The organism is Neisseria zoodegmatis, assembly GCF_900187305.1.
GTDB lineage: Bacteria > Pseudomonadota > Gammaproteobacteria > Burkholderiales > Neisseriaceae > Neisseria > Neisseria zoodegmatis.
Genome location: NZ_LT906434.1, coordinates 2294653 through 2351672, shown reverse-complemented (window position 1 = coordinate 2351672; position 57020 = coordinate 2294653). Strand labels below are relative to the sequence as shown.

Genomic DNA, 57020 nt, shown 5'->3' with positions numbered 1-57020 from the left:
AATCTTCCAAATCCTGCAACACGGCATCATAACGGGCCATGTCGGCCAGTTGCGGAATAGACCGGTTGAGCTTCTCGTCTTTGTAAATGCCGTCGACGATTTTGTGGAACACCGATTGCAGCTTCAAAAATTTCGAGTAATTTTCGTTGTTGGCAAAAGGTTGTACCGACATCACCAAATTATCGACGCTGTCGTGGGTGGTGCGGTTTTCTTCTTTCAGACGTTGGGCAAAAGTTTGAGCTTCGTTTGTCATGTTGTTTTCCTTTTTCATTATTCGAATCCAATTTCAGACGGCTTCATTTGAGCCGTCTGAAAAAAGATTATCCAATCAGAATTTAGCTTCTAATGTCAAGCCGTAGCTGCGTTTCGGAGCGGTAAAACGCTGAATCCCTTGGTGGGCACAACTGGCGTGTTGGGGCGTGCCGTCGCTGCCGTTACAGTTATCGACACGGTTTACTGTGCCGAATTCACGAATGCTGCGTAAGCTGTCCCAAGTGTAGTAGCGTTTGTTAAACAGATTAAATACACCGCCACGCAAGGTTACATGTTTGCCGAAGCGGTAATGACCTACCAAATCTACTAAGAAGTAGTTGTTGCTGTGCTTGGTGTAAGGCCACGGATTTTTCAGATCATCATTGTTGTGAATGGTGTCTTCCGCTTTTTTACGCGCCGTGTAGCTGAAATTGGTTTTCAGGCTCCAGCGGTCTTCGGGTTGCATGTAGCCGATGCCGACAACTGCGCCAAACGGTGCCAGTGCATTGATAGGCGTTTTGCTGCCGTCTTCTTGTTTGGCTTTACCTTTGATGTAGCTGGCTGTCCAGCTGGCAAACATGCCTTCAGGCAAGCCGATGCTGTTAAGTTTCCAATTACCGCTCAGCTCTATACCGTTTACAGTGGCACTGTCACGGTTGACGTTTTGCCAAGTTGGAGCGGTATAGGGGCGGGGTTGCCATTTTTGTTCGTTAACGTTCCAGAATTCAGTGTTGCGCAAACCCAAGTATGCGAAGTCGATGAAATCTTTGTATCGGGTGTGGAAGCCCGACAGCAACACATTGCCCCATTTGCCTTGATTGCTGACGCCCAATTCGTAGTTATGGGCTTTTTCGGCTTTCAAGTCTTTATTGGCCAGTACGGTCATATCCGGATGCGGGAAAGTAAACCACATTTCATCGGTAGTCGGAGCGCGGAAGCCGGTTGAATACTTGCTCAACAGCGTCCAGCCCGGTGCAAATTTCCAATCGAAGTTCAAAACGTAGCTGGCGGAGCCGAATTTAGCTTTGGCATCATCCAATCCTTTTTGCTTCATGGCAGCAATGAATTGGTTGTTAGGCAGCGTTTTATTGCGTATCCAGTCATAACGCACGCCCGCGCCTAAGCGGTATTTTTCACCAAAATTGAAGCTGTTGTTCCAGAAAAGATGGTGTTTTTTGCTCTGTGCTTCCAGCAAGAATTCATCGCTGGAGCGTCGGCTGGATTCAAAACTAGGTGCAAAAGCCCTCACAAAAACGCTGTAATTGTCGTTGGCGTTTTCCGTGGTGTTGGTGCCGGCGCCATAAGTCATATTCCAGTTTAATTTGTCAAACTCAATGCTTTTCTCGGCTTTGGCTCGCAGTTGTTTGGAATCTTGTGACAGACGGCGGAAAACATAATAAAGGTTTGAGTTTATGCCGTTTGTGGTGATGTCTGTGGGTACATCCCAAGTAAGCGTACTCATTTGGATTTTCTGCTTATCGTAATTCAGTGTGAGTTTGTCCCACGGCCCTGACTGAAGCTGGTTTTCGTATTGCAAACCCCGGCGTTTCAGGTAGGTAATATCATTTCTTTTGCGAATGTCGTACCCGATTTCACCTTTCCAGTCGGCAGCCCATAAGTTGGAAAGTTCGTCGGTTTTTCTATCAAGGCGGTAATCTTCATAGATGCCGCTCAGATAGTTGTAATCGTTGAAATGGTAGCCCAGTTTAAACAGGGTGCTTTTAGAAGAGTAAGACTGGGGGTCGGGTTTGGAGCGGAATTTACCGTAAGAACCGAAGTTGCTGAGGTTGTTGCTCAACGGATTATAAACGCCATCTTTTTTGTTGTATTGGGTAAAGTCTTCACCTTTACTGTTGTTTTTCAGTTCATGGCCGTGGCGGCGGGTATAAACAAAACGTGCATCAAAGCCTTTGAAATAGGCTGCCAAATCGGTGCTGCCCATGTATTCGCTGTTACGACCGGTATAGCCGCCTTTAACACCGACATATAAGGGTTTGTCGGCATGAACCACATCAGCCGGAGATTTGGTTTTGTAATCTACCGCACCGCCTAAAGCGCCGCTGCCGGAAGTCAACGAATCTGCACCTTTGCGGATGCTCACTTCTGAAACGTTTTCCAGCTCCGAAGCATTTCGGTTGGCGTTGAAGTTGCCATAAGCACCAAACAACTCTTGGAAGCCCTCTGACGAACGGCTTTCCGCTTGAGCCATACCGTCCACATTAATGGCTACGCGGTCTTTATCCACGCCACGGATAACGAAACCATTGGTGCTGCCACGGCCGCCTTCTACTACAGAAACGGCGGGGTCGTAGCGTACTAAATCGCGCACGTCTTGAACAAGGTTTTCATCCAATTGGGTGCGACGGGTTTTTGTTTCCCCCAATTTGGAGGTTGGTCGTTTGCCTTTTACTTCAACTGTTTCAAGATTGACTTCTTCCTTTGGTGCGTCTTCCGCATAAGCAGGAAAGGCATTAACTACCAATAAAGCCATCAAGGTGAGTTTGAATGGGTTGTTCATGTTTTACCTTCTGTAAACAGTCGTTTTTTCAGACGGCCTCAGATTTTTTAGAATGGCCTGAAAAACGAGATTGTGTCGATCAATTTGTTCAATGGTTACTTGAGCGGAGTTAAGTCGGTACTCTTGGTTTCGGTATCGATAGCTGTGCGTGTGCCGCCAAAAGCGGTATCCAGTGCTTTGTTGCCATCAAATTTAACTGTGCCGCCTATAGATTTTCCGCCGTATTCGGAGATGCCCCCAGAATAATAAGACTTTCTGTGAGCGCCGAAGAATGCACCTTCCACTTGGCCTGTCGCCTCGCCGGAGGTGGCAGTTCCGCTGAATTTGTTGCCGTTTACATTGACATCTTTCATGATTACGGAGCTACCGAAATCTTTGTTGCCAATGATTTCTCCGCCTAATTTGCCGGTATTGAAATTCACCGTAAGTTGGGAAATCACTGTTGGGGCATCGGCATTGTGGGGATTTTTCGGTGTGTAAGAAGAGCTGACCACTTTACCGTCTTTGACGCGAATGCCCCAAACATCATAAGTTGCTTTACCTTTTGCTCCTTTGGCTTCAGAACCGCCTTGCATGTAGGCAGCATCGGCTAAAGAACCGCCTGCAAACAGGCTGGCTTCGCCTTTGGGAGAAATCCATGCGCCGTAATACATAGTACCGCGCATATCAATAGCAGGGCGGTCGGTATGGTAACTGTCGCAGCAGGCAAAGATTTTGCCGCCGTCTTCGGTTGCTTGCATTTCGTGGGAGGTCAAGAACTGCTTACTCGGAGAAGAGTAATCAGGCACGATTGGCGTGTTGAAATTACCAAACTGATAGTATTTGCCGTCGGGCGTTTTATATACAGTTACATCTTTGTTAACGTCGTAGTAGCTATCACTCCAACTCGATTTTTCCTTTGTGGTCACAGTATATTTTTCTACCGCTCCGCCATTGGTGCTGACAGTAAAGTAATTATCGGTATCTGCGTGCTTTTTCACATTGGCAGCACCGGCATCAAAAGGCTGAAGAGTAGGGCGTTCTACAAATACTTCAGGTTCGTTTACGCCTCCGCCGCCTGCGCACGCCGCTAAGACAAAGGGCAGAACCAAACTGATATAAGGCCGTCTGAAAGACCGGTTATTCATGGATTACCTCCGTTGATTGGATGTTTTGAATCCGGCAGATATGCCGTTCATTTAATTAAAGAGTTTCATCATTTAAAATAAACAGAATTATTTTTACTAAAATAATGAATGTAAATAATATTTGTTTTTATTTTTATATGAAATATACTCTGAAAATAATATTTGTTACAAACATTTTTTATGATCTTTTTACACAATACCGATGAACAGTTTCAAAAAATTATCTTTCCCGCCCCTTTTATTTTTCTCCATATCTGCTGCTTTTCCCCCTTATTCTCAAGCAGATGCTTTGCCGTATAGGGCTTCAGACGGCCTCAAGCAGGAGCAGCCGGCCGTGCGGATGCAGGAAAATGTGTGGCTGGAACAAATCGCCACACCTTCCGAACATGCTTTACCAAAACAAACAGAAAAAGAAGCAATCAAGCCCGTTACCAATGAAGATTTAATGAAGCAGCCCGAATTGCTGCACAACTTGATGCTGAGGGCGATCAACAGCGGCGATCCGTATTTGTTGGAATCGCTCACTGCTGCGTATAGAAAACACCCTCAAGCCGATGCCGTTTTGCTGGCGCGGGCGGAGGGGATGATTGCGCGTTACAAAGGCGATTATCCGAAGGCAACGGCGGTTTACACCAAGCTGCATGACGCACACCCCGAAGATACGCGCATTACGCTGGATACGGCGGCGATTTTATGGGAAGACAGGCAGTGGAAAGAGGCCGACAGGCTGTTCGCCGAAGCCGCCGCCACGCCGCAGCTGCCGGAGGGCGTGCTGGAAAATATCGCGGTGTACCGCAAGCAAAGCAAAGAGGCGAACAAATGGCATTTCAACGGCGGTGTTAGCGTTACGCGCGATAACAATGTGAACGATGCCGCTCCGCCTTACTGTTCGCCGCTGGGTTGCGTCAAACAACAGGCCGAAAGTGCAACGGGCTTGAATTACCGGCTTTCGGTAGAAAAAAACACGCCGGTTAAAGGCCATCATAATGTGCTGTTTCGCAGCAATTTGAGCGGCGTCAGCTATTATTTCGACAAAAAATCCCAATACGACAATGCGTTTGGGCGTGCTTATCTGGGCTGGCAATATCAAAGCGCGCGCACCACATTCAATATTCTGCCGTTTTACCAATGGCAGCTTGCGGGCAGCGACGAATGGCAGCGCAAAACGCAGAAAGAGCAAACGTTCAATATGGATATGCTCGCTCATGCTGCGGGTTTTCAGACGGCCTTAAGCCGGCAGATTACCCCCCGCTTGCAGGCGCATGTGTCGGGCGAGGCTTACCGCCAGCACTACCGCGAGCCGGAACGTGCGGAGCGCAACGACGGCAAACATTACAGCCTTTTCGGTTCGGCGGCTTATCGCTTAACGCCGACGCAAACGGTTTATGCAGGCTTAAGCGGCGGCACTTTCCGCCCGAGCAATGACTTAATCGGCGGGCGAACTAACAATGCAGGCAACAACCGCCGCGGTGTGAGCGGCGGCTGGTTGGCAACGTGGCCGAAATGGGGCGGCTTGAACACGCAACTGAGAGCTGCTTACACCGACCGCCGTTATCGCGGCAGTGCGCTGAATGCCGACTTCCAATGGCAGCAGCAACGCAACAAGGAAACTTTATACAGCATTTCGGCAGCGCACCCCAAGCTGTCGATAGCCAAATTCATGCCCCGCCTGACTTGGGAACAAAGCCGTGTCCGCAGCACGCATAAATGGGCGGAGCGCAAAAACAACCGTTTGTTTGTGGAGATAGAAAAAGCGTTTTAAGAAGGTTTGATGCCAATCTAATGAGATAAAAAGGTTTTACTATAAAATGAATAAGATGGTTCGGGCTTGGGCAAAACCGTTTAAGTTGAATCGCAAGGTATAAACAAGCGCATGATTTCAGAACGGTTTGCCGATGTGCTGCCCATCGGGTCGAATAGATTAAGGCAGGGCGGGTTTGCTTTGCGAATCGGGAGCATCTTGAATGGATATCCGCAAACACCACTTACAACAGGCAGTTGAACAGCGCATTATCAACCCGCAGCAGGCCGATGCTTTGTGGGCGTTGTGGCAGCAGCAAAACAGCCATGTGCCGCAATTCGGTTTTACCCATGTTTTGTATTATCTCGGCGGGCTGTTGGCCATCGGCGCGATGTCGCTGTTTATGAATTTGGGTTGGGAAGCCTTCGGCGGTACGGCGATTGTGGTGCTGTGTCTGCTTTACGGCATAGCAGGCATAGCGCTCACCGAATATTTCCGCAAACGCAGCCTGCACATTCCGGCGGGCATTTGCGCTACTTTTGTGGTGGTGCTGGTGCCGCTGGCGGTGTACGGCTTGCAGCAGGCTTTGGGTTTTTGGCCCGACGATACAATGGTTTACCGCGATTACCATCATTGGATCGACTGGCGCTGGCTGATGATGGAGCTGGCCACGCTGGCCGCCGCTGCCGTGATGCTGTGGCGTTACCGCTATCCGTTTTTGGTGATGCCGGTGGCCGTTACGCTGTGGTATATGTCGATGGACATTGCCGATTGGATTTTCTACGGCCATAACGGGGTGTACGATTGGACGCTCAAGCAGCAGGTTTCGGCTTTGTTTGGCGCGGCAATGATTCTGCTGGCGTTTTGGGTGGATTTCCGCAACCAAAGCGGGCGCGATTATCCGTTTTGGCTGTATCTCTTCGGCGTGATCACGTTTTGGGTCGGCCTGAGCTTTATGGAGTCCGACAGCGAGTGGAACAAGTTTATTTATTTCTTGTTGAACGTGGGCATGGTGTTTACCGGCGTGCTGATCCGCCGCCGCGTGTTTGCCGTGTTCGGCGCGCTGGGGATGTTCGGTTATTGCTGGCATCTGGCCGATAAGATTTTTAAAGACAGTTGGCTGTTTCCGATTTCGCTCACGCTGATCGGTTTGCTGATTGTGTGCATCGGCGTGTGGTGGCAGAAGAACGACGCGGTTTATACGCAAAAGCTGCAAAACAAGATGCCGCAAGCGGTGCGCCGTTTTTTACAGCGTAAATTTCAATAGCAGGGATAACGGGAGGCCGTCTGAATTTTTTCAGACGGCCTCTCGGTTTTGGTAGCAAGGTCATTTTGTTTCATGGCGGTTTGTAGGGGCGGATTACATATCCGCCCGCGTGTGCATTGAGGTTATGTGCGGGAAAGTCGTCGGCATTTGGCGTTTGTGTTTTTTATCGTGAAAACGTCGGGGAAGTTAGGAAGTATTGCGGCGGCAGGTGTGGCGGCAACGGGCGGATATGCAATCCGCCCCTACGGGAGAAGGTCGGTAAGGTTTGGGGCGGGCGATGTTATTGAGGCCGTCTGAAAGCCTAAACCATTTCAGACGGCCTTTCCCAACAACGGCTGCTGCCGCACGATGGCACGGATAACGGTGCGGTTGGGGGCGAGGGCGTGGCGGATTCTTGGCGACAGCGGGTTGGGCAGGCCGAGGATGTCGGCGGCGACGGCGGCGGCGCAAATCGGGGCGGTGGCTAGCCCGCGGCTGCCGTGGGCGGTGTTGATGTAGGCGTTCGGCAGGTAGGGGCAGGGGGCGTTGAGGCGGTAGTTTTTGTCGAGGGCGAGTTTGGCGTACACGTTTTGCATGGCGGCGATGTTGCCGAGTGCGCCGACGATGGGCAGGTGGTCGGGGCTGTCGCAGCGCAGGGCGGCGTGGCCTTGCAGGGTGAGGCCGTCTGAACGGGTTTCAGACGGCCTTTGGTGTTGATGAGAACCGTCAAGGCCGTCTGAAAGCGAACTTGGTGAGCTTCGCCTAAGCAGTTGCGCGGCCAGTTGTGCGTTTAACCCGTGCAGGTTGGCACGGTTGGTTTGGCGGTCGCTTTCGCGCCAGTCGGTGCCGGTGTCGTGCTGGACGAAGGTTGCGCCGTAGCAATGCAAGCCTTGCCATGCGGGGCTGATGTAGCTGGCGCCGGAAAGGGCGCAGCGCAGTTGTTCGGAATACGGCACGGCGGCGGCAAGGTCGGTTTGTCCGCGCACCAAGCGGTAAGGCAGGGCGGAGACGTTGGGGTCGGCGGCTTGCGGGCTGTGTGCGCCGGTGCAGTAAATCAAATGGCTGCCGCTGAAAGTGCGTTCAGGCGTGCGGACTTGCCATTCGTTGCCGTCGTGTTCGGCGGCAAGCACGGGCGTGCGGGTGTGCAGTTCGATCAGCGGATGGTCGAGCAGGGCGCGGACGAGCGCGGGCGGGTTCAGCCACACGCCTTGCGGCCAATACAGGCCGCTTTGTGCGGTTTCGATGCCGGCAAGCTGCGCGGCTTCGTCGGCATCGACGGGGCGGTAAAGGTGGGTGTGGTGCTTGTGTGCGCCCAAAGCCTGATTGCGGCGGGTTTCTTCGGTATCGTGGTTGAGGTGGAGCACGCCGTCGCCGCCCCAGCTTTCGCGGTTCGGCAGCAGGGTTTCGAGCAGGCGGCGGGTGTAGCCGTAGCCGCACAGCAGCAGTTCGGTTTGCTCGGTGTTGTGCGGCGAAATCTTGGCATACAGCAGCCCTTGGCGGTTGCCCGACGCGGCGTTGGCGGGTTCGGCGGCTTCCAGCACGGTAACGGGCAGGCCGTGTTCCGCCAGTGCGCGGGCGGTGGCTGCACCGGCAATGCCTGAGCCGACGATAACGGCACGGCTGGGTGCGGCGCGGTGTTCAGACGGCCTGAACCACGGTTTGACCGTTTGCGGCGGCAGTTGCGGCACGGCTTCGGTCTGCCATTGCACGGGCTGCGGAAAATGTTCGCCCAGCCGCGCGGCGTTTTCAGACGGCATCAGCCATAGATGCACGCCGGGCAAAATGTTCTCCAACACGTTGGCTCCGTTAAACTGAATGCAGCCGAGCTTGCCTGCTATGGCTTGTCGCAGCGCAGTTTCTTCCGCGCATGGTTGTTCAGACGGCCTGAATTCGGGGATGCGGCGGTCGGGCAGGCATACGATCAAATACAGCGGTTTGGCATGGCGGCGGACAGTGTCTGCAAGTGCGGCAAGCGGTGGCGGGGCGTTCCAAGCAAGGCAGTTCATAAATGAGGCCGTCTGAAAATAGTGCGGGTGGCCAGTTTATCACGAGCAAACGGCGGACAAACAGGTTGGAAAGCTGCTAAAATTTGTGCGATTTTATGATTTCAGACGGCCTATGGCGGCGAGTCGTGCAAAGCTGTTGCATCACGAGCCGCAGGCCGTCTGAAAGCAAGCTGTGCGAGTTTAGCCAAAGCGAACTTGGCGAGCTTCGCCAAACCCACCCGACGGAACCCGTTATGAACCCATTAATCGCCGACTTCCAAACCGAAACCGCCCGCACGCCTGTGATTGTGGCTTTAGATTTCGCCAACGAACACGACACGCTTGCCTTTGTGCGCCGTCTCGATCCCTCCCTATGCCGTCTGAAAATCGGCAAAGAACTGTTTACCGCCACTGGTCGCAGTTTGGCCGAAAGCCTGATCAACCAAGGCTTCAAACTGTTTCTCGATTTGAAATACCACGACATTCCCAACACTGTAGCCCACGCCTGCAAAGTAGCGGCCGATATGGGCGTGTGGATGGTGGACATGCACGCTTCGGGCGGCCGCCGCATGATGGAAGCCGCCGCCGAAGCCGTGGCCAACCATGCGCAAAAACCGCTGCTGATCGGCGTTACCGTGCTGACCAGTATGGAGCAGAGCGACCTTGCCGAAATCGGCCTAAATCAACCGGTAGAAGAATTGGTGTTGCGTTGGGCGAAACTGGCGCAAAGTTCCGGTTTGGACGGCGTGGTGTGTTCCGCCCGCGAAGCCGCACCGCTGCGCCGCGAATTGGGCGGAGAATTTGTGCTGGTTACACCCGGCATCCGCTTGGATACCGCCGGCAACGGCGACGACCAACGCCGTATCATGACCCCCGCGCAAGCGTTGGCGGCGGGTTCCACTTACTTGGTGATGGGGCGGCCGATTACGCAGGCAGCCGACCCCGTGGCCGTGTTGCGCGAAGTGAATGCGGCAGCCAATCAGATTTCGATTTAAATATGTTCAGACGGCCTCTTGTAGTATAAAGAGGCCGTCTGAAAATGTAGCTAACAATGGATATTCCTATGGTACTCAACACCGATATACAACAATTGCAATCCCGTTTGAGCGGCGCACGAGTTTTAGTGGTGGGCGACGTGATGCTCGACCGCTATTGGTTCGGCGACGTTGCCCGCATTTCCCCAGAAGCCCCCGTGCCGATTGCCAAAATTTCTAAAACCGACCAACGCGCGGGTGGTGCCGCCAACGTTGCCCGCAACATCGCCTCGTTGGGCGGCAAAGCGGCGCTGCTGTCGGTTACCGGTAAAGACGAAGCCGCTGATGCGCTGGAAAAATTGATGAAGCAAGACGGCGTGGCTTCGTATCTGATGCGCGACAAAGAAATTTCCACCACCGTCAAACTGCGCGTTGTTGCCCGCAACCAGCAGCTTATCCGCCTCGATTTTGAAGAAATGCCGCACCGCGAGATTCTCGATTCGGTCAAAGAGCAATACCGCGCCTTGCTGCCGGAATACGATGTCGTGGTGCTGTCCGACTACGGCAAAGGCGGCCTGCTGCACGTTGCTTCCATGATCGAATGGGCGCGCTTGGCAGGCAAGCCCGTATTGATCGACCCGAAAGGCGACGATTACGAAAAATACGCCGGCGCCACCTTGCTCACGCCCAACCGCGCCGAACTGAAAGAAGTGGTGGGCAGTTGGCGCAATGAAGCGGAATTGACCGAAAAAGCCCAAAACCTGCGCCGTAATTTGGAATTGCAAGCCCTGCTGCTGACCCGCAGCGAAGAAGGCATGACGCTCTTTCGCAGCAGCCAAATCGACCACCAGCCCACCCGCGCCCAAGAAGTGTACGATGTATCCGGAGCAGGCGACACCGTAATCGCCAGCATGGGCTTGGGCATGGCTGCCGATTTCAGCCTGCCCGAAGCCATGCACATTGCCAATACCGCCGCCGGTGTGGTGGTGGCGAAACTGGGTACGGCGGTGTGTTCGTTTGAAGAACTGAGCGCGGCTTTGAAAGAACAACAGGCCGTCTGAAACCGTTCAGGCCACTTTCAGACGGCCTCGGTGGTGTTACACGGTCGCAGTAATGAGGCCGTCTGAAAAATATAGTCTATACATACGCTGCAATTAAAATAGGTATGAAACGCCATTTCGGGAGAGAAGGCTTTTTCCTGCTCTCCAACTGCTTGCTTATTTACGCAGGATAGCGGGCTTTGAAAGAGCGTTTTGAAAAACCGTCAGGAGAAATTATCGTGAAGCAGGAATCTGCCGTATATACTTATCAAAACCAAGATAAGCGGACACGTTGGTTATTGATTACGTTCATCATTTATATTGTATTGAATGTGTTGTCCGGCTTCGGCGAGATGTATGCGCTGAATACGATTAAACAGGCAGCTGCATCCATTACAGAGGAAGGCATCGAATCGTCTGCTTATGAAGCAGTATTGTCGTCCCAGAATATGGTTTTTTATTTGTACCTTACCGCAGTTTTGGTATTTGTGGTTACGGCGGTGCTGACGGCCAAATGGATCATGCAGGCCAATAAGAATGCCCGTGCTTTGGGTGCAACGGAAGTGGAAATGACTCCGGGATGGTCGGTGGGTTGGTTTTTCGTGCCGATTATGAATCTTTTCATGCCCTTGCGCGGTGTGACGCAAATTTGGAACGGCAGTATGCGCGCAGCAGGCAAGCCCGCACATCAAACCATGCTGTATGTTTGGTGGGGTTCGTGGGTTGTCGGTAATATACTTGGCCGTTTGACGACTAGAGTGGGTGATCGGGCTTGGGAAGCCATGGAGGCGGCGCAAACTGAAGAAGCGTTTAAGACGGCCTTGTCTTCTTATCTCTCAAGCGGCTATGTCGGCCTGCTTTACAATGTTTTGACTATTATCAGCGCGTTGGCGTTGTTGAAAATTATTTATTCCGTTAATCAAGCGCAGGAACAAAGTGCGCTGCCTCCCACAGTAAGTGCCGCGCCGGAAGCGGAGCGGTAAAATAACAGAAAGTCTGTTTGTGATCCGTTGTGCAGGGGTGCGGACAGACGGGTTTCAGGACTGACCGTGTGATGCGATGAAACCTTTTTTGTTCCGGCGGTTGCCGTTGACCGCGGCCAAATAACATTATGAGTAGGAAATCAAAGGAAAGATTATGACCATCATCGTAACCGGTGCTGCCGGTTTTATCGGCAGCAACATCGTTAAAGCCCTGAACGAGCGCGGTATAACCGACATCATTGCCGTCGACAACCTGACCCGCGGCGAGAAATTCAAAAATCTGGCCGAGTGCGAAATCGCCCATTATCTCGACAAACACGAGTTCATCCGCCAAGTGCGCGAGCATCTGCTGCCGTTTGACGATATCGAAGCCGTGTTCCACGACGGCGCGTGTTCCGACACCATGGAACACAACGGCCTGTATATGATGGACAACAACTACCAATACAGCCTCGATCTGCTCGATTGGTGCCAAGACGAGCGTATTCCGTTTTTATACGCCTCCAGCGCGGCAGTGTACGGCAAAGGCGAGATTTTCCGCGAAGAGCGCGAATTGGAAAAACCGCTCAATGTGTACGGCTATTCCAAATTCCTGTTCGACCAAGTGGTGCGCCGCCGCATGGAAGAGGGTTTGACCGCGCAAGTGGCCGGTTTCCGTTATTTCAATGTGTACGGCCCGCGCGAACAGCACAAAGGCCGCATGGCTTCGGTGGCGTTCCATCATTTCAACCAATACCGCGAGCAGGGCTATGTGAATTTGTTCGGCGAAAACGAAGGTTACGGCAACGGCGAGCAAACCCGCGATTTCGTGAGTGTGGAAGATGTGGTGAAAGTGAACCTGTTCTTTTTCGACAACCCTGAAAAATCAGGCATTTTCAACTTGGGCACCGGCCGCAGCCAGCCGTTTAACGATTTGGCCGCCGCAACCGTCAACGCCTGCCGTGTAGCCGAGGGCAAGCCCGCGATGAGCCTTCAGGAATTGGTTAAAGAAGAGCTGATCCGCTACATTCCGTTCCCCGATTCGCTCAAGGGCAAATACCAGAGCTTTACCGAGGCCGATATTTCGCGTTTGCGCGAAGCCGGTTACGAAGAAGCGTTTTTAGATGTGGACGAAGGTGTAAGCCGCTATGTGCATTGGATGATGGAAAACCTTTAAGCCACGCAAGCCCACGGCAGGCCGTCTGAAAGGCAAAAATACTTTATAATGCTTTTCAGACGGCCTGCGGTGTTTTCGGGCTGCCTCAAGCGGAAAAGCGAACCGCACACAATACAAGCAAAGGAGAAAACCATGAGCGGAAAAAATGATTTTGCAACCGCCGATTTAATCGACATCGCACCGGACACCCCTTCCTGCGAAGTCCAGTTCCGTCATTTCGGGCGCCATGCCCGTTTCTGCGGCAGAATCCGCACGGTGAAATGCAGCCGCGACAACGGCTTGGTTAAAAAACTGATGAACACGCATTCCGACGGAGAAGTGCTGGTGGTGGACGGCGGCGGCGATTTATACAGCGCATTGATGGGCGACATGATTGCCGGTGCGGGCGCAGCCAACGGCTGGGCCGGTGCGGTGATTTTCGGCCCCATCCGCGACAACGAAGCTATCAACGCCATGCAGTTCGGCGTGAAAGCCTTGGGCACCAACCCGCGCAAGAGTGCGAAAGACGGCGCGGGCGAAGTGGATGTGCCGGTCACTTTCGGCGGCGTAACATTTACCCCGGGACATTATTTATACAGCGATTCAGACGGCATCTTGGTGTCTGAACAACCGCTTCACGAGGAATAAACGATATGAAAGTAACGTCAAAATGGATAGACGGCATGTGTTTTGTCGGCACAACCGAAGCCGGCCACAGCGTGGTCATGGAAGGTTCGGCGCAGGAAGGGCAGGCCAAGCGCGGCCCCAGCCCGATGGAAATGCTGCTGCTGGGCGTGGCGGGCTGTTCTAGCATTGATGTGGTGATGATTGCCGAAAAGCAGCGTCAGGACATAGTGGATTGCCGGGCAACCGTTACCGCCAAGCGTGCCGACGATACGCCGCGCGTGTTTACCGAAATCCACATCCATTTTGAAGTGCTGGGCCGCAACCTCAAAGAAAGTGCGATTGAAAAAGCCGTGCAGATGTCTGCCGAAAAATATTGTTCCGCTTCAATCATGCTGGGCAAAGCGGCCAAAGTGACGCACAGCTTCGAGATTGTTGAAACGGCTTAAATCAAAACATGCCGTCTGAAAACAAGGTTTTCAGACGGCCTTGACTTGCCTACGATTCAGAATGGTTCAAACGGCCGGCAATATAGTCAATCCACTTAATTTTGATACAAGGCAGCAACACCGTAGCCAGTTAAGTATATTTGCGATAACTACTCGAATACTTCCAACTGCCTGATCAGGCAGGAGAACCGGTATGACAGATAACGAAAACAATTTTCCGCAAGCACCCGCAACCTCGTCTTTGCTGGAAGAGCGGCACGATGCCGAGCTTTTCCGCGTGTATTCCCGCATTTTAGACGGCATCACCGACCACAACCTGCGCCCGGGCAACAAGCTGACCGAATCCGATTTATGCCGTCAAATGACCTGCTCACGCAGCACAGTGCGCAGTGCGCTTTCATTGTTGGCGCACGATAAAATCGTTGACCTGCTGCCCAACCGCGGCGCATTCGTGCATGTGCCCGATGCAAAAGAAACGCAAGATGTGTTCAAAATGCGTATTGCTTTGGAAGAAACCATCATCAATATGCTTTTGGAAGAAGAAAATTTAGCAGAAAAAGCCAAGCCTCTTTACGATTTGATTGATCAGGAAGAAGCGGCTTTCAACCGCGGCGACAGGGTAAGCTGGAACCGTTTGTCCAACGCTTTCCATGTCGAGCTGGCGCGTCTGCTGAATAATGATGTGCTGCTGGAAATTGTGAATACGTTGTGCGCCCGTTCGTCTTTGATTATCGCCGTGTTCGACGCACCGAAAGACCGTTTGCGCCACACTTACTGCGAACACCGCGAAATCCTCGATTTGCTGGTGGAAGGCAAAAAAGCCAGAGCTTGTAAGATGATGAGACGCCATCTGGGGCAATGTCAGGCGAGGTTGTTGAGAAAATTTGAAGCGGAAGCGTAGGGCGGTGTTTTGTTTATTGCTCCACGTTTGGGGGAGATTTTGCAGTTAAGCCGTTTGGTGGTGTAGCTATGCCGCCGAGTAGAAAGCCAATCAAAACTAGAGGCCGTCTGAAAATAACTTTTCAGACGGCCTCAAAGTTTTATTGCGATATTTGTTTTACAAGCAAGCAGTCAAAGTTATAGATTGCCCAGTTTCGGCATGCCGTGCTTTTGCAGCAGCTCGTCGATCTGTTGCTGCATTTTGTACTGCTTGGCCTGACGGATCAGAATATCTTTAACTTGCTCGAAAGGAGGCGCATCGGGATTGCGCTCCGACGCCGCCAGCTTAAACAGATAGAATCTGCCGTTGAGCTGCACAGGTTCGCGGGTTACTTGGCCGCGCGACATCTGACTGATCACTTTAGCCAATTCGGGCGGCAGATGATCGGGAGAAATAAAACCGCTAACTTGATCGGGGCTGGGATAGCGTTGCATCAATTGGTCGAAAGACAAGCCTTTCAACAGCAGCTGTTGTGCTTGAAGCACTTCTTCCGGGCTGGCAAAGTTGACCTGCTGGATTTTTACCGCGCGGGTTTGGCGGTCGTAAGCGGCGCGTATTTCCGCTTCATCCACTTTGGTTTCCTGCTCAAGATGCAAAGCATATTGCGTGGCATAAAATTGCGCCTCGGCATTTTTGAAACGGGCTTGAACTTCCGGATTTTTGTCCAAGCCTAATTTCAATGCTTCGTTTTTCAAAATTTCAACCGTTTGCAGTTGAAGGGTAACGCTTTTACGCAGTTTGTCGGCATCGGGCAGCTGTCCTTGATGGCTGAAAGACGCTCTTTCCAATTCTTCGGCAACCGCCGTGTCGATGCGGCTGCGTTCGATTTCCGGTGCTTTCCCGATAGCGATTCCGGCTGCCAAAACAGAGGCGGCCAAGAATACGAGATTTTTTTGTTTCATCATTGTTATTTAAGCTTTTTCAAAGTTATTTGGCTGTTTGGATATTGGCTTTGCGGTAAAGGGCTTCGATTGCGCTGTCGATACGTGCGGCTTGAAGCTCTTGGGCAATGCCGTTTTTGGCGGTTTCATATGTGGGGATAGAAGCCGCGCGCTTGTCGTTGATGTAAAACACGCCAAACATGCCGTTGCCGTCTTGCAGCGGTGTGGCTGTATATCCGCCTTTGTTCAGGTTTTTAACGGCTGCATACACTTGAGGTGCGCCTTGCTCCAAGTCTTTGAGGTTGACGTAACCTGCGTTCAAACCGCTGTTGGCTTTTTCGACTGGATCAACCGTGTATTGAGAGGCTACGGCTTTGAAATCTTTTTTGGCTTTCAAATCGGCAATGGCTTTTTGGGCGTCTGTGGCATTGTTGGTCAAGATTTCGCCCAGCTGTACTTCGTGGCTGCCTTGATAAAATTTGCTGAATTCGCTGTAAGCCGTTTTCAAATCGTTTTCGCTGATGGGGTTGTTTCTCAGCAGATAAACGAAATAGGCTTGGTTGAGCATGTCGTTTTCAAAAGCAGCCCATTGCTCTTGGAAACCCGGTTTTTTATCGGCGCCTTGCTGTTTAGCATCGGCGCGTGCCTGCCCGATCACTTTTTTGTACTCGGCGGATTGGTCGAGCTTTAAGCGTTTTGCTTCTTGAGCAATGAGGATGGCGGTTACGCGGCGCTCGGTCAAATCACGGCGCAAAGCAGGAGTGTCGGGAATTTGGGGATTTTGGCTTTGCAGCATCTTAACTTGCGCATCGATTTCTTTGCTGTCGATTTTGCTGCCGTTAACGGTTACGATGGTTTGCGCCCACAGGCTTCCGGAAATCAAAGCCAACATCAGTGCTGAAGCAAAATAAGATTTTTTCATATCGATTCTCTGCTTTTCTCAAATAAAAATTTAGGTAATGGGACGAGCTTAATGGAAATACTCTTCAGGGGTAACGGCTTTTACACTCAAAGCATGTATCAGGCCGTCTGAAAAAAGATCCTGAAGCAAATCTTTAACCATGCGTTGCCGGTTTAAACGGCTCACCCCGTCAAATACTTCGCTGACCAGCAATACGGCGTAATGCCCGCCGCCACGGTTTCCCGCGTGCCCTGCGTGAAGATGGCTCTCGTCGTGAAACTCAAACACCTGCGGCTGCAAGATTTTCAGACGGCCTTCAATCGTTTCCTGTATCGTAGGCATTATTTAAACACCGCTTTAAAAGGCTTGATCAAAATTTCTTCGTAAACGCCCGCATCAACGTAGGGATCTTGCTCCGCCCAAGTTTGGGCGTCGTCCAGTGAAGCAAATTGGGCGATAATCAAACTGCCGGAAACTTGATCGGGATTGTCAGGCAGCGGATTCGGCCCGGCGGTGAGCAGTCTGCCTTCGGATTGAAGTGCTTCCAAACGCTTCAAATGCGCAGGGCGCGCTTCCAAACGGGCTTCGTGAGCGCCTTCGGCATCAGTCGCCAACAACATAAAATATTCCATATTATCAACCCTCTTTAGGTAAATGCTTGCTCAAGTACATACCTTGCGCCAATGCAAAAACGATCATAAAGCCAAGCGTGCCGAACAGTTTATAGTTGACCCATTGCTGTTCGGAAAAGTTGTAAGCAACGATAAGATTGGCTACACCCATAAAAATCAAGAATACTACCCAAGCGGTAGTTAATTTGTTCCAGATGCTGTCGTCCAGTTTCAATTCCTTGCCCATCATTGCTTTCAAGCCGTTTTTATTCATGATTTGGCTGATGCCTAAAGCCAGCGCGCCAAACCAAAACAGCAACGTAGGTTTCCACATAATGAAACGGGCATCGCGCAATAAAATAGTGGCTCCGCCAAAAACAACGATTAATCCCAAGTTCACTTTCTGCATCGTATCAAGCTTTTTATGCTTCATCCATGTTAAAGCAGCCTGAATAATGCCGACTATCAAGGCGACGGCCGTAGCCCAAATAATATTCTTGGTTGTGGTGTAAATAATAAAAAACAGAATAATCGCAATAAAATCGCTTAAAATCTTCATTTTTATGCTGAGTAAAGTAAATCAAATCATCAGAATTTCACAATCATACAGGTAGATGAACTCTTTTGCATTACTTATGTCAATGCTAACAAGGCACTTCAGGCCGTCTGAAAAAAAGGCCGATTGTCGAATTTACTTTAAAGTAAATTAAAGAGTGGTTATAAAGTTGCAATTGCCAGCTTATCGTTTACATAAATTAGCAAATTACTTGGCAGAGTAGGCAGTCAGCATATATCATGCTGATTATATACAATCAGGCAGTAAGGCTGCCAACTCGAACAGGGGATAATAATTTGAAAAACAATCATAGAATCAAACTGATTGCTGCTTCTTTGGCCTTAACAACGTCATTATCTGCCGTTGGCGGCTTAGGTGGCTTGAATGTTCAATCCAACTTGGGCGAGCCGTTCTCTGGCACGGTAACGGTTACAGGGGAAGAAGCCAAAGTTCTGCTCAATGGCGGCAATGCATCACTTTCAGACAGCAATTTGCGTACGAGCGTTAGAAAATCAGGCGACAAAGCCGTTATCAATATCCGCTCGAAATACCCCGATAAACGACCCTGTTTTGGTTTTCCAAGTTGGCGTCGGTTCCCAATCTCGTCAATATACCGCGATTATCGATCCGGCGGATTACGCTGCCGGCAGCGGATCAGAAGCTCAAAGCGAAACCAAATCTGCTTCCGTAGAACAGGCGGTGCGCCAACCTTCTGCGTCACAGCGTTCTACCCACGTCAAACCTAATGCTAAGCAGACCCAAGAGCAGACAAGAGCGAAAAAAGAAAATAAAAAATCTGCCGCTCATGCAAAAGTCGAAAAAAGCCGCGATGTAGCCCCTGTCGAGCAGAAGTCTCAAATTCCTCTTGAAGGCGACTACAAAGTTCGTCATGGCGAAACACTGACTTTCATTGCTGAGAGAATTCGTCCTCAAGGTTTGACTTTGAACGAAACTATTAATGCTTTAGTTTTGGCAAACCCCAAAGTCTTCCCGGACAATAATCCCGATATCGTTATTGCTGGCAGCACATTAAGTATTCCTTCTGCATCAGCGCTTAAAGATATTCTTAAGCAAGGTGGTGCAGCAGCAGTTAAGCCGGCAGAAACGACTTCTGTTGAAACTCAGCAACCTGCCCAAGCTTCTCAGCCCGACGTAGTTGCTGAAAAGCCTGTAGTTACTGAAAAAACACCTGAAACTGCAGGTGTAGGGACTTCAGCTTCGTCTGAGCCTGTAGTAACTGCTGCAAAAGATGAACAAGCTTCAGCAGCCGTCAGCCAGAAAGAAGTTGCTAAATCTGAAGTAACTGATAAACCTGAAACAACTGCTTCTTCAGTACAGGCACCTGCAACGCAAGAAGGTGAAAGCAGCGGTTGGTGGCGTTGGCTGCTGTTTGCCGGTTTAGGTGCGATTGCTTTATGGTTGATTGCGAAAGCGGCCTCCAAGAAAAAAGTCCACGTTGAAAAAGCTGATGAAAACGATCACTTTGTCTTGAAAGAAGCTACGGAAGAAAGCAAACTTCAAGCTCAAGATCTTCATGCTAAATCGGGCGTGAGCTCCGTATCTTCAAGCAAAACAGCAGATTCTTCTTTTACGCGTTCTGGCGTTGCTGCAGGAGCAACAATTGCTGCAGGAACTGCTACTCAAGCTAAAGCTACGGAAGAAGGTTTGGATGTTGAAGATGATTTTGATGATGAAATTTTCTTTACTGAAACCGAAACCATTCCGGCAGACAAACCTGAAAATAATTTCAGCTTAGATTTAGGTTCAATTGATCGTGCTCAAAACGGTATCGTATCCGGTGCCCTTACTCAAGATGAGGAAACTCAAAAGCGCCAAAACGCCAATTGGGACACTATCGAGTCTACCGAAAGTGTATATGAGCCGGATCCTGAAAACGAATATCAGCATGTTGCAGTTGAATTCTCTCCTGTGGCTGACACTGCCGAAATCTCTGATGTTGCAGATGTAGCCGATATTTCTGTGGATGAACATCAAAACGAGCGTAATGATTTTGATGTAGATGTAGAAAGCATTCAATTAGAAGCTGATTCACAGGAAGAGAAGCAAGCTGTTCAAGAAGTTTCTGCATTTGAAACATCTTCTTTTGTTTCAGCAGAGGAAACTGCTGATGAAATTAAGGCAGTAGAGTTTGAACCGCTTGAGTTTGATTCATCTGCTTCTGAAGAGTTACAAAAATCGGTAGAAGATACGTCTTCAATTGATTCCTCTGCCGTAGTTGAAGCAGAAGCCATTACCGTTGAGTCGGAAGAAGTAGTTGAGAATATTGATCAAACAGAAACACAAGACTCCTCTTTCTTTGTAGAACAAGCTGTAGAAAGTGAAATTAACCAAGAATGGGTAGCCCCGGAGTCTGACAACAATATCGCTTTCCAAGATGAAGAGCTTGGAAGCCCTGTTGATGTTAGTGTTTCCGATAGTGGCGAAACTATTGAATGGGAAAGCATAGAGGTTGAAGGTGACAGTGAGCATGCTGAAACCGGCTTTATCTCCGAATCAGTAGGCATGACTGCTCCGCTTGAAGCTAAGTATGAGCTGGCTCAAATGTATGTGGAGATCGGCGATCCAGACGCAGCAAAAGAAACGCTTCAAGAGTTACTTGAAGAGGCAAGCGGAAGCATCTTGGAAAAAACAAAAAATATGCTTGCAGAGTTAGACAAGTAAACTTATCTGTTTATTCAATATGCAATAGTTTTACAAACGACATGAAAGGCTGAATCCTTGGGTTATTAGGATTCAGCTTTTTGTTTTTAGAACTCATAATCTATCTCATATCTATTTGTTTGTACATTGTATGGGATAAGGCGGATGAGTTTATTTGTGATATGGTCGCAAACAAGTAAAAGTGGTCGAGAAAGCGTGTAAGATTAATCAATTCAGTGGCTTATAAAGTCGATCTCTTCGATCTAAGGCGGGTAACTCCATAGCGAAACAAAATTTATGTGCGGCATAACTAATTTTCAGTATATAAAAAGCTCTAAACTAATAGATTGATTCTATTGAAGTTTAGAGCTTTTTTGTTTGATTTCGTAATTTATTTCATAAAGCGTGCAAGAAAGTAGCCGGCGCCAATTAAAATAAGTCCGATAAGCAAAATAAATACAACTAACAATAAAGCTTTACGTCCTTTTAAAAAAGATTTCCAGCTTGGTCGGCCGAGTTCCCGTTCAAGTTTTTCTTCCAGCTCCGCTCTAATTTGTTTACGCAAGCGTTTCTCTTCTGCTTGCTGTTCAAGGTGGAGTTTTAAAGCGATTTCCTGTTGTTTTTTATGTTGGAAAGCTACTTTTTCTTCCCATTCTATTCGTTTACGCTGTATTACTGCTTCGGTTGCAGAAGAGAAGTGTAAGCGACAGGTCGGGCATTCGGGGGTATCTTCCGGATTTTCTATTATGGTTCGGCAAACTGGGCATTGATCGACGATTTTTTTTACTTCTTCTTCATCCTCATTTTCATCCGGCAATAATTCGAGTGAATGACGGATAATCACATCTAAGCCTAGATAGCTGAAATAATGCTGTGCATTTTCACGCTCGTCTTTGGTGCAGTTTTCAGCAATGATAGCTTGAGGCCGTTCGGCCAATGCTTGAATTAAGTCATTGGCCTCATTCTCGGGTAAATTATCGAGAAGGCAAGCATTGATTCTTTCTTTGTCTACGCCGGGAGGATAAGACACGTAGACATCATACAATTTTTGATTCTGCATTATTCTTCCGTAAAGTCTTGCTGTGGAATTTCGGATTTGTTGTTCATGTTGTGTAGTCGCAAAATTACCAAAGGCAATTTCTTTGGTTAAACCCGATTCTTAAATATCGGAGAATAAGGGTATGCTATTAACTGATTTTTGTCAGTTAAATGTATCTAAGCGGTAAAAATTTACGATAGCTTACATACAAACGGGTATTAAACTAAAAAAAATTAAAATTTTATGATTTTTGAATTTTTTAAAAGGGTCGCATAATTATAAATTATGTCTTTATCAAGATGTAAATTTTTTATTTGCAGACAGCTTGAAAGGCGAGCTAGGAAGTTTGTAGGCAGTTTTTCGTCAGAATGCTCTTTCTCGCTGCTTTATAAATAGCAGGCGGCCTTTTTTACCAGGTCGCCTGTTATTTTGTCTCAATTTTAGTAGCTGTTTAGACTGAAAAAGAAGAGCCACAGCCACAGGTCGTGGTGGCATTGGGATTACGGATGACGAATTGTGAGCCTTGCAAGCTTTCAGTATAGTCGATTTCTGCGCCTACCAAGTATTGATAGCTCATCGGATCGACTAAGAAAGTCAGGCCGTTTTTTTCAATTTCAAAGTCGTCATCATTTTTGATTTCGTCGAAAGTGAAGCCGTATTGAAAGCCTGAGCAGCCACCTCCATTAACGAAGACACGTAGTTTTAAATCGGGATTGTTTTCTTCTGCGATCAAATCGGCTACTTTTGCACAGCAGCTTTCTGTGAAGATAATCGGGGTTTCTTCTGACATGATTCTATTCCTTTACAAATGCTTGTGATGGTGTGTTTCGTTGCTCGAGCGAGCTGTATTACTCATCTAAATTTAGGCTGTTTAGTATAAATTCAATAGGGGTCTTTGAAAACAGCAAGATGTTATTCTGGCCGTCTGAAAACGGTTTAATGGTTCCAACCTTGAATATTTTGTTTGGCTATATTGGTTAAAGCGTTAATCCATGCAGGGTGGGTGTTCAAACAAGGTATGTATTGATATTGCTGGCCGCCGGCTGCGTGAAACTGCTCTCTACCTGCGATGGCGATTTCCTCCATGGTTTCTAAGCAGTCGCTGACAAAGCCGGGGCAGAAAACGTCTAGTTTGGTTATGCCTTGTTTTGGGAGTTCGTCAAATAGGTTTTGCGTGCTTGGGCCTATCCACTTTGCTTTGCCGAATTGGCTTTGAAAGGACACGATGTAATCACTTTTTGTAAGTGACAAGGCGTCGGCTAATAATTCGGCGGTTTGATGGCATTCGTGGAGATAGGGATCGCCTTGATCATGGTTTTTTTGCGGAATACCGTGAAAACTTAGCATCAGCTTTTCTCCGCGGCCATGATGTGACCAAAAGGCTTCTACTTGCTGTTTCATGGCATCGATATAGTGTGCGTTGTCATAAAAGCGGGAAACGGTGCGGAGGCTTATTTGATTTCTCTGTTTAAGCAACACTTCAAATATTTTATCCAGTGCGGCGCCTGTGCTTGAGGCGGCGTATTGCGGATAAAGGGGAATGGCCAACACTTGGGTTACGCCTTGTGCTTTTAATTCGCTTAAAACTTGAGTTGCGCTCGGTGAGCCGTAGGTCATGGCGTGGCGCACGATAACATTAGGTAGGTTTTCGGCCAACAATTCTGCTTGTTTTTGGGTATAAACGGCCAATGGGGAACCTTCAGGCAGCCATGCTTTTTGATAACCGTGAGCGCTTTTTTGGGGGCGCAGTGTCAGTACCAACCCGCGCAATATCGGCTGCCAAAGCAGTCCGGGGAGTTCTACCACGCGTTTATCTGAGAGAAAGTCGCGTAAATATGGGCGGACAGCTTCGGCGGTTGGTGCTTCGGGCGTTCCTAGGTTGAGTAGCAGTACGGCGGTTTTTTGTTGGTGAGAATGGGGTTTGGTGGGCTCGGGAAGGAAGCGTGGCATGTAGGTATCCTGACAATGTGTTTTCAGACGGCATCTTACGGTATTTTCCTGCTAGAGAAAACCTGAAGATGGGTATTGTTAGATTAAGATTGGTTTTACCTAACAGTAAGATAAATTGTTGATTTCTATTAATGGGATATTATGAGTTTAGTTAGATATGAAGAGACTTAAGGTATGACCTTTTGAAATGTGCTGATATCGGTTTTAGAAGATGTATGGATTTACATCCAAAATTTCAATCCTGCCAGTAACATGGCGTAGCGTATGAATTTGCCGGTAATTAAAATTGTGCTGCATTTCCAAGCATTCAGTCTTAACCAGCCGGCAGCAATCGGCAGTCCGTCTCCTAATATGGGCAGCCATGCAAAGAGTAGGCTCCAAATGCCGTAGTGTTGAAGTAGATTGGATATTTTTTCAGACGGCCTTTTACGGAGCGGTATGTATCGCCCCATAAAATAAGAGACAACGCTGCCTAAACCGTTAAATAGACCGGCGATGAAGAGTGCTTCTATTTGTGCTGAGGGATGGTTGGTAACAAATAAAATAAAAGCGGCCTCTGAGGTGCCGGGTAGGATGGTGGCTGATGTGAACGAGGAAGAGGCGAGGGCAAGATAAGGCCAGAATAATTCCATTGGCAGTTGGTAAGGATGGCAATTTTGGTATTTTAGCTGAGTGTGTGGATGTCGCGCGAGATGGCGGCTATCAAGATTTGTACCGTTAAGCTGTTTCCTTGCCCATCTGTATGGCAGGGCTTGACCAAAATGATGGGTTTGTAAAAATAGCCAAAATTTCCTGTTTTTTTGAATCGTAAAATCTTTGATTTAGTATATTTATGTTAAATTTAAGTAAATTTTGTTTCGATTTTAGACGGTAAAATTTTCTGTAAATCTCATTGTTAGCACAATGCGTGTTGCAAATTTGTTGCAAGAATGGAAAGCGCCATTTTTAGTGTAAAAAGTGTTTTCCGTGTTTCGATTTGAAACTATAAATTCTATAAGACAGTTAATCCTGAATATAATATATTGTTTTATATAAAATAATTTATAATTTTAGATTTTTTGCCGGCTATGCGAGGCCGTCTGAAAAATATTGCTCGAATATAGGTAAAGTGAATTTCGGTCTGTTAATTTAACCGTTTATCATAAATATAGTCACGCATGTGATTTATTTGGCATAATGACATTTGTTAAATTATGTATTGATTTGGATAAGTTCAATTATGAAACGGCCGATGTTTGTAACGGTTTTTGCCTATTTTTTGATTATTATGTCGCTATTGTCAGTTTTGGTTATGACGGTAAGCCGCAGTCATCCTGATGTGCAGGAAGTGATTCGCCATATGCCTTTGTTGGTTGGGATCAATGTTGCCGACGGTTGGGGGGCTGTTATTAATATCGTGGTAGGCGTGGCCATGCTTCAGGCTTTGAATTGGGGGCGGTGGTTATATGTATTGTGCGGTGTGGCAGGAATAGTGTTTAATTTGACGGTGTCTCCCGAGCAGCCGATGTTGCTTTACGGCTCGGTATTGTTTATCTGTATCGTTTATTTTTTATTCCGCTCCCGAACACATTTTTATTTTCAAACTTCCGGTGGGATAGGTAATGCGTAGTTTTTTAAGTGTGATATTTTACTCTGGTGCATTATTTTGTTTTTATATGTTTGGTTTGACGTCGTTTATTTCGACGCAGACGGTGGTAGATAAATGGTCGGCATTGCTGGTGTTTTCTGTGGTCGGAGCGGTACTGTTTGGAATAGGCTTGGTGCTGGCGCGTTTTAAAAACTGGCGTTTCCGTGTGGGAATGTTGTTGCTGGTTGCCTGCTTGGTTGTGTGTGGTGTGATTTTTGCCATTCTCATCGCACCGAACATTTCCCTGATTGCGGGAGCGGGTAACGTGGTGTCGTTGAAAGATTTTGGTGATTACCAAACCGGCGGTATTGTGTTGACTATATATTTAATTGTGTCTGCGGGATTGATGTTGTGGCATGCTCGTGTAACTCATTTGAAAGAGAAAATCGCCGTCCTGAAACAAAGGGTGCAACGTTTGTAATTTTGTAGTATCGGTTTTGATGAGGCCGTCTGAAAAGAGATTTTCAGACGGCCTCATTGTATGCGGATGAAGGTTTTGTATAGATACGGTTGAGGATAGAAGCAAGAATAATGCAAGATTAAACCGTGTGAAAATGTGGCATGATTGTGTACCGATACATTGGCTTGGATATATCCGTAATGAGGAAGCCGCCTTTTTATTTTGAAACATTGCGATATACTGGCGCAGGTTTGGAATGTTCAACATGGATTGATAAGAGAAAATTAATGAAAACGATTTTGATAACGGGGTGTTCCAGCGGCATCGGCTACGATACGGCCAAACAACTGCATCAAGCCGGCTGGAGGGTGTTTGCGTCTTGCCGAAGCCTTCATGATGTGGAGCGGTTGCGCGCCGAAGGGCTGGCGGATGCGCTTCAACTTGATGTGGCCGATAGTGCAAGCATCCGTTCGGCTTTTGATACGGTGATGCAGCAAACGGGCGGCACTTTGGATGCGCTGTTTTGCAATGCCGGTTACGGGCAGGTGGGGGCGGTGGAGGACGTGCCGCGTGAAGCGTTGCGGGAACAGTTTGAAACCAATGTATTTGGCGCTTGGGAGTGCATTACGCTGGCGATGAAGGTATTCCGCCGTCAGGGGCATGGGCGGATTTTGGTGAACAGCAGTATTTTGGGCTTTGCCGCCATGCCGTGGCGCGGGGCTTACAACAGTACGAAATTCGCCTTGGAAGGCATGTGCGATACCTTGCGCCATGAAACGCACGGCAGCGGTATTTTTATCAGCTTGGTTGAGCCGGGGCCGATTGCCACTAAGTTCCGCCAAAATGCTTTGAAGAAACTGCATGAACACATTGATATTGCCGCTAGCGTGCATGCTGAAAACTACCGCTATCAGTTAAACCGCCTTGAAAAAGAAGGTAATGCCGCGCCTTTTACGATGTCGTCGGCGGACTGTGCGGCGATTTGCGTGAAGGCGTTGACTGCCCCTAATCCCAAAGCACGCTATTTGGTGACTTTCCCTACGGTGTTGTTTTGGTATTTGAAACGTTTGTTGCCGACAAGATTGCTGGACCGTTTGCAACGCGGGGCGGTAGAAGGGCAGGGGAAATGAATACGCTTTATCTGGCTTCGGGAAGCCCGCGCCGTCGCGAAATTTTGGAAAACTTAGGCTACCGCATTGCCCGTTTGCCCGCTGAAATTGATGAAACGCCGTATTTGCATGAGTCGGCGGCGGCTTATGTGGCGCGTATGGCTTTTGAAAAAAACGCTGCGGCCGTTGCCCATTGGCAGGGGCAATATCCGTTTGCGCCCGAATATCCGCTTTTGAGTGCTGATACGACGGTGGCTTTGCACAATCATATTTTGGGCAAGCCCGAATCGGCTGAGGATGCTTTTGCAATGTTGAAGAGTTTGTCCGGCACGACGCATCAGGTGCTGACGGCTGTGTGCGTTTATTGGCAAGGCAAAACCCATGCGCTGATGCAGCAGAGCGATGTGGTGTTTAAGCCTTTGGAAGATGAAGAAATCCGCGCTTACATTGCCAGCGGGGAACCGATGGACAAAGCAGGTGCCTATGGTATTCAGGGGCTGGGCGGAATGTTTGTACAAAATCTTTCCGGCAGCTTTACCGGCGTGATGGGGCTGCCTGTGTTTGAAACGGTGGAATTGCTGAAAACATTGGGCTTGGTCGTGCCGCCTTTTCAGACGGCCTCAAGTTTGGATTGAAAAGCCTGCGTGTTAAGGATAATAACCCGCACCCAAAATACAGGGCTTGCCCGCTCCCGTGGCGTGGTAAGGGTTGCTGGGAACGCGGTTGACCCAGCAGGCGGCGAGCCAGCCGAATGCGGCAGCTTCCATCCATTGAGGGTGTAAATTCAAGGCATGGCTGCTGTGAAGATTGATTGGGGTGTTGGAGAAGCGTTGCTCAAGGCTGGCCATTAAGGCTGAGTTTTGTATGCCGCCGCCGCACACAAAAATATGGCTTGCTTGAGGAGCGGCATAGGCAACGGCATCGAAAATGCTTTGCGATGTGTATTCGAGCAGGGTTTTCAATACGTCGTGAGGGTTGAGGCCGTCTGAAAGACGCGGCAGCAGCCACGGCAGGGAAAACAGTTCGCGCCCTGTGCTTTTGGGATAAGGTTGCGAAAAGTAGGGATGGTCGAGTAATTCTTCTAAAAGCGACGACAGCACTTGGCCTTGAGCAGCTTTGCTGCCGTTTTCATCATACGGCTGCTGCCATATATGCTGAACCCAAGCGTCCATCAGCATATTGCCGGGGCCGGTGTCGAATCCGAAGGCGGGTTGGTGCGGCGGGAGCACGCTGATGTTGGCAATGCCGCCGATGTTTAACACAACGCGGGTTTCGGTATCGCTTTGAAATAAGGCCTGATGAAAGGCGGGAACCAACGGAGCGCCTTGCCCGCCTGCAGCGATGTCGCGGCTGCGGAAGTCGCCGATGGTCATGATGTCGGTCAGTTCGGCCAGAAGGGGCAGGTTGGCCAGTTGTATGCTGTATCCCGATTCGGGAGCGTGGCGCACGGTTTGGCCGTGGCAGCCGATTGCGGTAATCTGTTTGGGGTTCAGACGGCATGAGTCCAGCAGTTTGTGCACGGTTTCGGCATATAGCCGGCTTAATTCTTGTGCCAGCATCATGCTGTTATGCAGCTCGTTAAAGCCGGTATTTTGCAGCGCCAGCAAATCTTGTTTCAGACGGCCGGGATAAGGCGTGAACGCATGGGCTTCGGCTGCCAGCCAGCGGTTGCCGTTCATGCGTACCAGCACGGCATCGACACCGTCCATGCTGGTGCCGGACATCAAACCGATATAAAGTTGGGAATCCATGATGAGGCCGTCTGAAAAAATCTTATTGTAGCGTTATTTTGTTAAATAGATAATGAGGCCGATAGAAATTCCAATAAAGTATTTGCATGACGGCATGCGGCAATATCTTTATAATAGTAGTGTAAAAAATGTTGCGGGCGTGTCCGTGTGGTACGCAGGCGAAAGTTATTTACAGCGGTTATTATCCCGTTCATTTTTAATGTAAACAACGAGGTTCACCATTTCATGAACTCACCATCTATACAGAAAATCAACCTTGCATTTGCCGCCTTGCTGTTGGGCATGGTCGGCTATTTTATTTTCTGGGGTTTGGGCTATACCAACCAAAACCATACCATGCTGTTTCTGTTGGCCACTTTTTTTGGTGTGTTTATGGCGTTCAACATCGGCGGTAACGATGTGGCGAACTCGTTCGGCACCAGCGTGGGTGCAGGTACGTTGACGATTCCCCAAGCGTTGATTATTGCCGCGATTTTTGAAGTGAGCGGGGCGGTGATTGCCGGCGGACAGGTTACCGATACCATCCGCAAAGGCATTATCGATCTGAATCAGATGAATTTGGAGCCGATGCAGTTTGTGTACATTATGATGTCGGCTCTGTTGGCTGCCGCTTTGTGGCTGCTGTTTGCTACGAAAAAAGGCCTGCCGGTATCCACAACCCACGCCATCATCGGCGGTATTGTCGGCAGCGCATTGTGTTTGGGCGTGGTAAGCAGCGGCGGAGCGAGTTCGTTTGCGCTGGTTCAATGGGACAATATCGCCGAAATTGCGATTTCGTGGGTGCTTTCCCCTGTGCTTGGCGGCTTGGTTTCATACGTTTTGTTTTCCCAAATTAAAAAACACGTTTTGGATTACAACACCGAAGCCGAAGAAAATCTGAAATCCATCAAGCAAGAGAAAAAAGCTTATAAAACTCAACACCGTTTGTATTTCGAAGGCTTGGACGAAGCTGCAAAAATTGAATGCGCCACCGCTATGGCGCGTGATGCGCAGATTTACGGCGAGTCTGATTTAGATCCGAACGAGCTTGAGTCTTCATACTACAAAGGCCTGTATGAAATCGATAACCGCAAAAACAGCATCGATGCCTACAAAGCCCTGCATTCATGGGTGCCGATTATTGCCTCGTTAGGCGGGATGATGATTGCGGCCATGCTTATTTTCAAAGGCTTGAAAAATCTGGAATTGGGCATGAGCAATGTGGGTAGTTTCCTGACCATCTTCATGATTGGTGCGGCGATTTGGATGGCAACCTTTATCTATGCCAAAACGCTCAAACGCAAAGACTTGGCGAAATCTACTTTCCTGATCTTTAGTTGGATGCAGGTGTTTACCGCTGCCGGTTTTGCCTTCAGCCATGGTGCCAACGATATTGCCAACGCCATCGGCCCGTTTGCCGCCATTATGGATGTATTGCGTACCGGTGATGTCGGTGCACAAGCTCCCGTTCCGCCCGTGGCCATGCTGACTTTTGGTATTGCTTTGATCGTCGGCCTGTGGTTTATCGGTAAAGAAGTGATTCAAACCGTAGGTACCAGCTTGGCGGAAATGCATCCTTCTTCCGGTTTTGCTGCTGAATTGGCAGCGGCATCGGTGGTGATGTTGGCTTCTCTGATGGGCTTGCCGGTGTCGAGCACGCATATCTTGGTTGGCGCGGTTTTGGGTATCGGTTTGGTAAACCGCAACGCCAACTGGGCATTGATGAAACCCATTGGTTTGGCTTGGGTGATTACTTTACCGGCAGCGGCCGTATTGTCTGTGGTGTGTTTCTTGGTTTTACGCACCGTATTCGGATAATGTTCAGACGGCCTGAAGGGAGAAATACCTTGAGGCCGTCTGAAAAATATTGCATCAAATTTGGATAAAAGTTTTCTCAATAATCGTGTTGAAGAGATTGTTGGGGATAAAGATAAAGCAGATATCTGAACAGTAGTTAACTAAAAAACGCGGAACCTGATTGAAGGTTCCGCGTTTTTTATCAACTTCAATTTAACCGGTGGCGTTTTCCTGCAAACGCGCTTCAAAAGCCGTTAAATCAATACCGGCCTCTTTGGCTGCTGAAATGGCTTCGGCAACCGGCAGGCCGTTCGCTACTTGATGATAAGCCCACAGCAGGCAGCTGCGTGTGCCGGTGCGGCAGAAGGCCAATACGGGTTGCTCGGCATCGGCGATCAATGCTTGAAAGCGGTCTGCATCTTGGCGGTTGATGGCGGGGGCGACAACAGGCTGATGCACAACATGTTTGATACCTGCTTCGTCGCACCATTGTTTGATTTGTTCAAAGCCGGGTTGGCTTTCCTCTTCTCCGTCGGGGCGGTTGCACACAATGCTTTTAATGCCGAGTGTCGCGGCTTCCTGTATGTCTGCTTGAGTCAACTGAGGGGAAACATACAGTTGGTTTGCAAGTTGTTTGATCGCCATGATGAATCCTTTCTATATAGAAATCTTGAGCTTTGGTTGGAGGCCGTCTGAAAACAGAGAGTTAATGTTTCAGCCAGCGGTCGAGCAAAACAGGGTCGGCGGTGTGTAGAAACGCGGTATCCGCTTCGATGGCCTGTACGGTTAAAAGCGTTTCGCGCAACACGCCTTGTCGGAAGTAATGCACGCGGACTTGTTCGCCGGCTTGGAATTGCGGCCATTGTTTTTCAAAGGCGGTGCAGGCAAAGCCGTTGAGCGCGATGATTTTGTCTTGCGGGCACAATCCCGCTTGCTCCGCGCTGCCGCCGTTTAAAACATGGGTAAGCGTGATGCCGTCTGAAGTTTGTTTGAAACGGGCGCCTAAGTCGGTGGCGGGTAAGCTGTTTGCTTGGGGTGCATCGCTCAGCAGGCCGCCGCCGTGATCGCGCGGAGCAGCGCGCCAATTTAATGATATGCCACCGTATTTTAAGCAGGCTTCAAGTGGTAGATCGCGGGTTGAGTATAAGGCCGTCTGAAAAAATGCCTGCAAATCAAGGCCGGTGATTTCTTGGCAAAGCTCTTGCCATTGTTGTTCGGCAATGCCGCGGCCGTTTTCACGCCATTGGCGATACAGGTGCTGCATCACACTGTCGAGGCTTTTTTGATCGCCGCTTTTTTGGCGGATTAGTAAGTCCAGACACAAGGCCGCCAAAGCGCCTTTTTGGTAATAGCTGACGATAGCGTTGGGGCTGTTTTCGTCTTGTTTGTAAAATTTATTCCACGCCGTAAAGCTGGATTGAGCCAGTGTTTGTTTCAGACGGCCTCTGTTTTGCTGCACGCGTGTGATGTTTGCGGCCAGCAGTTTCAGATAGGCTTCCGGCGTAATCACGCCGCTGCGCACCAAAAACAAATCGTCGTAGTAAGAGGTAATGCCTTCAAATGCCCACAGTTGCTCGGTGTAGCTTTCTTGATTGAGGTCGTAAGGTACGAAGGTTTCGGGTTTGATGGATTTCACGTTCCATGCGTGGAAGTATTCGTGGCTGAACAGCCCCAGCAGTTGGATATATTGTTCGTTGGGTTCAACCATATTGCAGGGCGGCAGGCTGTTTCTGTCTGCAAGCAGAGCCGTGCTGCTGATGTGTTCCAATCCGCCGTAGAGGTCGTCGCCTACATGAAGTAGAAACAGATACTCTTCAAACGGGGCAGGGTAGGGGAACATATTCAGCTGGGCGGAACAAATTTTTTGTATATCGCCGGTTAATCTTGCGCGGTCGAAATCGCGGTAAACGCCGCTCAAAACAATGCGGTGCGGAATGCCGCCGGCTTCAAATGCCAAAGTTTCAAAGCGGCCAAGCTCTACGGGGTGGTCAATCAGTTCGGCATAAGAGGCCGTCTGAAAAACACCTTTGCGGATTTGAGGCAAAGTGGTGGCTATTTCCCAAGAGTTTGGCAAGTCTTGGAATGTGATTTGGTGCGGCAGATGCTCTAAACCCGATACGTTCAGCAATAAACACGCGCCGTCAAAAAAACCGCGCTCTTGATTAAGGAACGAACCGCGTACAGATAAATCGAATCCATATACGGTGTAGCGGATTTCCCACTTTCCACTCATGGATTCGGTTTGCCAGCAGTTTTTCGATAATTGCGTCAGGCTGCGGGGTTGCCCGTCGCAAGATGCTTCTATGCTGACAATATGACGGGAGAAATCCCGAATGAGATAACTGCCCGGTACCCAGTTTGGAAGATTGATTTGTAAAGGATTGTTATTTTTGTGCTCGAAGCTCAAGAAAACCTGCCACTCGTGTGACAAGGTTTTCGGGCGGATAGTATATCGGAGCATGCGCCTGCCTTTGATTGTTAAGTTTTGTATTTTTGATTGGAAAGTATTTGACCTGAATCAAGAAAGACAATTTAGGGAATCTATAATCTAACAAAATATGATGGAAAGCAACCTGCATTTATACTGAGAAATCGGCTTTTCTACCGATTAAACTTGGTGTCGTACAGGTTTTGATTTAAAATGTGCAAGTTAAATTGCCGTGAAGTATGCTCAATAAATACCGAGCGGTGTTAAATTAAGAAAAATCGGGTGTATCTTTGGTGTGTTTAAGCAAGCCGGAGCAAACCGATAAGTGTTAACTGCCATGTTTAATGGAGACCCTTATGGAAACGCAAACTTATAACTACAAGGTGGTGCGCCAATTTGCCATCATGACTGTAGTTTGGGGCATTGTGGGTATGTTGGTCGGCGTTATCGCAGCCGCCCAATTGTTTGCTCCTGTGCTTAACCTCTCTGATGTCGGCTCGTGGTTCCACTTCGGCCGTATCCGTCCTCTGCATACCAATGCCGTGATTTTCGCTTTCGGCGGCTGCGGCTTGTTCGCTACGTCTTATTACGTTGTTCAACGTACATGTAACGTGCGTTTGTTCGGCGGCAAATTTCTGCCTGCCTTTACGTTTTGGGGCTGGCAGCTGGTTATTGTGCTCGCAGCAATCACCTTGCCTTTGGGTTATACCCAAGGTAAAGAGTATGCAGAGTTGGAATGGCCGATTGATATCCTGATTGCATTGGTATGGGTTGCCTATGCCGTTGTGTTCTTCGGTACCATCGCCACACGTAAAATCAAGCATATTTACGTTGCCAACTGGTTCTACGGTGCGTTTATTTTGGCCGTGGCACTGCTGCACATCGTGAACAACATCAGCATTCCTTCAGGCATGATGAAATCTTATCCGGTTTATTCCGGTGCGATTGATGCCATGGTTCAATGGTGGTACGGACACAATGCGGTGGGCTTTTTCTTGACTGCTGCCTTCTTGGGTATGATGTATTACTTTGTGCCTAAACAAGCAGGTCGTCCGGTTTATTCTTACCGTTTGTCAGTAGTTCACTTCTGGGCCTTGATTTTTACCTATATGTGGGCAGGCCCTCACCATCTGCACTACACTGCATTGCCTGACTGGACACAGTCTTTGGGTATGGTTCTGTCGTTGATTCTTTTTGCACCTTCTTGGGGCGGTATGATCAACGGTATTATGACGCTTTCAGGTGCATGGCATAAACTGCGCACCGATCCTATCTTGAAGTTTTTGGTTGTTTCTCTGTCCTTCTACGGTATGTCTACCTTTGAAGGTCCGATGATGTCTATCAAAACCGTTAACGCCTTGAGCCACTATACCGACTGGACTGTTGGTCACGTACACTCAGGTGCCTTGGGTTGGGTAGGTTTTGTTACCATCGGTGCGATTTATTATTTGATCCCCCGTTTGTTCGGCCGCAAAGAAATGCACAGCATCAAATTGATCGAAGCGCACTTCTGGATTGCGACCATCGGTGTTGTTTTGTATATCTCCTCTATGTGGATTTCAGGCGTGATGCAAGGCTTGATGTGGGGTGCGTTGAATGATGACGGCACATTGACCTATTCTTTTGTTGAGTCTGTAAAACGCAGTATGCCTTTCTACATGATCCGCTTTGCCGGTGGCGTACTGTATCTCAGCGGCATGCTGATTATGGCATACAACGTTTACCGTACCGTTATCGGCGGCAAACCGGTTGATGCTGAAATTCCTGCCGTTTCACAAGCACAACACCACTAATAATACAAGAAAGACAGGCTACCAAAATGAAATTGCAACAATTAGTCGAAGAAAAAGTCGGAGTATTGATTGTATTCACTTTCTTGGTTATCAGCTTCGGACTTTTGATCGAAATTGTACCGTTGTTCTTTACCAAGTCGGTTACCGAGCCGATTAAGGGTGTGAAACCGTATTCTGCTTTGCAAGTGGCGGGGCGAGACATTTATGTGCGTGAAGGTTGTTACAACTGCCACTCTCAAATGATTCGTCCTTTCCGCGCGGAAACCGAGCGTTACGGACACTATTCTGTGGGTGGTGAGTCGGTTTATGACCGTCCGTTCCAATGGGGCTCCAAGCGTACCGGTCCAGACTTGGCTCGTGTAGGCGGTCGCTATTCAGATGAATGGCACCGTATCCACCTGTTGAATCCCCGTGATGTTGTGCCGGAATCTAACATGCCTGCATTCCCGTGGCTGGCTCGTAATAAAGTTAACGTGGAAGCAACTGTTAGCAATATGAAAGCACTGCGTGCAGTCGGAACGCCTTACAGCGATGAAGAAATTGAAAAAGCTCCCCAAGAGTTGGAAAACAAATCAGAGCTTGATGCTGTGATTGCTTATCTGCAAGGCTTGGGCTTGGCACTGAAAAATGTAAGGTAACATCATGGACATCAACTGGGTTCGCTCGCTGTTTACCGTTTGGGTATTTATTAGTTTTGTTTTGGTTCTTTACATAGTGCTGAGCAAACGCAATAAACGTAATTACGACGATGCTGCCAACAGCATCATGCAAGATGACGATACCCCCGATAATGATAAAAGCGGGCATTAACCCGGTTACCCCGTGACAACGGAGCAAATAATGAACACAACTTCACAATTTACCAGTAATTTCTGGAATATTTATATTGCCGTTATCGTTTTACTCAGCTTTATCGGTTTGGCTTGGCTGCTTTTATCTCAAAATAAAGTGAAAGCTCCTCCGAAAGGAGAAGATGTGAAAACCATGGGGCACTCATGGGACGGCATCGAGGAGTATAATAACCCTTTGCCGCGCTGGTGGTTTTGGCTTTATGTGGGCACATGGGTTTTTGGTGCGGTATATTTATTCCTGTACCCCGGTTTGGGTGACTATAAAGGTTACTTGAATTGGACGAGTACAAACCAGTATGAAAAAGAAGTTAAAAAAGCCGATGAACAATATGGCAAGCTGTATGCTAAATTTGCCAAAATGCCCGTCGAAGAAGTTGCAAAAGATCCTCAAGCGCGCAGTATCGGTAAAAACCTTTTTGATACTTACTGTATTCAGTGCCACGGTTCTGACGCCAAAGGTTCTAAAGGTTTCCCGAATCTAACAGACCATGATTGGTTGTGGGGCGGAGAACCTGCTCAGATTCAGGAAACCATTAAAAAAGGCCGCGTAGGTATCATGGCTGCTTGGGGGCCGACCTTGGGTGAGGAGCGGGTTAAAGACGTTGCAAACTACGTTATGTCTTTGTCAGCTAAGACCGCAGATAAATACGATGAAACACGTGCTGAGCGTGGTAAAGCTTTGTTCCACGGCGGCCCGGCTAACTGTTTCACTTGCCACGGTGATAAGGGGCAGGGTGTACAGGGGCTAGGTCCTAATCTGACCGATGATGTATGGTTGTGGGGTGGAACTCAAAAAGCCATTATCGAAACCATTACAAATGGCCGCCACAACCAAATGCCTGCGTGGGATAATTTCTTGGATAAAGATAAGCTTCATATTATGACTGCTTATGTTTGGGGATTATCCAACAAAGACGGTAAAGCTGCTCCGCAGAAGAAAGCCGATACCAAGGCATCAGAAGCTTCAACTCCAGCCGCAGCTCAAGTGGTTCCTGCTGAAGATAAAGCCGATGTAGTTTATGATACTCAAGCAGGCCAAGCCGTTGCTATATTTTATTTTGCTACCGGCAAGAGCGATGTTGCCGACAATGCAGATAAGATCTTGCCTGATTTAATCAAGGCAGGTAAAGAAGGTAAGAAGCTGGTTATCAGCGGATATACCGATAGCACTGGTAATGCTGCAGCGAATGCTGAACTTTCTAAAAAACGCGCTCAAGCCGTAGAAGCTTTTTTGACTAAACAAGGTATTGATGCAAAAAATATTGAGTTGCGTAAACCTGAAAATACGACAGCTGCCCAAGGGAATGATGCCGCAGGCCGCCGTGTAGAAGTAAAAGTAGAAAATTAATTTCTGCATTTGGATAAAAGCCACCCTTTCCAGAAGGGTGGCTTTTTAATTTTTGATGGTACCTTTAAAGTTGATAAAACTTTTTCAAACGGCCCTATTAGTATATAAGTCGATATTGGTCAGCTGACTCATATTGTTTATATAGGCTTCTACCTTTTCGGGAAAGGCTATATTTTTGACAATCGTAAGATTCCGTAATATGGGAAATACATGGATATCTTCCATTCCGAGTTCCCCGTTCAAAGCATTGTCTGATTTAATCAGGTTGGCTAATTCATCCAAATCTGCGTGAAGCACCTGTAAATATTCATCCGTCTTTTCTAGGTTGGTTTTGAAGCTGCCGATATTTTTTTCTTTCTTGTGAACGAAATAATTAATAGCACTTTGTGTGGAGAATTCCGGCAAGTCAATCAAAACATCTCGGGGTTGGATTAGTTTGGAAGAGTATGTATTAACTTTGTCGAGCCATATTTGTATTTCCGGTCTGATTTCTTCTTTCAGACGGCCTTGACCGGATAATTCGTCTAAATAGCGGACAATGTTTAAACTTTCGCCCATATATGAACCATCTTCTTTTTGCAAAATAGGAACTTGCTTGGCACCGATCATGCTGATCGGCGTTGCTTCATCATCATTTTGTAATATTACTTGTTCGACATCTATTTTTCGCAAGCCTAAGATCATGCGTGCACGGACGCAGTAAGGGCAGTGGTCGTAAATGTAGAGTTTCATCATTTTATTCCTTTATAGATATAGATAATCGTGTGCACATTATAACTTAAGGGGTAGTTTGCGGCAGGCCTCGTAGTTATACGGCATTATAAATATGAAAGAGTAGGAGTGGAGATCTTGCCTTTACTTGCATTGGACAGCTTGTTTGTAAAGGTGAAGAAGCTATATACAACATCGCTTTTGCAAGGAGAAATCCACCCTATGCCCAAACTTGTAAAAGCATGCAAACAACAATATAATTTACACCTTTATATATAGGCACGTAGCTCAGTTGGTTAGAGCACCACCTTGACATGGTGGGGGTCGTTGGTTCGAATCCAATCGAGCCTACCAGTTTCATAACAACAAACTTGTATCGTTTGTTGTTCATTATTTTATCAGGCCGTCTGAAAAGGCTTGTTATCGGTTTTGGAGCACTTGATGATCAATATTACTTTGCCTGACGGTTCAGTCCGCCAGTTTGAACAACCCGTAAGCGTGGCTGATGTGGCTGCATCAATAGGTGCGGGTTTGGCGAAAGCCACGGTAGCAGGCAAAGTAAATGGCGTGTTAGTGGATGCGTCAGACAAAATCAATGCAGATGCGCAGTTGCAGATTATCACGCCAAAAGACGAAGAGGGTGTGGAAATTATCCGCCACTCCTGTGCACATTTGGTTGGGCATGCAGTTAAACAGCTTTATCCCGATGCTAAAATGGTTATCGGGCCGGTAATTGAAGACGGCTTTTATTACGATATTGCTACCGATAAACCGTTCACGCCGGAAGATGTCGCCAAAATAGAAGCACGCATGAAAGAGCTGATTGCTCAAGATTATGACGTGATTAAAGTGATGACACCTCGCGCAGAAACGATTCGAACATTCGAAGAGCGCGGAGAAGAATACAAATTACGTTTGATTGACGATATGCCCGAAGTAGATGCGATGGGCTTGTATCATCATCAAGAATATGTAGATATGTGCCGTGGCCCTCACGTGCCGAATACCCGTTTTCTGAAAAATTTCAAATTGACCAAGTTGGCCGGAGCTTATTGGCGAGGTGACAGCAACAATGAAATGCTGCAACGTATTTACGGTACGGCTTGGGCAAGTAAAGAAGATTTAAAAGCCTATATTAACCGCATGGAAGAGGCTGAGAAGCGTGATCACCGTAAATTGGGTAAACAGCTTGATCTTTTCCATCTTCAAGATGAAGCGCCGGGAATGGTTTTTTGGCATCCACGCGGTTGGACGCTTTGGCAAATTATCGAACAGCATATGCGCAATGAGCTGGAGGCGGCTGGTTATCGAGAAGTGAAAACCCCGCAGATTATGGATAAATCCTTCTGGGAGAAATCCGGTCATTGGGATAATTACAAAGACAATATGTTTTTAACAGCATCGGAAAAACGTGAATATGCTGTAAAACCAATGAATTGTCCCGGTCATGTGCAGATTTTTAACCATGGTTTGCGCTCTTATCGCGATTTGCCTATGCGGTTGGCTGAATTTGGTTCTTGTCACCGCAATGAACCTTCCGGCGCTTTGCATGGTCTGATGCGGGTGCGCGGCTTTGTTCAAGATGATGCACACATTTTCTGTACGGAAGAGCAAATTACGCAAGAAGCCAAAGCATTTAACGAATTGGTTATGAAAATTTATAAGCAATTCGGTTTTGATAATGTGAGCGTGAAACTTTCTTTAAGACCTGAGAAACGTGCCGGCTCGGACGAAACTTGGGATAAAGCAGAGCAAGGTTTGCGTGATGCTTTGACGGCTTGCAATATAGAATGGGAAGAGCTGCCAGGCGAAGGCGCATTCTATGGCCCTAAAGTGGAATACCATATCAAAGATGCGATCGGCCGATCATGGCAATGCGGTACTATCCAGCTGGATTTTGTACTGCCGGAGCGTTTAGGCGCGGAATATGTAACAGAAGATAACGGTCGCGCAAGACCGGTTATGCTGCATCGTGCGATTCTCGGCTCAATGGAGCGATTTATCGGCATTTTGATTGAAAACCATGCCGGATCTTTCCCGCTTTGGCTAGCTCCGGTGCAAATGGTGGTTATGAACATTACCGAGAAACAAGCCGGTTACTGTCGGGAAGTCGTGGAAAAATTGCGTAAAGCTGGTCTCCGTGCTGAATTGGATTTGCGTAATGAAAAAATCGGCTACAAAATTCGCGATAACAGCCAATACCGTTACCCCTATCAAATTGTGGTAGGCGAAAAAGAAAAAGAAGACGGCAAAGTGGCCGTGCGCCGTAAGGCTGAAGATTTAGGCAGCATGGGAGTTGAAGAGTTTATTGCACGTCTTCAAGAAGAATTGAAAGCAGATTTTTAAAGTTTGCTATGCTCTTTGGTAATGTATAGTTAGAATTGAAGAGCTTATAAGTTGAGTTTGAATGTAAGAAGGCTTAAGAAAGGCCGTCTGAAATCAGGAAATTTTTAAAATCGTCATGCACTGTATATGTATGAATAAGTGCATTTCTGAATTAACCTTAATAGGAGAAGTATCATCGCACAAGAACGCGAAGCACGAATCAACGGCGAAATTACCGCTAAAGAAGTGCGTTTAATCAGTGGCACAGGCGAACAGCTTGGCGTGGTTTCTGTAAAAGAAGCTTTGGCTATGGCAGAAGAGCAGGATGTGGATTTGGTAGAAATTTCACCAACGGCCAAACCGCCTGTTTGTAAACTCATGGACTTTGGTAAATATAAATACCAACAGGCTAAAAAACGCGACGAAGCCAAGAAAAACCAAAAGCAGGTACAAATTAAAGAAATCAAATTCCGTCCGGGTACGGATGAAGGCGATTACCAAATCAAAATGCGCAATATTAACCGCTTCTTGGCGGATGGCGATAAGGTAAAAGTTACCTTGCGCTTCCGTGGTCGCGAGATGGCGCATCAGCAATTAGGTGCCCAATTACTCGAACGGGTAAAAGAAGAATTGGCGGAAGTAGGGACTGTTGAACAGTTTCCCAAAATGGAAGGCCGTCAAATGGTTATGATGATTGCGCCGAAAAAGAAATAAAGCTATAATTTGCAGCTTGCTTTCGATGCCGTGCGAAGTAAGCCTGTTTTATTTACGGCAAAAACCGTGGTATCAGGGTTTCAAGTTTTTAAACTCAGCTTTAAAACCCCTTATGCCTTATCTAATAAAATGATATGGAGTTAGTTATCCCATGCCTAAAATGAAAACCAAGTCGGGCGCTAAAAAACGCTTTAAAGTACTGGGTAATGGCGGTGTGAAGCGCGCTCATGCGTTCAAACGTCACATCTTGACCAAAAAAACCACTAAAAACAAACGTCAATTGCGTGGTACCTCTATGGTAAACGAACGCGATTTGGCTTCTGTTGCTAAAATGTTACCCTACGCTTAAGGAGTTTGAAATATGCCACGCGTAAAACGCGGTGTTACCGCTCGTGCCCGTCACAAAAAAGTAATAGCCTTAGCCAAAGGTTATCGCGGTCGTCGTAAAAACGTCTATCGTGTTGCCAAACAGGCTGTAATGAAAGCCGGTCAATACGCTTACCGTGACCGTCGTCAACGTAAACGTCAATTCCGTCAATTGTGGATCGTGCGTATTAACGCAGGTGCCCGTGAAAATGGTTTGTCTTACAGCAAATTCATGAACGGTCTGAAACGTGCTGCTATTGAGATTGACCGCAAAGTATTGGCTGACTTGGCTGTATTTGACAAAGCGGCGTTTGCCGGTTTGGTAGAAAAAGCAAAAGCAGCTTTGGCTTAATACAAGCTTACTACTTGTTAGAGTTTTTTAAAAAGGAAACTTCGGTTTCCTTTTTTTATTGCGTTTTTATAGTTTTATGCTGATTGGGAATTATTTTGGGAACTTTTAATAAAGGATAAGTCTCTTGTATGGTTAATGGTTTACATTGAGCGGAGAGGGTTTAAGTGAGTAATCATTATCAACATATGTATGTAACATATGATGAGGCATATAAAGCAAGTTGGGTGAGAATGGCTGCGGAGCCTTTGCCGTGTTTTACGCGAACATTATTAAAGAGTTTGTTGGCTTATTTTGATGATGTGCGTGCAGAGATGAAACAAAGCGATGGAGAAAAATACCGATACATTATAGGGACTTCTTCTCTTGCCGGCGTTTATAACCTCGGAGGAGATTTGCAGCTTTTTTCCCAAGCCATCAGAGAAGGTAATCGCGATACCTTGATGGGCTATGCGACGGATTGTATTGATGTGCTTTATGCAGTGATGACACATTTGGAATGTGAGCTGACCACCATTAATTTGGTTCAGGGAGATGCTTTAGGGGGCGGCTTTGAAGGCGCTTTGGCCGGGAATGTATTGGTGGCGGAAAAAGGTGCCCGCATGGGCTTACCGGAAGTGATGTTTAACCTTTTTCCAGGCATGGGGGCTTATTCGATGCTGTCGCGCAAAGTGGGGTCGGGAACGGCTGAGCAAATCATTATGAGCGGCAAAATTTATACCGCCGAACAGATGTTTGAGATGGGTGTGGTGGATATTTTGGCGGAAAACGGGTGCGGCCGCGATGAGGTGATCCGCTATATCGAGCGGGCGGAAAAAACGCCGAACAGCTATCGGGCCATGCGCAAGGTGAAAGATTATTGCAACCCTGTGTCTTATAAAGAGCTGATGGATATTACGACGATTTGGGTGGATGCAGCACTTAAATTGACGGAACGTGATTTGCAGGTGATGTCGCATCTGGTGCATCGGCAGGCCAGTAGGTTTATGAATGCGGTGCCAAGGCAATGATGGTGCTTTCAATAAGACTTGAGGCCGTCTGAAAATATTTCAGACGGCCTCAAGCCTTTTGTTGGCTAGTGTGCATTCATATCTCGGTCTGCTATGTTTTTTGATCAGTCGGAAACATCATTAATTAATTTAGACAAAATGTATAAATCATTTCAAGAAATGATGGTTTTTCAGATTTGTTTAAATAATTTATTTCCATTTTGTCTTATTTGTGTATAATCTGCACCATCCTTACACTGAAAAATCATGATTAGACAAGGTTTATTATGCAATTAGACATTGATCGTTTAATCGCTTACTTCGGCGGTGTGAATGCGTTGGCCGAAGCACTGAAAGAGCACGACCCTGAAAATGCGGCGAGTACCGCGGCTATTTATAAATGGCGCATCCGTGGTTCGCTTCCGTTGGCTCAGTTGCAGAAGCTGACGGCTTTGGCTGAATCGCAGGGGCGCCCTTTGGATTTAAATGCCTTTTTAAAACAACAAACTTCATTGGAGAAGCAAGCCATGCCACAGGATAACAACCGCGTTATTATTTTTGATACCACGCTGCGAGACGGTGAGCAGTCGCCAGGCGCGGCCATGACAAAAGAGGAAAAAATCCGTATTGCCCGCCAGCTTGAAAAACTCGGCGTGGACGTGATTGAAGCGGGGTTTGCCGCAGCCAGCCCGGGCGATTTTGAAGCGGTCAATGAAATTGCCAAAAACTTGACCCGAGCCACGGTTTGTTCGCTTGCCCGTGCGGTTGAACGCGATATCCGTGCCGCCGGCGAGGCTGTGAAACCCGCGCCGAACCGCCGTATTCACACTTTCATTGCCACCAGCCCCATCCATATGGAACACAAGCTGAAAATGAAGCCCAAGCAAGTGGTTGAAGCGGCTGTGAAAGCGGTCAAAATTGCAAAAGAATATACCGATGATGTGGAGTTTTCTTGCGAAGACGCTTTACGCTCCGAAGTTGATTTCTTGGCGGAAATCTGTGGTGCGGTGATTGAAGCCGGTGCGACGACCATCAATATTCCCGACACTGTCGGCTATTCGATTCCGCACCGCACAGAGGCTTTTTTCCGTGAACTGATTGCCAAAACGCCGAACAGCGACAAAGTGGTATGGTCGGCCCACTGTCACAACGATTTAGGTTTGGCGGTGGCCAACTCTTTGGCAGCGTTGCGCGGCGGTGCGCGTCAGGTCGAATGTACAGTTAACGGCTTGGGCGAGCGCGCGGGTAATGCGTCGATTGAAGAAATCGTGATGGCGTTGAAAGTGCGCCATGATGTGTTCGGGCTGGAAACGGGCATTGATACGACGCAGATTGTTCCGGCGTCGAAGCTGGTTTCTACGGTAACCGGCTATCCGGTGCAGCCCAACAAAGCTGTGGTGGGTGCGAATGCGTTTGCCCATGAATCGGGCATCCACCAAGACGGCGTGCTGAAGCATCGTGAAACTTACGAGATTATGTCGGCGGAGTCGGTGGGCTGGGCGACCAACCGTTTGACTTTGGGCAAACTCTCCGGCCGCAATGCTTTTAAAACCAAGCTTTCTGATCTGGGTATTGAGTTGGGCAGTGAAGAGGCCTTGAATGCTGCGTTCGCGCGCTTTAAAGAACTGGCCGACAAGAAGCGCGAGATTTTCGATGAAGACCTGCACGCTTTAGTGTCTGACGAAATGGTGAATTTGTCACAAGACAACTATAAGCTGGTTTCGCAAAAAATCACGACGGAAACGGGCGAGCAGCCTACTGCGGAAGTGGTCTTTACTGTGAACGGCGTTGAGCATAAAGCCTCGGCAACAGGCTCTGGCCCTGTGGATGCGATTTTCAAAGCCATTGAGAGCGTGGTGAAAAGCGGTGCGACTTTGCTGCTTTACTCTGTGAACGCGGTAACGGAAGGCACTGAAAGTCAAGGCGAAACCGCCGTGCGCTTGGCTCGCGGCAACCGCATTGTGAACGGACAAGGCGCGGATACCGATGTATTGGTGGCTACTGCCAAAGCTTATCTGTCTGCATTGAGCCGTTTGGAATTCGGTGCGGAAAAAATGAAGGCTCAAGGCGATATTTAAGCCGTCGTTTAACCAAGAGGCCGTCTGAAATTTCAGACGGCCTCTGTTTTTGTATTTAAAGCATAAGTCGCTGTATATGCAGCAAACTTGCGAAATCCGCTTACGCTTGTTTGGCTAAGAAGGCTTCCAACTCGGCCGCGGTGGGCATGCCGCTTTGCGCTCCGGCTTTGGTTACCGACAAAGCTGCGGCGGCATTGGCTTTGCGGGTGGCTTCTTTCATGCCCAAGTGGCGGAAGACGGCAAATGCGCCGTTGAATGTGTCGCCGGCTCCGGTGGTATCGACGGGCGTTACTTTAAAGCTGGGTTGGGTGTGCAGGTTGCCGTTTTCATCGTTATAGAGAACGCCTTCGCTGCCTCTCGTCATCAATACGGGCACGCCTGCCTGCTTGATTAATTCTTCCACCGGCGTGTTTTCGGGAAGCCCTAAGCTGATGGCCAATTCGTATGCGTTTGGTGTCAGCAGGGTAACTAATCCCAGCAACTCTGCGGGCAGTTTTTGCGCAGGGGCGGGATTGAGCACAAAAGGTTTGTTGTGTTTGCGGGCGAGTTTGGCGGCGGCAAGCACGCAATCCATCGGGATTTCCAGTTGGCTGAGGATGACGTCTGATTCGGCAATACGCGCTTCGCAGGCTTCAATGTCGGCGGGTGTGATGCCGAAATTGGCACCGGAAACCACGATGATGTGGTTGTCGCCTTCGGCCACGGTAATGTTGGCCATGCCCGTAGGTTGGTCGGGCAGGGTTTTGATGCGGTCTGTATTGATACCTTCCGCTTGGAGATGGGCGAGCGCTTCGCGGCCGAAACCGTCGTCGCCTACGGCACCAATCATGCACACTTCCGTCCCCAAGCGGGCGGCGGCTACGGCTTGGTTGGCGCCTTTGCCGCCCATGAAGCGGTCGAACGATGTGCCCAACAGCGTTTCGCCGGGTTGGGGAAAGCGCGGGGAGCCGGTAACCAAGTCAATATTGATGCTGCCGATAACGGTGATTTTAGGGGTTTGCATGTGTCGGGTTTCCTTGTATGTGAAGCGGGCGGAGTTTCAGACGGCCTCAAGCCTAGCGTTTGGCCAACACCGCTGCGGCGTAATCGCAATCGGCCTTCAGGGGGATGTTGCGTTTTTCGGCTTCGGCGATGGCGGCGTCCACCAAAATGCGGGCCAAGCCTTGCCCGCGGAAGGCGGGATTGACGACGGTATGGGTGATGTTCCACAGGCCGTCTGAAACATCGTATTTCAGATGGCCTGCTTCTTCATTGTCTTTCAATAAGATAAAGGTTTGCTGCTCTGGGAGGTGCTGTACGGTGTTCATGGCAATTCCTTATTGGGTGAGGTGTGCAGACGGCGGTGGGCATTTTATGGATGTGCAGGATTATACCGTTAAGCTGCCGATGCTGCTTGGCGCAGGCATAACGGCCATTGCCTAAACAATGGCCGTCTGAAAACATCAACGCGGCGGCGGAGCATAGCCGTTGTCGGCAGGGAAGGGTTGTGGCTCTCCGATGCGGCGGTTGGGGTCGTACAGCTCGTAAACCACCGTGCCGATGATGCCGGTGTTGGCAATCGAACCGGCGGGCGTGTTGGCGGCGTAAGCGTCCGCAGGCTTACTGAAAATAAATGAAGCCACTGCCGAATCACTCTTGCGGAAGCCTTCAATCACCAAAGTGCCTTTGGGTTTCAACACATAGCCGGCATGATAACGGCTGGCCGCTTTGCCGCTGATCACGTCGATGCCGTCAACCGAAGCCACGATTTCATACGTTTTGTCGGTATGGTTGCGGTACACCAAACGGTAGGCTTGGCCGGCTTTTCCTTGCAGGAAGTATTGTCCTTCGGTGCGAAAGATGGGCAGGCGTCGGCGGCTGTCGCTTTCAACGAAGAAGCCGATTTTTCCTGCCGCGAGTGAGATTTCATTGATGCCGCGGCCTCTGTAATGCTTATCGGCATAGCGGACGGCGGTTTCCGCAATCGGGGTTTCGCTGGTGCGGCGTAAATCCACTTGGGTAACATACGAGCTGACTTCATCGCCCCATTGCGTGCCCAAGCGTTCGGACGATCGCACGGAACGGTTTGTCGCCGCACTTTCGTACGACAGTTTGGACACGTTCATGCTCTGCGCGGCAGCTTGAGGTGCAGTGTCGATAGATTGGGTAGAAGACGAAAGCGGAGATTCGACGGGCGCTTGTTGCCCCGCGCACGCCGACAGCAGCGCAATCAGGGTTAAACCCAACCATTTTTGATATTTTTTCATGGCCATTCCTCTTTAAGATAAACGGTAGCCCGGAAGTGGAAAACAGCGCAAAATCCTGCGTTTGCAGCTGCGCTTATCATACTGAAAGACAAAGCGGAAAAGCAAATTTTATAAAAGATTCTTTGACATAGCCGAAATGTGCCGAATGTAAACGGCAGGCAAAAATGCAATTTGATGAAGAGAGGCCGTCTGAAATATTTTCAGACGGCCTCACGTTTATTGCCGGATGATAAAAGCCCGACCGCGCTGGCAGTCGGGCTGGATAGGACAAGAATGCCTGTTACTTTTGGGTTTCCACTTGCACCAGCGGAGTATCGCTGACAGAAGTTTCTACTGCCTTGGGCATGTCGGCGCGTCTCAGGCCGATTGCGGTTTCCGGCTGCGACCATTCGGCGGCGGCTTCCAAAGCATCGGCGCGGGTTTGTACCAACACCAAACCGCCTAAGTCGAGGCCGTCTGAAACGCTTGCTGCGGCGGTTTCAGCGGGTTTTGCCAAAGACTCAGCGGCTGGAACGGCTGCGCCAGATTCAGCTTCAGGCGTTTCTTCGATATGCGTGATGCCGATGACTTTGCTTAATGCTTCTTCCGCATTGGCTACGGCCGTTTCAATGATGCTTTGTTCGGACGCGGTAACAGCTTCTACGGCTGCGGCGGGGGCAGCGCTTTCGACGGCAAACAGCGCAGGCGCAGGTGCGGCTTCGGCAGTATCGGTTTCGATTTCAGGCACCACTACCACCAGCGGACGGTTGTCTGCTTCGGCGGCAACGGCTGCATTGGTTTCTGCCAACGGCGCGGACACAGCAACGGCCAGCGGCGTTTCTTCGGCTTCTCCGAATACATGCGCAACGGCAAAGCGAACTTTGTCGGCAGCTTCGGCAATGCTTAAATATTGCTCGATTTTGGCGGCAGACGGGATGTTGCGTTTTTTGCTGCTGTTGCGGCGGTCGCGTTGGTCGCGGTCACGGTTGCGGCCGCGCTCTTGGCGGGAAGAACGGCTTTCCCTTTCTTTGCCGTCTGCTTTTTCGGTGCGCACGGGTTCGGCAGTGGCAACCGCAACGGTTTCCGGTGCATTGTCAGCAGTGGCTGCAAGCGCGTTTACGGCCGGAGTTGCAGGCTTTTCAGCACGGTTGCGGCGGCGGTTGTCTTGGCGTTGCTCGTTGTTGCCGTTTTCTTTTGCGGCCGGTTTGGTTTCGCTTTCGTTTTGACGGCTTTCCGAAGCGGCTTGGCTTTGACGGTTGCGTTCGCGGTTGTCGTTTTGACCGCGACGGTTGCCGCGCGGCTCGCGGGTGCTTTCTTTCGCGCTTTCTTTGGTTTCCGCTTCGATAACCGGAGCTTCTTCTTTAACGCTTTCGTCTTGGCGTTTCAGCTGCTGGTTGCGGCGCGGATGTTGGCGGCGGTTAGACGGGCGGCGGTTGCCGGAACGGTTGCCGTTGCGCTTTTCCGATTTCTCGGCTTCGGGCGCTTTTTCGGGTTCTTTCTTGTCGCCGCTGAACACTTTGCCCAGCCATGATTTGAAGCCTGACCACCATGAAGAAGAGGGCGGAGTTTCGACAACAATCGGCGCGGGTTGGGTGTGTTTCACGCCTTTTACCGCCGGTTCGGGGCGGGCGGCTTTGGCTTTTTCGCCACCGAAAGGTTTGGCGTTTTCGTCTTCTTCCGGTGCGGCTACGCGCTTGTAGCTCGGCTCGGCGTTGTCGTCCACATCATCGGTACGCACGCGGGTAATTTCGTAGTGCGGGTTTTCGAGGTGGATGTTGGGAATCAGGAAAACGGATACGTCCAAACGCTCTTCCATGCCGAAAAGCTCGGCGCGTTTTTCGTTGAGCAGGAACGTGGCCACATCAACCGGCACTTGTGCGTGCACTTCGCCGGTGTTGTCTTTCATGGCTTCTTCCTGAATGATGCGCAACACGTGCAGGGCGGTGGATTCGATGCTGCGGATGACGCCGGTGCCGGCGCAGCGTGGGCAGGCGATATGGCTGCTTTCGCCCAATGCGGGTTTCAGGCGTTGGCGGGAAAGCTCGAGCAGGCCGAAGCGGCTCAATTTGCCCATTTGCACGCGGGCGCGGTCTTTTTTGAGGGCATCGCGCAAGACGTTTTCTACGTCGCGCTGATGCTTGGCGTTTTCCATGTCGATGAAGTCGATTACCACCAAGCCGCCCAAGTCGCGCAAACGCATTTGGCGGGCGACTTCTTCGGCGGCTTCCATATTGGTTTTGAAGGCGGTGTCTTCGATGTCGGCCCCGCGGGTGGCGCGGGCGGAGTTAACGTCGATGGAAACCAGCGCTTCGGTGTGGTCGATCACAATCGCGCCGCCGGAGGGCAGGCTGACGCTGCGTGAGAATGCGCTTTCGATTTGGTGTTCGATTTGGAAGCGCGAAAACAGCGGGGTGTGGTCTTTATAAAGTTTCAGACGGCCTACGTTATTGGGCATCACATACGACATAAATTCGGAAATTTGGTCGTACACTTCTTGGTTGTCGACCAGAATTTCGCCGATGTCGGGGCGGAAGTAGTCGCGGATGGCGCGGATAAGCAGCGAGCTTTCCATAAACAGCAGGTAAGGTTCGTTGTGCGCTTTGCCGGCTTCTTCGATGGCCTGCCACAGTTGTTGCAGGTAGTTGAAGTCCCATTGCAGCTCTTCCACGCTGCGGCCGATGCCGGCGGTGCGTGCGATCAGGCTCATGCCGCGCGGTACGTCCAATTCGGCCATAGCCGCTTTCAGTTCTTGGCGCTCTTCGCCTTCGATACGGCGCGATACGCCGCCGCCGCGGGGGTTGTTCGGCATCAGCACGAGATAACGGCCGGCCAAGCTGATAAAGGTGGTGAGGGCCGCGCCTTTGTTGCCGCGCTCGTCTTTTTCGACTTGCACGATCACTTCCATGCCTTCTTTCAGCACGTCTTGGATGCGGGCGCGACCGCCTTCATAATCTTGGAAATAGGAACGGGAAACTTCTTTGAAGGGGAGGAAACCGTGGCGGTCGGTGCCGTAATCGACGAAGCACGCTTCCAGCGACGGTTCGATGCGGGTGATGATACCCTTGTAGATATTGCCTTTACGCTGTTCTTTGCCCAGCGTTTCGATGTCCAGATCCAAAAGGGTCTGTCCATCAACAATCGCCACGCGCAGCTCTTCGGCTTGCGTGGCATTAAATAGCATACGTTTCATGACTACCTCGTTTTCGAGCACCCACGAGGCGTGTAATCAGTTTTCAACGCTTATAAGCCGCCAATGTTCAGGCCGTCTGAAACGGCGTGTGGGGCGTTATCCGAACGAGAAGGAGTGTATAAAGAGCAATGGCCATCGCTTCTAGATAACCGCTTGTGTTTACAGGATTTGTGCCGTTTATTGTGTAAAGTGTACCGGCGGTATTTCTGATTGCATCCGCATGTATCTGCACCGGCAAGCGGCGGCGGAAGGGTGTAAACAGCGTATCGGCAATGCCTGTGGTTCCGCTTTGGTTTCTATGCTGCGCGAAACACGAAAAATCTGAGCCGTCTTCTTCATTACTGTCCGGCGGTTGTACTGCCGAGGGCTGCGCACATGTTTGTTCGGGTGCGTCTTATGCCGGGTCGGAAGGCCTGCCGGAAAAGGTTAAACTTAATTACGTCTTTACCTGCCCGGCTTGGCGGCAGGTAAAGGAAATGCTTTGTGGCGTGCTTTTTAGTATAAAATTCCGGTTTACAATAAGTTTTCAGACGGCCTGATTATTCGGGCGGCAACGCCTGAAAACGTAAGCGGATTATAGAGAAAATGCCGACAATTAGCAAAGACTTGGTTAACCATATCAGCATTTCCGACGAAGATGCGGGGCAGCGGCTGGATAATTTTTTAATCAAAATTTTAAAAGGCGTACCCAAAAGCCATATCCAGCGCATCATCCGTGCGGGCGAGGTGCGTTTGAACAAAAAACGCTGCAAGCCGACCGACCGCATCGAGGCGGGCGATGTCGTGCGTATTCCGCCGGTGCGTATTGCCGAAAAGCAGAGGCCGTCTGAAAACATGCCCGTGCCCGCGCGCGATTTTGAAATCGTTTACGAAGACGATGCGATGCTGGTGGTAAACAAGCCCAGCGGCGTGGCGGTGCACGGCGGCAGCGGCGTGAGTTTCGGCGTGATCGAGCAATTGCGCCGCGCCCGCCCCGAAGCACGTTATCTCGAGTTGGTGCACCGGCTAGACAAAGATACCAGCGGGCTGTTGATGGTGGCCAAGAAACGCAGCGCGCTGGTGAAGCTGCATGAAGCCATCCGCAACGACCACCCGAAAAAAGTTTATCTGGCGTTGGGTGTGGGCAGGCTGGCGCAGGATAAGCTGAATGTGAAACTGCCGCTGTTCAAATACACGGGTGCGCAAGGCGAAAAGATGGTGCGCGTGAGTGAAAACGGCCAGCATGCGCACACGGTGCTGCGCGTGCTGAAACGCTTTTCAGGCGGCCTGCTGCATCAGGTCGGCCTTTCCGATCTGACTTTTGTAGAGGCCACCTTAAAAACCGGCCGCACTCATCAAATCCGCGTGCACATGCAGTCGCAGCAATGTCCGATTGCGGGCGACGAACGCTACGGCGATTATCAGGCCAATAAACGCTTGCAGAAGCTGGGTTTGAAACGGATGTTTCTGCACGCGGCGGAGTTGCACTTGCAGCACCCGCTGACGGGAGAACCGCTGAAACTGGTTGCTCCGTTGCCGCAAGAGTTGGCGCAGTTGGTTACGGTGTTGGCGCATCAGCAGAAAGCGGAATGATGTAGTGATGTGGAAAGTGGCTTGAGGCAGTCTGAAAAGATATTCAGACGGCCTCAAGTTATTCAACGCACGGTTGCTGCGATGTACTGAAAACGGCGGTTTTGTTGTAAACAGGTATCGAATCGGCGGCCGGAGTCCAAAGTTTCTTATTTTTTTGAAAAGAAATGCAAGAGTGGGCGGTGCGGGCGGTGCGGCTGTGTATGATGGCCGGCGTAATGATGTTTGCAGTCGGAATAAGATTCGACATTTCGGATTGCGCAGGCATCGTTTTGATAAATGTAACCGAATAAATACGAGAGGAAATGTTATGGGTTGGATTGTAACGATTATTGTGGGCTTTATTGTGGGCGTGCTGGCGAAGTTTCTGCATCCCGGTAAAGACAATTTGGGCTTCATCATGACCACGCTGCTGGGTATCGGCGGTTCGCTGTTGGCGGGTTTTGTCGGTCAGCAAGCCGGTTGGTATCAAGTGGGCGAGCCTGCGGGTTGGATCGCTTCTACCATTTTTGCCGTGATTATTTTGGCGATTTACACCCGTGTGATTAAGAAGTAACGGGTTAGACCGAAACCAAACAGGCCGCTTGTGTAAGTGGCCTGTTTTTTATGTTCGAGAGGCTTGAGGCCGTCTGAAAACGATAAGGGGAAAGTTAAGCGGGCGGTGCTTTGTGTTGATACGCCCGCATTTGAAGATTGACGGCAGTATCAGGCCGGTTTGCAGGCGATCATGTAGTTGACGCCGGTGTCGTTGTTGAGCGAGTAAACTTTGGTGAGCAGGTTGTAGCCCATACCTTTGCTGTCGATTAAGTCCAAACCTGCGTTGCGGCACATGCGGGCGAGTTCGGCGGGGGTGATGAATTTGTCCCAATCGTGCGTGCCGCGCGGTACGAGGTTTAGGATGTATTCGGCACCGATGATGGCGTGCAGATAGGATTTGCGGTTGCGGTTGATGGTGGAGAAAAACACCACGCCGTCGGGTTTGACCAGTTGTGCGCAGGCTTTGACGATGGCGGCGGGGTCGGGAACGTGTTCCATCATTTCCATGCAGGTAACCACGTCGAAGCTGTGCGGGCGTTCGGCGGCGAGGTCTTCTACGCGCACGCAGCGGTAGGCGATATTGGTTACGTTTTGTTCGGCGGCATGGCGTTCGGCCACTTGCAGCGATTTTTCGGCCATGTCGATGCCGGTTACATGGGCTGCGCCGAGTTTGGCCATGCTTTCGGTGAGAATGCCGCCGCCGCAGCCAACGTCGAGCACGGTTTTGCCGGCGATGTTGCCGTGCAGGTCGATGTAGCCTAAGCGAAGAGGATTGATGTCGTGCAGGGGTTTGAATTCGCCTGTTTTATCCCACCATTTGTCGGCAAGCTGGCTGAATTTGTCGATTTCGCTGTGATCGACGTTGTGTGGTGTTTCGGCAGTCATCGTTCTCTTCTTTATATATAGGTTGGAAGTTGGGGGGATTTTATACCAAACTCAGGCCGTCTGAAAATTGGGAAGCAGCTGCCAGAGCTGCTGCTTTTGTGCCGCTGTGAGCTGCTTGATGCGGATTTCTGCGCGCAGGGCGTGTTCGCGGGAAAGCTCGTGATACACCAGCCGCATGGATAGGGGTTTGCGGATGCGGGTGTAGCGCGCGCCTTTGCCGGAGAGATGGGCGGCGAAGCGTGCTTCGGGGCGGTTGCTGATGCCGCAGTAGAGCGATTGGTTGTCGCAGAGAATGAGGTAAACGCTCCAGCTGCCGGCGGATTCGGGCGCGGGGAGGGAGAAGAGGGCGAGCTGTTCGGCGGCGAGCATGGGGTTTCAGACGGCCTAAGTGTAAAACTGTTATTGTAGCGTAAAGCGGGCTGACTAACGGGACTTGGGGTGCGGTGCTGTATTCATCAATTTGCGCTTCAATATGAATTATTTTAATATGCGCGTCTTGAAGCAATTATCTGTCAGGCCGTCTGAAAACATGGATTCCATCATCGAACTGCGCCATCTGAAAACCTTGCTGGCGCTTGAAGAAACGGGCAGCGTATCGTTGGCCGCCAAGCGCGTGTTCCTCACGCAATCTGCTTTGTCGCATCAAATCCGCGCATTGGAAAATTATTACGATACGCCTTTGTTTGAACGCAAATCCGCGCCGTTGCGTTTTACACCGGCGGGCGAGCGGCTGCTGCAATTGGCGCATGATCTGCTGCCGCAAGTGGCGGCGGCCGAGCGCGATATGGCGCAGATTATCGAAGGCGAGGCGGGTGAACTACGGCTGGCGGTGGAATGCCATACCTGTTTCGATTGGCTGATGCCGGCGATGGGCGAGTTCCGCCCGTTGTGGCCGCAGGTGGAGCTGGATATCGTGTCGGGATTTCAGGCCGATCCGGTCGGGCTGCTGCTGCAACACCGTGCCGACTTGGCGATTGTTTCGGAAGCGGCGCCGCAGCAGGGCATTGCATACCAGCCTTTATTTGCTTACGGCATGGTCGGTATTTGTGCGAAAGACCATCCGCTTGCTGCCAAAGCGGTGTGGGAAGCGGAAGATTTTGCCGATGAAACGCTGATTACTTATCCCGTGCCCGACGATATGCTGGATTTGTTGCGCAAAATCCTGCTGCCCAAAGGCGTTAATCCGGCGCGCCGCCACAGCGAGCTGACCATCGCCATTATCCAATTGGTCGCCAGCCGCCGCGGTATTGCCGCGCTGCCGTATTGGACAGTGATGCCGTATTTGGAAAAAGGTTATGTGATTTCCCGCCAGATTACTTCAGACGGCCTGCAAAGCGAGCTTTACGCCGCCATGCGGGCGGAAGATACGGGCAAAACGTATTTGGAAAACTTCTGCCAAATCGTGCGCGACCGCAGCTTCGCCGATTTGCCCGGATTGAGTGTGCTGGGGATGTAGCGGCGTGTAGCGGTTTGGCACGCCTAAAGGTTTATATATTGATTGAATGAATAGGCCGTCTGAAAATTTTTCAGACGGCCTCACACACCGCCCGCAGGCTTTCCGGCAGGCGGCTTATTTTTTGCGTGCCGTAATCGAAACACACCATGCCCGTTTGCACCGCGGCGATGGCGCGTTGGTCGTCGGCGCGGCGGATGTCGTAGAGCAAAGTGAACCCACTGCGGGTTATATCGGTCACATCCATGATAACGTCCAGCATATCGCGGTGATGTGCCTGCGCCAGATACTGCACGGCGGCGTCGGCCATAATCAGCCCGGCACCGCCCGCATCGAGTTCGGTAAAACCGTGTTGCGCCAGCCAACGGATGCGGCATTCGTGGCAGATACGCAGCACCGCATCGTTGGCGAGGTGGTTGCCGTAATTGATGTCGCCGATCTGTACCGTAACCGAGGTGCGGAACACTGCTTTTGCAGGGCGGGGGACGCTGATGCGGGGCATACTCGCTCCATTGCTGGCTATTAAACAGGCGGATATTGTAGCCGAATTGCCGAAGCCGGCGCGATGCCTGCTTGCCGGCTGCGCGAAGCGCACGTTTATTTATGTTGCCGCGTGTAGTTTTATCAATAGTGAAGCTGGTATAATTACGCTTTAGTCATTCATTTACTTTTTCAACCCGGAGGATTCTATATGGCACTTGTATCCATGCGCCAACTGCTCGACCACGCCGCAGAAAACAGCTACGGCTTGCCCGCTTTCAACGTGAACAATCTCGAACAAATGCGCGCCATTATGGAAGCCGCCGACCAAGTTAACGCGCCTGTCATCGTTCAGGCCAGCGCAGGTGCGCGCAAATATGCAGGCGCACCTTTTTTACGCCATCTGATTTTGGCCGCCGTGGAAGAATTTCCCCATATCCCCGTGGTGATGCACCAAGACCACGGCGCATCGCCCGACGTGTGCCAACGCTCCATCCAGCTCGGTTTTTCGTCTGTGATGATGGACGGCTCGCTGCTGGAAGACGGCAAAACTCCGTCCACCTATGAATACAATGTGGAAGTAACCCGTAAAGTAGTTGAGTTCTCCCATGCCTGCGGCGTTTCCGTAGAAGGCGAAATCGGCGTATTGGGCAACTTGGAAACCGGTGAAGCCGGCGAAGAAGACGGCGTGGGCGCAGTCGGCAAACTGACCCACGACCAAATGCTCACCAGCGTGGAAGATGCCACCCGTTTCGTGCGCGATACCGGCGTGGACGCATTGGCGATTGCCATCGGCACCAGCCACGGCGCGTACAAATTTACCCGTCCGCCCACAGGCGATGTGTTGCGTATCGACCGCATCAAAGAAATCCACGAAGCCCTGCCCAACACCCATATCGTGATGCACGGCTCCAGCTCTGTGCCGCAAGAATGGCTGAAAATCATTAACGAACACGGCGGCGCCATCGGCGAAACCTACGGCGTGCCGGTGGAAGAAATCGTAGAAGGCATCAAGCACGGCGTGCGTAAAGTGAATATCGACACCGACCTGCGCTTGGCGTCCACCGGTGCCATCCGCAAATTTATGGCGGAAAACCCCGCAGAGTTCGACCCGCGCAAATATTTGGCCAAAACCGTAGAAGCTATGAAGCAAATCTGTATTGACCGCTATGTGGCGTTCGGTTGCGAAGGTCAGGCTTCTAAAATCAAACCGGTATCGCTGGAAAAAATGGCTACCCGCTATGCCAAAGGCGAATTGAATCAAATTGTAAGATAAATCAATCTGATATTTTACTAAAAGAGGCCGTCTGAAAACTTTTCAGACGGCCTTTGGACAAATAAACAGTGGCAATGCGCCGATATGAGAGAAGAGAAAGGAAGCAATGATGAAATACGCCGGATTTTGGATTCGTGTGGCAGCCAGCTTGATCGATGCCTTGATTCTATTAGCAATTATTCTGCCTTTGCTGTATCTGATTTACGGCGAAGAATATTTCATCACTGAAACAATAGCACCTTTGGGTACGGCGGATATTGTTTTGAACTATATTTTTCCGTTGCTGTTTACCATTGGTTTTTGGGTAAAAAGGTCTGCCACGCCGGGAAAAATGCTGCTCGGCCTGAAAATCGTAGATGCGAAAACGGGCGAAGATATTAGCCTCGGGCAGTCGTTTATCCGCTATGTCGGCTACATTGTTTCAGGAATGGTATTGATGCTTGGCTATATCTGGGTCGCATTGGATATTGAGAAGCAGGGTTGGCACGATAAAATGGCCGGTACGGTTGTGGTGCATACCCGTTAATTGACAACATTGATTAGAACTTAAAGGCCGTCTGAAAAAGCGTGTGTAGCGTTTTCAGACGGCCTTTTTTCATGGCTTTGGTTCTGTGCTAAGAGAAAGTATGTTTCAGCTTAAGCAGGCGTTTGATGCAAAGTCGTGCAGTGTTCGAGCGCGCCGAAGATGGTTTCGGCAAAACGCGGGCCGATGGTTTGTAAATCCAGCCGTTGCGGGTTGAGCAGCCATTGGTACAGCAGGCCGTCGATCGCGGCTTTAAAGTAAATCACGGCTGCTTGGATGTCGAGGTTTTCGGGCAGCGATTTTTGTTTGATGCACTGTGCCAGCACGGCGCTGAGCAACTCGTTCCACATGCTTTGGTATTTGTGGATAACGGCCACGATGGTTTGGTTTTGCTCGGTGTGTTCGCACTTAAGAAAAAGGATGTTGCAAAACTTGTGGTGGACGGGATCGTTTTCCATGCGTTGAAACATATTGAGCAGGCTGGTGTGCATGCTCTCGCGCATGTTGGCGGCGTCGTTGTTTAAGTCTTTTTCGAGATGCGAGCGGGCTTCGTCGAATAAGCGATGGAACAGGGCATCGAAAAGGTCTTCTTTGTTTTTGAAATGCCAATACAGAGCACCGCGGGTTACGCCGGCGTTTTGGGCGATTTCGTTA

At 49.6% G+C, this 57020-nt stretch carries 55 protein-coding genes and 1 tRNA gene (2 of these 56 only partly in view); 31 read left to right on the top strand and 25 right to left on the bottom strand.

The annotated features are described in order from the left end of the window. From CKV66_RS11105 to CKV66_RS11095, 3 genes are all read right to left on the bottom strand, one after another. On the bottom strand, positions 1-253 hold the start of the coding sequence (locus tag CKV66_RS11105) for a biliverdin-producing heme oxygenase (RefSeq protein WP_085362896.1). It extends 353 nt beyond the left edge of the window; 253 of the gene's 606 nt are visible here — the first part of the coding sequence; its start codon is at positions 251-253; the stop codon falls past the left edge of the window. 75 nt (positions 254-328) lie between these two features. Next, entirely contained in the window at positions 329-2770 is a 2442-nt protein-coding gene (locus CKV66_RS11100) for a TonB-dependent hemoglobin/transferrin/lactoferrin family receptor (RefSeq protein WP_085362694.1), read from the bottom strand. A 95-nt stretch (positions 2771-2865) separates the two neighbouring features. Continuing rightward, entirely contained in the window at positions 2866-3861 is a 996-nt protein-coding gene (locus CKV66_RS11095; RefSeq protein WP_157739166.1) for a Slam-dependent surface lipoprotein, read from the bottom strand. 238 nt (positions 3862-4099) lie between these two features. Between CKV66_RS11095 and CKV66_RS11090 the strand changes: the two genes are divergently transcribed. Further along, positions 4100-5659: a surface lipoprotein assembly modifier gene (locus tag CKV66_RS11090; protein WP_085362696.1), complete on the top strand. Its 1560-nt coding sequence runs from the start codon at positions 4100-4102 to the stop codon at positions 5657-5659. Positions 5660-5861: 202 nt separating this feature from the next. Next, positions 5862-6905 carry a DUF2157 domain-containing protein gene (locus CKV66_RS11085; RefSeq protein ID WP_085362697.1) on the top strand — a complete coding sequence of 348 codons (1044 nt, stop codon included), beginning with the start codon at positions 5862-5864 and terminating at the stop codon, positions 6903-6905. A gap of 311 nt (positions 6906-7216) precedes the next feature. Here CKV66_RS11085 and mnmC read toward each other — a convergent pair whose 3' ends face one another. Next, entirely contained in the window at positions 7217-8890 is a 1674-nt protein-coding gene (gene mnmC / locus CKV66_RS11080) for an FAD-dependent 5-carboxymethylaminomethyl-2-thiouridine(34) oxidoreductase MnmC (protein ID WP_095197886.1), read from the bottom strand. Between the two features lie 233 nt (positions 8891-9123). Here mnmC and pyrF point away from each other — a divergent pair, with 233 nt between their 5' ends. The 7 genes from pyrF to CKV66_RS11045 all read left to right on the top strand — a co-directional run bounded on the left by pyrF (position 9124) and on the right by CKV66_RS11045 (position 14975). Beyond that, positions 9124-9864: an orotidine-5'-phosphate decarboxylase gene (pyrF, locus tag CKV66_RS11075; protein WP_085362699.1), complete on the top strand. Its 741-nt coding sequence runs from the start codon at positions 9124-9126 to the stop codon at positions 9862-9864. A 56-nt stretch (positions 9865-9920) separates the two neighbouring features. Then, complete coding sequence (rfaE1, locus tag CKV66_RS11070; RefSeq protein WP_269457263.1) at positions 9921-10904, top strand: D-glycero-beta-D-manno-heptose-7-phosphate kinase; 984 nt, start codon at positions 9921-9923, stop codon at positions 10902-10904. 218 nt (positions 10905-11122) lie between these two features. Beyond that, positions 11123-11866 carry a DUF4328 domain-containing protein gene (locus CKV66_RS11065; protein ID WP_143773783.1) on the top strand — a complete coding sequence of 248 codons (744 nt, stop codon included), beginning with the start codon at positions 11123-11125 and terminating at the stop codon, positions 11864-11866. 154 nt (positions 11867-12020) lie between these two features. Beyond that, positions 12021-13022 carry an ADP-glyceromanno-heptose 6-epimerase gene (rfaD, locus tag CKV66_RS11060; protein WP_054600001.1) on the top strand — a complete coding sequence of 334 codons (1002 nt, stop codon included), beginning with the start codon at positions 12021-12023 and terminating at the stop codon, positions 13020-13022. Positions 13023-13154: 132 nt separating this feature from the next. Next, the gene (gene rraA / locus CKV66_RS11055) at positions 13155-13649 is read left to right on the top strand and encodes a ribonuclease E activity regulator RraA (protein ID WP_085362701.1); all 495 of its coding nucleotides are present in this window, start codon (positions 13155-13157) and stop codon (positions 13647-13649) included. 5 nt (positions 13650-13654) lie between these two features. Beyond that, on the top strand, positions 13655-14074 hold the full coding sequence (locus CKV66_RS11050) for an OsmC family protein (protein WP_085355918.1): 420 nt from the start codon (positions 13655-13657) through the stop codon (positions 14072-14074). Positions 14075-14267: 193 nt separating this feature from the next. Then, positions 14268-14975: a GntR family transcriptional regulator gene (locus tag CKV66_RS11045; RefSeq protein WP_085362702.1), complete on the top strand. Its 708-nt coding sequence runs from the start codon at positions 14268-14270 to the stop codon at positions 14973-14975. Between the two features lie 176 nt (positions 14976-15151). On the opposite strand, the gene CKV66_RS11040 is transcribed toward CKV66_RS11045, so the two are convergent. From CKV66_RS11040 to CKV66_RS11020, 5 genes are read right to left on the bottom strand one after another with little or no spacing between them, the layout of a single operon-like run. Further along, positions 15152-15919 (bottom strand): peptidyl-prolyl cis-trans isomerase, encoded by a 768-nt coding sequence (locus tag CKV66_RS11040; RefSeq protein WP_085362703.1) that lies wholly within the window; start codon positions 15917-15919, stop codon positions 15152-15154. Between the two features lie 22 nt (positions 15920-15941). Next, the gene (locus CKV66_RS11035) at positions 15942-16817 is read right to left on the bottom strand and encodes a hypothetical protein (RefSeq protein ID WP_085362704.1); all 876 of its coding nucleotides are present in this window, start codon (positions 16815-16817) and stop codon (positions 15942-15944) included. Between the two features lie 48 nt (positions 16818-16865). Continuing rightward, positions 16866-17138, bottom strand: coding sequence for a BolA family protein (locus CKV66_RS11030; RefSeq protein ID WP_085362705.1), 273 nt, complete (start codon positions 17136-17138; stop codon positions 16866-16868). Further along, complete coding sequence (locus CKV66_RS11025; protein ID WP_085362706.1) at positions 17138-17428, bottom strand: YciI family protein; 291 nt, start codon at positions 17426-17428, stop codon at positions 17138-17140. Before CKV66_RS11025 ends, CKV66_RS11030 begins: the two co-directional genes overlap by 1 nt. Before the next feature lie 4 nt (positions 17429-17432). Then, positions 17433-17966 (bottom strand): septation protein A, encoded by a 534-nt coding sequence (locus tag CKV66_RS11020; protein WP_085362707.1) that lies wholly within the window; start codon positions 17964-17966, stop codon positions 17433-17435. Between the two features lie 456 nt (positions 17967-18422). On the opposite strand from CKV66_RS11020, the gene CKV66_RS11015 reads away from it, so the two are divergent. Continuing rightward, complete coding sequence (locus CKV66_RS11015; protein WP_085362708.1) at positions 18423-20645, top strand: FimV/HubP family polar landmark protein; 2223 nt, start codon at positions 18423-18425, stop codon at positions 20643-20645. Between the two features lie 370 nt (positions 20646-21015). Here CKV66_RS11015 and CKV66_RS11010 read toward each other — a convergent pair whose 3' ends face one another. From CKV66_RS11010 to CKV66_RS10995, 4 genes are all read right to left on the bottom strand, one after another. Continuing rightward, complete coding sequence (locus CKV66_RS11010; protein ID WP_095197885.1) at positions 21016-21687, bottom strand: hypothetical protein; 672 nt, start codon at positions 21685-21687, stop codon at positions 21016-21018. A 427-nt stretch (positions 21688-22114) separates the two neighbouring features. Beyond that, the gene (gene erpA / locus CKV66_RS11005) at positions 22115-22453 is read right to left on the bottom strand and encodes an iron-sulfur cluster insertion protein ErpA (protein ID WP_085362710.1); all 339 of its coding nucleotides are present in this window, start codon (positions 22451-22453) and stop codon (positions 22115-22117) included. Between the two features lie 146 nt (positions 22454-22599). Beyond that, positions 22600-23613: a ferrochelatase gene (gene hemH, locus CKV66_RS11000; RefSeq protein ID WP_085362711.1), complete on the bottom strand. Its 1014-nt coding sequence runs from the start codon at positions 23611-23613 to the stop codon at positions 22600-22602. A gap of 221 nt (positions 23614-23834) precedes the next feature. Further along, the gene (locus CKV66_RS10995) at positions 23835-24245 is read right to left on the bottom strand and encodes a YqaA family protein (RefSeq protein WP_085362712.1); all 411 of its coding nucleotides are present in this window, start codon (positions 24243-24245) and stop codon (positions 23835-23837) included. 599 nt (positions 24246-24844) lie between these two features. On the opposite strand from CKV66_RS10995, the gene CKV66_RS10990 reads away from it, so the two are divergent. From CKV66_RS10990 to CKV66_RS10975, 4 genes are all read left to right on the top strand, one after another. Then, a complete protein-coding gene (locus tag CKV66_RS10990; RefSeq protein WP_085362713.1) occupies positions 24845-25222 on the top strand; it encodes a hypothetical protein in 378 nt (125 codons plus the stop codon). Positions 25223-25277: 55 nt separating this feature from the next. Then, a complete protein-coding gene (locus CKV66_RS10985) occupies positions 25278-25661 on the top strand; it encodes a hypothetical protein (protein WP_143773784.1) in 384 nt (127 codons plus the stop codon). A gap of 266 nt (positions 25662-25927) precedes the next feature. Then, positions 25928-26770, top strand: a complete 843-nt coding sequence (locus CKV66_RS10980) for an SDR family NAD(P)-dependent oxidoreductase (protein WP_085362715.1) — start codon at positions 25928-25930, stop codon at positions 26768-26770. Then, entirely contained in the window at positions 26767-27384 is a 618-nt protein-coding gene (locus tag CKV66_RS10975; protein WP_085362716.1) for a Maf family protein, read from the top strand. The genes CKV66_RS10980 and CKV66_RS10975 overlap by 4 nt, the downstream gene beginning before the upstream one ends. Positions 27385-27396: 12 nt before the next feature. On the opposite strand, the gene CKV66_RS10970 is transcribed toward CKV66_RS10975, so the two are convergent. Beyond that, on the bottom strand, positions 27397-28500 hold the full coding sequence (locus CKV66_RS10970; protein ID WP_085362717.1) for an anhydro-N-acetylmuramic acid kinase: 1104 nt from the start codon (positions 28498-28500) through the stop codon (positions 27397-27399). 225 nt (positions 28501-28725) lie between these two features. On the opposite strand from CKV66_RS10970, the gene CKV66_RS10965 reads away from it, so the two are divergent. Further along, positions 28726-30297 carry an inorganic phosphate transporter gene (locus tag CKV66_RS10965; RefSeq protein ID WP_085362718.1) on the top strand — a complete coding sequence of 524 codons (1572 nt, stop codon included), beginning with the start codon at positions 28726-28728 and terminating at the stop codon, positions 30295-30297. A 192-nt stretch (positions 30298-30489) separates the two neighbouring features. Here CKV66_RS10965 and CKV66_RS10960 read toward each other — a convergent pair whose 3' ends face one another. Together CKV66_RS10960 and CKV66_RS10955 are read right to left on the bottom strand one after the other, a co-directional pair. Further along, positions 30490-30921, bottom strand: a complete 432-nt coding sequence (locus tag CKV66_RS10960; protein ID WP_085362719.1) for a TIGR01244 family sulfur transferase — start codon at positions 30919-30921, stop codon at positions 30490-30492. Between the two features lie 61 nt (positions 30922-30982). Then, entirely contained in the window at positions 30983-32737 is a 1755-nt protein-coding gene (locus tag CKV66_RS10955; RefSeq protein ID WP_085362720.1) for a M61 family metallopeptidase, read from the bottom strand. Between the two features lie 323 nt (positions 32738-33060). On the opposite strand from CKV66_RS10955, the gene ccoN reads away from it, so the two are divergent. Genes ccoN through ccoP form a run of 4 tightly spaced genes read left to right on the top strand, consistent with a single transcriptional unit; the run spans position 33061 to position 36696 of the window. Then, complete coding sequence (ccoN, locus tag CKV66_RS10950) at positions 33061-34497, top strand: cytochrome-c oxidase, cbb3-type subunit I (RefSeq protein WP_181792186.1); 1437 nt, start codon at positions 33061-33063, stop codon at positions 34495-34497. 26 nt (positions 34498-34523) lie between these two features. Next, a complete protein-coding gene (gene ccoO, locus CKV66_RS10945) occupies positions 34524-35135 on the top strand; it encodes a cytochrome-c oxidase, cbb3-type subunit II (RefSeq protein ID WP_054599977.1) in 612 nt (203 codons plus the stop codon). Positions 35136-35139: 4 nt separating this feature from the next. Then, complete coding sequence (locus CKV66_RS10940) at positions 35140-35307, top strand: cbb3-type cytochrome oxidase subunit 3 (protein ID WP_085362722.1); 168 nt, start codon at positions 35140-35142, stop codon at positions 35305-35307. Between the two features lie 30 nt (positions 35308-35337). Then, positions 35338-36696, top strand: coding sequence for a cytochrome-c oxidase, cbb3-type subunit III (gene ccoP, locus CKV66_RS10935; protein WP_085362723.1), 1359 nt, complete (start codon positions 35338-35340; stop codon positions 36694-36696). A gap of 84 nt (positions 36697-36780) precedes the next feature. Here the strand turns inward: ccoP and grxB are convergent, their stop codons facing one another. Then, the gene (gene grxB / locus CKV66_RS10930; protein ID WP_085362898.1) at positions 36781-37428 is read right to left on the bottom strand and encodes a glutaredoxin 2; all 648 of its coding nucleotides are present in this window, start codon (positions 37426-37428) and stop codon (positions 36781-36783) included. A gap of 256 nt (positions 37429-37684) precedes the next feature. Here grxB and CKV66_RS10925 point away from each other — a divergent pair. From CKV66_RS10925 to CKV66_RS10895, 7 genes are all read left to right on the top strand, one after another. After that, positions 37685-37761: transfer RNA gene (locus CKV66_RS10925), tRNA-Val, on the top strand. Between the two features lie 87 nt (positions 37762-37848). Continuing rightward, entirely contained in the window at positions 37849-39753 is a 1905-nt protein-coding gene (thrS, locus tag CKV66_RS10920; RefSeq protein ID WP_085362724.1) for a threonine--tRNA ligase, read from the top strand. Positions 39754-39924: 171 nt separating this feature from the next. Next, complete coding sequence (gene infC / locus CKV66_RS10915; protein ID WP_085362725.1) at positions 39925-40446, top strand: translation initiation factor IF-3; 522 nt, start codon at positions 39925-39927, stop codon at positions 40444-40446. Positions 40447-40597: 151 nt separating this feature from the next. Next, complete coding sequence (gene rpmI, locus CKV66_RS10910) at positions 40598-40795, top strand: 50S ribosomal protein L35 (protein ID WP_004284178.1); 198 nt, start codon at positions 40598-40600, stop codon at positions 40793-40795. 12 nt (positions 40796-40807) lie between these two features. Then, positions 40808-41164 carry a 50S ribosomal protein L20 gene (gene rplT, locus CKV66_RS10905; RefSeq protein ID WP_054599972.1) on the top strand — a complete coding sequence of 119 codons (357 nt, stop codon included), beginning with the start codon at positions 40808-40810 and terminating at the stop codon, positions 41162-41164. Between the two features lie 164 nt (positions 41165-41328). Beyond that, positions 41329-42171, top strand: coding sequence for a crotonase/enoyl-CoA hydratase family protein (locus tag CKV66_RS10900; RefSeq protein ID WP_143773785.1), 843 nt, complete (start codon positions 41329-41331; stop codon positions 42169-42171). Between the two features lie 266 nt (positions 42172-42437). After that, positions 42438-44228: a 2-isopropylmalate synthase gene (locus tag CKV66_RS10895; RefSeq protein ID WP_085362727.1), complete on the top strand. Its 1791-nt coding sequence runs from the start codon at positions 42438-42440 to the stop codon at positions 44226-44228. A gap of 100 nt (positions 44229-44328) precedes the next feature. Here CKV66_RS10895 and rbsK read toward each other — a convergent pair whose 3' ends face one another. The 4 genes from rbsK to CKV66_RS10875 form a co-directional block, all read right to left on the bottom strand. After that, positions 44329-45231, bottom strand: coding sequence for a ribokinase (gene rbsK, locus CKV66_RS10890; protein WP_085362728.1), 903 nt, complete (start codon positions 45229-45231; stop codon positions 44329-44331). Between the two features lie 52 nt (positions 45232-45283). After that, entirely contained in the window at positions 45284-45535 is a 252-nt protein-coding gene (locus CKV66_RS10885) for a GNAT family N-acetyltransferase (protein WP_085362729.1), read from the bottom strand. Between the two features lie 135 nt (positions 45536-45670). Then, complete coding sequence (locus CKV66_RS10880; protein WP_231990489.1) at positions 45671-46474, bottom strand: hypothetical protein; 804 nt, start codon at positions 46472-46474, stop codon at positions 45671-45673. A gap of 280 nt (positions 46475-46754) precedes the next feature. Beyond that, positions 46755-49634: an Rne/Rng family ribonuclease gene (locus CKV66_RS10875; protein WP_085362899.1), complete on the bottom strand. Its 2880-nt coding sequence runs from the start codon at positions 49632-49634 to the stop codon at positions 46755-46757. 594 nt (positions 49635-50228) lie between these two features. Here CKV66_RS10875 and CKV66_RS10870 point away from each other — a divergent pair. Beyond that, a complete protein-coding gene (locus tag CKV66_RS10870; RefSeq protein WP_085362731.1) occupies positions 50229-51215 on the top strand; it encodes an RluA family pseudouridine synthase in 987 nt (328 codons plus the stop codon). A gap of 307 nt (positions 51216-51522) precedes the next feature. Further along, positions 51523-51768 (top strand): GlsB/YeaQ/YmgE family stress response membrane protein, encoded by a 246-nt coding sequence (locus CKV66_RS10860; RefSeq protein WP_085362733.1) that lies wholly within the window; start codon positions 51523-51525, stop codon positions 51766-51768. A gap of 149 nt (positions 51769-51917) precedes the next feature. On the opposite strand, the gene ubiG is transcribed toward CKV66_RS10860, so the two are convergent. Beyond that, the gene (ubiG, locus tag CKV66_RS10855) at positions 51918-52634 is read right to left on the bottom strand and encodes a bifunctional 2-polyprenyl-6-hydroxyphenol methylase/3-demethylubiquinol 3-O-methyltransferase UbiG (protein WP_085362734.1); all 717 of its coding nucleotides are present in this window, start codon (positions 52632-52634) and stop codon (positions 51918-51920) included. 51 nt (positions 52635-52685) lie between these two features. Next, positions 52686-53003, bottom strand: coding sequence for a GIY-YIG nuclease family protein (locus CKV66_RS10850; RefSeq protein ID WP_085362735.1), 318 nt, complete (start codon positions 53001-53003; stop codon positions 52686-52688). Between the two features lie 160 nt (positions 53004-53163). Here CKV66_RS10850 and CKV66_RS10845 point away from each other — a divergent pair, with 160 nt between their 5' ends. Further along, positions 53164-54090 carry a LysR family transcriptional regulator gene (locus CKV66_RS10845; RefSeq protein WP_085362736.1) on the top strand — a complete coding sequence of 309 codons (927 nt, stop codon included), beginning with the start codon at positions 53164-53166 and terminating at the stop codon, positions 54088-54090. Positions 54091-54160: 70 nt separating this feature from the next. Here the strand turns inward: CKV66_RS10845 and CKV66_RS10840 are convergent, their stop codons facing one another. After that, on the bottom strand, positions 54161-54589 hold the full coding sequence (locus CKV66_RS10840) for an acyl-CoA thioesterase (protein ID WP_085362737.1): 429 nt from the start codon (positions 54587-54589) through the stop codon (positions 54161-54163). A gap of 189 nt (positions 54590-54778) precedes the next feature. Here CKV66_RS10840 and fba point away from each other — a divergent pair, with 189 nt between their 5' ends. Together fba and CKV66_RS10830 are read left to right on the top strand one after the other, a co-directional pair. Further along, positions 54779-55843, top strand: a complete 1065-nt coding sequence (gene fba, locus CKV66_RS10835) for a class II fructose-bisphosphate aldolase (protein WP_085362738.1) — start codon at positions 54779-54781, stop codon at positions 55841-55843. Positions 55844-55949: 106 nt separating this feature from the next. Further along, entirely contained in the window at positions 55950-56369 is a 420-nt protein-coding gene (locus CKV66_RS10830) for an RDD family protein (RefSeq protein WP_231990488.1), read from the top strand. A gap of 110 nt (positions 56370-56479) precedes the next feature. On the opposite strand, the gene mtrR is transcribed toward CKV66_RS10830, so the two are convergent. Further along, a protein-coding gene (gene mtrR / locus CKV66_RS10825; protein WP_085362740.1) for a multidrug efflux system transcriptional repressor MtrR crosses the window boundary here: on the bottom strand, positions 56480-57020 show its 3' portion. The gene runs 98 nt beyond the window's last position; the window shows 541 of its 639 coding nt (coding positions 99-639); its start codon lies beyond the right edge, outside the window; the stop codon is at positions 56480-56482.

Excerpts from the sequence above, each read along its gene's own strand:
- CKV66_RS11100 (WP_085362694.1), bottom strand. The coding sequence starts at position 2,770 with ATGAACAACCCATTCAAACTCACCTTGATGGCTTTATTGGTAGTTAAT.
- CKV66_RS11090 (WP_085362696.1), top strand. The coding sequence starts at position 4,100 with ATGAACAGTTTCAAAAAATTATCTTTCCCGCCCCTTTTATTTTTCTCC.
- CKV66_RS11085 (WP_085362697.1), top strand. The coding sequence starts at position 5,862 with ATGGATATCCGCAAACACCACTTACAACAGGCAGTTGAACAGCGCATT.
- mnmC (WP_095197886.1), bottom strand. The coding sequence starts at position 8,890 with ATGAACTGCCTTGCTTGGAACGCCCCGCCACCGCTTGCCGCACTTGCA.
- pyrF (WP_085362699.1), top strand. The coding sequence starts at position 9,124 with ATGAACCCATTAATCGCCGACTTCCAAACCGAAACCGCCCGCACGCCT.
- rfaE1 (WP_269457263.1), top strand. The coding sequence starts at position 9,921 with ATGGATATTCCTATGGTACTCAACACCGATATACAACAATTGCAATCC.
- rfaD (WP_054600001.1), top strand. The coding sequence starts at position 12,021 with ATGACCATCATCGTAACCGGTGCTGCCGGTTTTATCGGCAGCAACATC.
- rraA (WP_085362701.1), top strand. The coding sequence starts at position 13,155 with ATGAGCGGAAAAAATGATTTTGCAACCGCCGATTTAATCGACATCGCA.
- CKV66_RS11050 (WP_085355918.1), top strand. The coding sequence starts at position 13,655 with ATGAAAGTAACGTCAAAATGGATAGACGGCATGTGTTTTGTCGGCACA.
- CKV66_RS11045 (WP_085362702.1), top strand. The coding sequence starts at position 14,268 with ATGACAGATAACGAAAACAATTTTCCGCAAGCACCCGCAACCTCGTCT.
- CKV66_RS11040 (WP_085362703.1), bottom strand. The coding sequence starts at position 15,919 with ATGATGAAACAAAAAAATCTCGTATTCTTGGCCGCCTCTGTTTTGGCA.
- CKV66_RS11035 (WP_085362704.1), bottom strand. The coding sequence starts at position 16,817 with ATGAAAAAATCTTATTTTGCTTCAGCACTGATGTTGGCTTTGATTTCC.
- CKV66_RS11030 (WP_085362705.1), bottom strand. The coding sequence starts at position 17,138 with ATGCCTACGATACAGGAAACGATTGAAGGCCGTCTGAAAATCTTGCAG.
- CKV66_RS11025 (WP_085362706.1), bottom strand. The coding sequence starts at position 17,428 with ATGGAATATTTTATGTTGTTGGCGACTGATGCCGAAGGCGCTCACGAA.
- CKV66_RS11020 (WP_085362707.1), bottom strand. The coding sequence starts at position 17,966 with ATGAAGATTTTAAGCGATTTTATTGCGATTATTCTGTTTTTTATTATT.
- CKV66_RS11015 (WP_085362708.1), top strand. The coding sequence starts at position 18,423 with ATGGCGGCAATGCATCACTTTCAGACAGCAATTTGCGTACGAGCGTTA.
- erpA (WP_085362710.1), bottom strand. The coding sequence starts at position 22,453 with ATGTCAGAAGAAACCCCGATTATCTTCACAGAAAGCTGCTGTGCAAAA.
- hemH (WP_085362711.1), bottom strand. The coding sequence starts at position 23,613 with ATGCCACGCTTCCTTCCCGAGCCCACCAAACCCCATTCTCACCAACAA.
- CKV66_RS10995 (WP_085362712.1), bottom strand. The coding sequence starts at position 24,245 with ATGGAATTATTCTGGCCTTATCTTGCCCTCGCCTCTTCCTCGTTCACA.
- CKV66_RS10990 (WP_085362713.1), top strand. The coding sequence starts at position 24,845 with ATGTTTGTAACGGTTTTTGCCTATTTTTTGATTATTATGTCGCTATTG.
- CKV66_RS10980 (WP_085362715.1), top strand. The coding sequence starts at position 25,928 with ATGAAAACGATTTTGATAACGGGGTGTTCCAGCGGCATCGGCTACGAT.
- CKV66_RS10975 (WP_085362716.1), top strand. The coding sequence starts at position 26,767 with ATGAATACGCTTTATCTGGCTTCGGGAAGCCCGCGCCGTCGCGAAATT.
- CKV66_RS10970 (WP_085362717.1), bottom strand. The coding sequence starts at position 28,500 with ATGGATTCCCAACTTTATATCGGTTTGATGTCCGGCACCAGCATGGAC.
- CKV66_RS10965 (WP_085362718.1), top strand. The coding sequence starts at position 28,726 with ATGAACTCACCATCTATACAGAAAATCAACCTTGCATTTGCCGCCTTG.
- CKV66_RS10960 (WP_085362719.1), bottom strand. The coding sequence starts at position 30,921 with ATGGCGATCAAACAACTTGCAAACCAACTGTATGTTTCCCCTCAGTTG.
- CKV66_RS10955 (WP_085362720.1), bottom strand. The coding sequence starts at position 32,737 with ATGCTCCGATATACTATCCGCCCGAAAACCTTGTCACACGAGTGGCAG.
- ccoN (WP_181792186.1), top strand. The coding sequence starts at position 33,061 with ATGGAAACGCAAACTTATAACTACAAGGTGGTGCGCCAATTTGCCATC.
- ccoO (WP_054599977.1), top strand. The coding sequence starts at position 34,524 with ATGAAATTGCAACAATTAGTCGAAGAAAAAGTCGGAGTATTGATTGTA.
- CKV66_RS10940 (WP_085362722.1), top strand. The coding sequence starts at position 35,140 with ATGGACATCAACTGGGTTCGCTCGCTGTTTACCGTTTGGGTATTTATT.
- ccoP (WP_085362723.1), top strand. The coding sequence starts at position 35,338 with ATGAACACAACTTCACAATTTACCAGTAATTTCTGGAATATTTATATT.
- grxB (WP_085362898.1), bottom strand. The coding sequence starts at position 37,428 with ATGAAACTCTACATTTACGACCACTGCCCTTACTGCGTCCGTGCACGC.
- thrS (WP_085362724.1), top strand. The coding sequence starts at position 37,849 with ATGATCAATATTACTTTGCCTGACGGTTCAGTCCGCCAGTTTGAACAA.
- rpmI (WP_004284178.1), top strand. The coding sequence starts at position 40,598 with ATGCCTAAAATGAAAACCAAGTCGGGCGCTAAAAAACGCTTTAAAGTA.
- rplT (WP_054599972.1), top strand. The coding sequence starts at position 40,808 with ATGCCACGCGTAAAACGCGGTGTTACCGCTCGTGCCCGTCACAAAAAA.
- CKV66_RS10895 (WP_085362727.1), top strand. The coding sequence starts at position 42,438 with ATGCAATTAGACATTGATCGTTTAATCGCTTACTTCGGCGGTGTGAAT.
- rbsK (WP_085362728.1), bottom strand. The coding sequence starts at position 45,231 with ATGCAAACCCCTAAAATCACCGTTATCGGCAGCATCAATATTGACTTG.
- CKV66_RS10885 (WP_085362729.1), bottom strand. The coding sequence starts at position 45,535 with ATGAACACCGTACAGCACCTCCCAGAGCAGCAAACCTTTATCTTATTG.
- CKV66_RS10880 (WP_231990489.1), bottom strand. The coding sequence starts at position 46,474 with ATGAAAAAATATCAAAAATGGTTGGGTTTAACCCTGATTGCGCTGCTG.
- CKV66_RS10875 (WP_085362899.1), bottom strand. The coding sequence starts at position 49,634 with ATGCTATTTAATGCCACGCAAGCCGAAGAGCTGCGCGTGGCGATTGTT.
- CKV66_RS10870 (WP_085362731.1), top strand. The coding sequence starts at position 50,229 with ATGCCGACAATTAGCAAAGACTTGGTTAACCATATCAGCATTTCCGAC.
- CKV66_RS10860 (WP_085362733.1), top strand. The coding sequence starts at position 51,523 with ATGGGTTGGATTGTAACGATTATTGTGGGCTTTATTGTGGGCGTGCTG.
- ubiG (WP_085362734.1), bottom strand. The coding sequence starts at position 52,634 with ATGACTGCCGAAACACCACACAACGTCGATCACAGCGAAATCGACAAA.
- CKV66_RS10850 (WP_085362735.1), bottom strand. The coding sequence starts at position 53,003 with ATGCTCGCCGCCGAACAGCTCGCCCTCTTCTCCCTCCCCGCGCCCGAA.
- CKV66_RS10845 (WP_085362736.1), top strand. The coding sequence starts at position 53,164 with ATGGATTCCATCATCGAACTGCGCCATCTGAAAACCTTGCTGGCGCTT.
- CKV66_RS10840 (WP_085362737.1), bottom strand. The coding sequence starts at position 54,589 with ATGCCCCGCATCAGCGTCCCCCGCCCTGCAAAAGCAGTGTTCCGCACC.
- fba (WP_085362738.1), top strand. The coding sequence starts at position 54,779 with ATGGCACTTGTATCCATGCGCCAACTGCTCGACCACGCCGCAGAAAAC.
- CKV66_RS10830 (WP_231990488.1), top strand. The coding sequence starts at position 55,950 with ATGATGAAATACGCCGGATTTTGGATTCGTGTGGCAGCCAGCTTGATC.